This is a genomic window from Goodfellowiella coeruleoviolacea, from assembly GCF_024171785.1.
Taxonomy (GTDB): Bacteria; Actinomycetota; Actinomycetes; order Mycobacteriales; family Pseudonocardiaceae; genus Goodfellowiella; species Goodfellowiella coeruleoviolacea.
Genome location: NZ_JAMTCK010000004.1, coordinates 1 through 55,659, shown reverse-complemented (window position 1 = coordinate 55,659; position 55,659 = coordinate 1). Strand labels below are relative to the sequence as shown.

Annotated in this window: 59 protein-coding genes and 1 tRNA gene (1 of these 60 only partly in view); 30 read left to right on the top strand and 30 right to left on the bottom strand. The window is 71.7% G+C overall.

Translation table 11 applies throughout. From position 1 onward, the window contains the following. Nucleotides 1-2,059: the 5' portion of a sensor histidine kinase gene (locus LX83_RS09060; RefSeq protein WP_253769302.1), read on the bottom strand. The gene continues 914 nt to the left of window position 1, outside the view; the window shows 2,059 of its 2,973 coding nt (coding positions 1-2,059); it begins with the start codon at nt 2,057-2,059; its stop codon lies beyond the left edge, outside the window. Between the two features lie 129 nt (nt 2,060-2,188). Next, a complete protein-coding gene (locus LX83_RS09055) occupies nt 2,189-3,478 on the bottom strand; it encodes a cytochrome P450 (RefSeq protein WP_253769300.1) in 1,290 nt (429 codons plus the stop codon). Nucleotides 3,479-3,931: 453 nt separating this feature from the next. Here LX83_RS09055 and LX83_RS09050 point away from each other — a divergent pair, with 453 nt between their 5' ends. From LX83_RS09050 to LX83_RS09040, 3 genes are all read left to right on the top strand, one after another. Beyond that, on the top strand, nt 3,932-4,276 hold the full coding sequence (locus tag LX83_RS09050) for a hypothetical protein (RefSeq protein ID WP_253769297.1): 345 nt from the start codon (nt 3,932-3,934) through the stop codon (nt 4,274-4,276). A gap of 246 nt (nt 4,277-4,522) precedes the next feature. After that, nucleotides 4,523-5,236, top strand: coding sequence for a 4'-phosphopantetheinyl transferase family protein (locus tag LX83_RS38375; protein ID WP_253769294.1), 714 nt, complete (start codon nt 4,523-4,525; stop codon nt 5,234-5,236). Between the two features lie 234 nt (nt 5,237-5,470). After that, a complete protein-coding gene (locus LX83_RS09040; protein WP_253769291.1) occupies nt 5,471-5,890 on the top strand; it encodes a zinc ribbon domain-containing protein in 420 nt (139 codons plus the stop codon). Nucleotides 5,891-5,906: 16 nt separating this feature from the next. Here LX83_RS09040 and LX83_RS09035 read toward each other — a convergent pair whose 3' ends face one another. Further along, a complete protein-coding gene (locus LX83_RS09035; protein WP_253769288.1) occupies nt 5,907-7,025 on the bottom strand; it encodes a sugar ABC transporter substrate-binding protein in 1,119 nt (372 codons plus the stop codon). A gap of 760 nt (nt 7,026-7,785) precedes the next feature. After that, on the bottom strand, nt 7,786-10,779 hold the full coding sequence (locus LX83_RS09030) for a glycine--tRNA ligase (protein WP_253770130.1): 2,994 nt from the start codon (nt 10,777-10,779) through the stop codon (nt 7,786-7,788). A 457-nt stretch (nt 10,780-11,236) separates the two neighbouring features. On the opposite strand from LX83_RS09030, the gene LX83_RS09025 reads away from it, so the two are divergent. The 5 genes from LX83_RS09025 to LX83_RS09005 all read left to right on the top strand — a co-directional run bounded on the left by LX83_RS09025 (nt 11,237) and on the right by LX83_RS09005 (nt 17,501). Next, a complete protein-coding gene (locus LX83_RS09025) occupies nt 11,237-13,372 on the top strand; it encodes an LCP family glycopolymer transferase (RefSeq protein WP_253769285.1) in 2,136 nt (711 codons plus the stop codon). Between the two features lie 168 nt (nt 13,373-13,540). Next, a complete protein-coding gene (locus LX83_RS09020; RefSeq protein ID WP_253769283.1) occupies nt 13,541-14,206 on the top strand; it encodes a SanA/YdcF family protein in 666 nt (221 codons plus the stop codon). Nucleotides 14,207-14,490: 284 nt separating this feature from the next. Further along, nucleotides 14,491-15,063 carry a helix-turn-helix domain-containing protein gene (locus LX83_RS09015; RefSeq protein WP_253769280.1) on the top strand — a complete coding sequence of 191 codons (573 nt, stop codon included), beginning with the start codon at nt 14,491-14,493 and terminating at the stop codon, nt 15,061-15,063. A 214-nt stretch (nt 15,064-15,277) separates the two neighbouring features. Continuing rightward, nucleotides 15,278-16,696 (top strand): MurT ligase domain-containing protein, encoded by a 1,419-nt coding sequence (locus tag LX83_RS09010; RefSeq protein WP_253769276.1) that lies wholly within the window; start codon nt 15,278-15,280, stop codon nt 16,694-16,696. After that, nucleotides 16,686-17,501, top strand: coding sequence for a type 1 glutamine amidotransferase (locus tag LX83_RS09005; protein WP_253769273.1), 816 nt, complete (start codon nt 16,686-16,688; stop codon nt 17,499-17,501). The genes LX83_RS09010 and LX83_RS09005 overlap by 11 nt, the downstream gene beginning before the upstream one ends. On the opposite strand, the gene LX83_RS09000 is transcribed toward LX83_RS09005, so the two are convergent. Further along, the gene (locus tag LX83_RS09000) at nt 17,423-18,952 is read right to left on the bottom strand and encodes a flavin-containing monooxygenase (RefSeq protein WP_253769271.1); all 1,530 of its coding nucleotides are present in this window, start codon (nt 18,950-18,952) and stop codon (nt 17,423-17,425) included. The genes LX83_RS09005 and LX83_RS09000 overlap by 79 nt on opposite strands. Nucleotides 18,953-19,061: 109 nt before the next feature. Here LX83_RS09000 and LX83_RS08995 point away from each other — a divergent pair, with 109 nt between their 5' ends. The 3 genes from LX83_RS08995 (at nt 19,062) to LX83_RS08985 (ending at nt 21,055) form a co-directional block, all read left to right on the top strand. After that, nucleotides 19,062-19,715 (top strand): TetR/AcrR family transcriptional regulator, encoded by a 654-nt coding sequence (locus LX83_RS08995; RefSeq protein WP_253769269.1) that lies wholly within the window; start codon nt 19,062-19,064, stop codon nt 19,713-19,715. A 203-nt stretch (nt 19,716-19,918) separates the two neighbouring features. Further along, nucleotides 19,919-20,287, top strand: a complete 369-nt coding sequence (locus LX83_RS08990; protein ID WP_253769266.1) for a hypothetical protein — start codon at nt 19,919-19,921, stop codon at nt 20,285-20,287. 129 nt (nt 20,288-20,416) lie between these two features. Beyond that, nucleotides 20,417-21,055 (top strand): TetR/AcrR family transcriptional regulator, encoded by a 639-nt coding sequence (locus LX83_RS08985; RefSeq protein WP_253770128.1) that lies wholly within the window; start codon nt 20,417-20,419, stop codon nt 21,053-21,055. Between the two features lie 39 nt (nt 21,056-21,094). Here LX83_RS08985 and LX83_RS08980 read toward each other — a convergent pair whose 3' ends face one another. After that, a complete protein-coding gene (locus LX83_RS08980; protein WP_253769264.1) occupies nt 21,095-21,316 on the bottom strand; it encodes a DUF3618 domain-containing protein in 222 nt (73 codons plus the stop codon). 201 nt (nt 21,317-21,517) lie between these two features. Between LX83_RS08980 and LX83_RS08975 the strand changes: the two genes are divergently transcribed. Beyond that, nucleotides 21,518-21,591: transfer RNA gene (locus tag LX83_RS08975), tRNA-Leu, on the top strand. A gap of 88 nt (nt 21,592-21,679) precedes the next feature. On the opposite strand, the gene LX83_RS08970 is transcribed toward LX83_RS08975, so the two are convergent. Together LX83_RS08970 and LX83_RS08965 are read right to left on the bottom strand one after the other, a co-directional pair. Further along, nucleotides 21,680-22,327 carry a nitroreductase family protein gene (locus LX83_RS08970; protein ID WP_253769261.1) on the bottom strand — a complete coding sequence of 216 codons (648 nt, stop codon included), beginning with the start codon at nt 22,325-22,327 and terminating at the stop codon, nt 21,680-21,682. An 18-nt stretch (nt 22,328-22,345) separates the two neighbouring features. Next, entirely contained in the window at nt 22,346-23,707 is a 1,362-nt protein-coding gene (locus tag LX83_RS08965; protein WP_253769259.1) for an MFS transporter, read from the bottom strand. Nucleotides 23,708-23,822: 115 nt separating this feature from the next. On the opposite strand from LX83_RS08965, the gene LX83_RS08960 reads away from it, so the two are divergent. Next, nucleotides 23,823-24,299, top strand: a complete 477-nt coding sequence (locus tag LX83_RS08960) for a MarR family winged helix-turn-helix transcriptional regulator (protein WP_253769257.1) — start codon at nt 23,823-23,825, stop codon at nt 24,297-24,299. A gap of 78 nt (nt 24,300-24,377) precedes the next feature. Here the strand turns inward: LX83_RS08960 and LX83_RS08955 are convergent, their stop codons facing one another. Genes LX83_RS08955 through LX83_RS08945 form a run of 3 tightly spaced genes read right to left on the bottom strand, consistent with a single transcriptional unit; the run spans nt 24,378 to nt 27,082 of the window. Next, nucleotides 24,378-25,031, bottom strand: a complete 654-nt coding sequence (locus LX83_RS08955; protein WP_253769254.1) for a response regulator — start codon at nt 25,029-25,031, stop codon at nt 24,378-24,380. Beyond that, nucleotides 25,028-26,167 (bottom strand): sensor histidine kinase, encoded by a 1,140-nt coding sequence (locus LX83_RS08950; RefSeq protein ID WP_253769252.1) that lies wholly within the window; start codon nt 26,165-26,167, stop codon nt 25,028-25,030. Before LX83_RS08950 ends, LX83_RS08955 begins: the two co-directional genes overlap by 4 nt. 3 nt (nt 26,168-26,170) lie before the next feature. Beyond that, nucleotides 26,171-27,082 (bottom strand): hypothetical protein, encoded by a 912-nt coding sequence (locus LX83_RS08945; protein WP_253769250.1) that lies wholly within the window; start codon nt 27,080-27,082, stop codon nt 26,171-26,173. Between the two features lie 159 nt (nt 27,083-27,241). Here LX83_RS08945 and LX83_RS08940 point away from each other — a divergent pair, with 159 nt between their 5' ends. Both LX83_RS08940 and LX83_RS08935 read left to right on the top strand, forming a co-directional pair. Next, complete coding sequence (locus LX83_RS08940; protein ID WP_253769248.1) at nt 27,242-28,681, top strand: multicopper oxidase family protein; 1,440 nt, start codon at nt 27,242-27,244, stop codon at nt 28,679-28,681. Between the two features lie 104 nt (nt 28,682-28,785). After that, entirely contained in the window at nt 28,786-29,352 is a 567-nt protein-coding gene (locus LX83_RS08935; RefSeq protein WP_253769247.1) for a GNAT family N-acetyltransferase, read from the top strand. Nucleotides 29,353-29,451: 99 nt separating this feature from the next. Here LX83_RS08935 and LX83_RS08930 read toward each other — a convergent pair whose 3' ends face one another. Together LX83_RS08930 and LX83_RS08925 are read right to left on the bottom strand one after the other, a co-directional pair. Then, complete coding sequence (locus LX83_RS08930) at nt 29,452-29,646, bottom strand: DUF397 domain-containing protein (protein ID WP_253769245.1); 195 nt, start codon at nt 29,644-29,646, stop codon at nt 29,452-29,454. 40 nt (nt 29,647-29,686) lie between these two features. Beyond that, entirely contained in the window at nt 29,687-30,550 is an 864-nt protein-coding gene (locus LX83_RS08925) for a helix-turn-helix domain-containing protein (RefSeq protein ID WP_253769243.1), read from the bottom strand. Nucleotides 30,551-30,952: 402 nt separating this feature from the next. Between LX83_RS08925 and LX83_RS08920 the strand changes: the two genes are divergently transcribed. The 4 genes from LX83_RS08920 to LX83_RS08905 all read left to right on the top strand — a co-directional run bounded on the left by LX83_RS08920 (nt 30,953) and on the right by LX83_RS08905 (nt 33,186). Further along, on the top strand, nt 30,953-31,198 hold the full coding sequence (locus LX83_RS08920) for a zinc finger protein (protein ID WP_253769241.1): 246 nt from the start codon (nt 30,953-30,955) through the stop codon (nt 31,196-31,198). Nucleotides 31,199-31,342: 144 nt separating this feature from the next. Continuing rightward, on the top strand, nt 31,343-31,594 hold the full coding sequence (locus LX83_RS08915; protein ID WP_253769238.1) for a hypothetical protein: 252 nt from the start codon (nt 31,343-31,345) through the stop codon (nt 31,592-31,594). Continuing rightward, on the top strand, nt 31,591-32,247 hold the full coding sequence (locus tag LX83_RS08910) for a hypothetical protein (protein WP_253769236.1): 657 nt from the start codon (nt 31,591-31,593) through the stop codon (nt 32,245-32,247). Before LX83_RS08915 ends, LX83_RS08910 begins: the two co-directional genes overlap by 4 nt. 270 nt (nt 32,248-32,517) lie before the next feature. Then, on the top strand, nt 32,518-33,186 hold the full coding sequence (locus LX83_RS08905) for an FMN-binding negative transcriptional regulator (protein ID WP_253769233.1): 669 nt from the start codon (nt 32,518-32,520) through the stop codon (nt 33,184-33,186). 209 nt (nt 33,187-33,395) lie between these two features. Here the strand turns inward: LX83_RS08905 and LX83_RS08900 are convergent, their stop codons facing one another. Both LX83_RS08900 and LX83_RS08895 read right to left on the bottom strand, forming a co-directional pair. Beyond that, a complete protein-coding gene (locus LX83_RS08900; protein WP_253769231.1) occupies nt 33,396-33,695 on the bottom strand; it encodes a hypothetical protein in 300 nt (99 codons plus the stop codon). A 107-nt stretch (nt 33,696-33,802) separates the two neighbouring features. Beyond that, nucleotides 33,803-34,753 carry a DUF5829 family protein gene (locus tag LX83_RS08895; RefSeq protein WP_253769229.1) on the bottom strand — a complete coding sequence of 317 codons (951 nt, stop codon included), beginning with the start codon at nt 34,751-34,753 and terminating at the stop codon, nt 33,803-33,805. A gap of 149 nt (nt 34,754-34,902) precedes the next feature. On the opposite strand from LX83_RS08895, the gene LX83_RS08890 reads away from it, so the two are divergent. Then, nucleotides 34,903-35,517, top strand: coding sequence for a TIGR03086 family metal-binding protein (locus tag LX83_RS08890; protein ID WP_253769227.1), 615 nt, complete (start codon nt 34,903-34,905; stop codon nt 35,515-35,517). A 15-nt stretch (nt 35,518-35,532) separates the two neighbouring features. Here LX83_RS08890 and LX83_RS08885 read toward each other — a convergent pair whose 3' ends face one another. Further along, nucleotides 35,533-35,931: a nuclear transport factor 2 family protein gene (locus LX83_RS08885; RefSeq protein WP_253769225.1), complete on the bottom strand. Its 399-nt coding sequence runs from the start codon at nt 35,929-35,931 to the stop codon at nt 35,533-35,535. Nucleotides 35,932-36,068: 137 nt separating this feature from the next. On the opposite strand from LX83_RS08885, the gene sigJ reads away from it, so the two are divergent. Both sigJ and LX83_RS08875 read left to right on the top strand, forming a co-directional pair. Continuing rightward, nucleotides 36,069-36,926: an RNA polymerase sigma factor SigJ gene (sigJ, locus tag LX83_RS08880; RefSeq protein ID WP_308203937.1), complete on the top strand. Its 858-nt coding sequence runs from the start codon at nt 36,069-36,071 to the stop codon at nt 36,924-36,926. A gap of 136 nt (nt 36,927-37,062) precedes the next feature. Beyond that, nucleotides 37,063-37,638, top strand: a complete 576-nt coding sequence (locus LX83_RS08875; protein WP_253769222.1) for a hypothetical protein — start codon at nt 37,063-37,065, stop codon at nt 37,636-37,638. A gap of 42 nt (nt 37,639-37,680) precedes the next feature. Here LX83_RS08875 and LX83_RS08870 read toward each other — a convergent pair whose 3' ends face one another. The 5 genes from LX83_RS08870 to LX83_RS08850 form a co-directional block, all read right to left on the bottom strand. Further along, complete coding sequence (locus LX83_RS08870; RefSeq protein ID WP_253769220.1) at nt 37,681-38,112, bottom strand: hypothetical protein; 432 nt, start codon at nt 38,110-38,112, stop codon at nt 37,681-37,683. Beyond that, nucleotides 38,109-39,035, bottom strand: a complete 927-nt coding sequence (locus tag LX83_RS08865) for a WXG100 family type VII secretion target (protein WP_253769218.1) — start codon at nt 39,033-39,035, stop codon at nt 38,109-38,111. Before LX83_RS08865 ends, LX83_RS08870 begins: the two co-directional genes overlap by 4 nt. Continuing rightward, the gene (locus tag LX83_RS08860; protein WP_253769215.1) at nt 39,032-39,385 is read right to left on the bottom strand and encodes a hypothetical protein; all 354 of its coding nucleotides are present in this window, start codon (nt 39,383-39,385) and stop codon (nt 39,032-39,034) included. Before LX83_RS08860 ends, LX83_RS08865 begins: the two co-directional genes overlap by 4 nt. A gap of 148 nt (nt 39,386-39,533) precedes the next feature. Beyond that, complete coding sequence (locus LX83_RS08855; protein WP_253769213.1) at nt 39,534-40,466, bottom strand: D-isomer specific 2-hydroxyacid dehydrogenase family protein; 933 nt, start codon at nt 40,464-40,466, stop codon at nt 39,534-39,536. Between the two features lie 370 nt (nt 40,467-40,836). Then, nucleotides 40,837-41,046: a hypothetical protein gene (locus LX83_RS08850; protein WP_253769211.1), complete on the bottom strand. Its 210-nt coding sequence runs from the start codon at nt 41,044-41,046 to the stop codon at nt 40,837-40,839. Between LX83_RS08850 and LX83_RS08845 the strand changes: the two genes are divergently transcribed. Continuing rightward, nucleotides 41,045-41,881: a Crp/Fnr family transcriptional regulator gene (locus tag LX83_RS08845; protein ID WP_253769209.1), complete on the top strand. Its 837-nt coding sequence runs from the start codon at nt 41,045-41,047 to the stop codon at nt 41,879-41,881. The genes LX83_RS08850 and LX83_RS08845 overlap by 2 nt on opposite strands. Nucleotides 41,882-41,932: 51 nt before the next feature. Here LX83_RS08845 and LX83_RS08840 read toward each other — a convergent pair whose 3' ends face one another. Then, the gene (locus LX83_RS08840) at nt 41,933-42,814 is read right to left on the bottom strand and encodes a helix-turn-helix domain-containing protein (RefSeq protein WP_253769206.1); all 882 of its coding nucleotides are present in this window, start codon (nt 42,812-42,814) and stop codon (nt 41,933-41,935) included. Between the two features lie 207 nt (nt 42,815-43,021). Here LX83_RS08840 and LX83_RS08835 point away from each other — a divergent pair, with 207 nt between their 5' ends. Then, a complete protein-coding gene (locus LX83_RS08835) occupies nt 43,022-43,753 on the top strand; it encodes a dienelactone hydrolase family protein (RefSeq protein ID WP_253769204.1) in 732 nt (243 codons plus the stop codon). A gap of 54 nt (nt 43,754-43,807) precedes the next feature. Here LX83_RS08835 and LX83_RS08830 read toward each other — a convergent pair whose 3' ends face one another. Further along, nucleotides 43,808-44,743, bottom strand: a complete 936-nt coding sequence (locus LX83_RS08830) for a PIG-L family deacetylase (protein ID WP_253769201.1) — start codon at nt 44,741-44,743, stop codon at nt 43,808-43,810. A gap of 399 nt (nt 44,744-45,142) precedes the next feature. Beyond that, the gene (locus LX83_RS08825) at nt 45,143-45,835 is read right to left on the bottom strand and encodes a TetR/AcrR family transcriptional regulator (protein ID WP_253769198.1); all 693 of its coding nucleotides are present in this window, start codon (nt 45,833-45,835) and stop codon (nt 45,143-45,145) included. A gap of 140 nt (nt 45,836-45,975) precedes the next feature. On the opposite strand from LX83_RS08825, the gene LX83_RS08820 reads away from it, so the two are divergent. Continuing rightward, nucleotides 45,976-46,809 (top strand): SDR family NAD(P)-dependent oxidoreductase, encoded by an 834-nt coding sequence (locus LX83_RS08820; protein WP_253769195.1) that lies wholly within the window; start codon nt 45,976-45,978, stop codon nt 46,807-46,809. A 61-nt stretch (nt 46,810-46,870) separates the two neighbouring features. Here the strand turns inward: LX83_RS08820 and LX83_RS08815 are convergent, their stop codons facing one another. Beyond that, nucleotides 46,871-47,032, bottom strand: coding sequence for a hypothetical protein (locus tag LX83_RS08815; protein ID WP_253769192.1), 162 nt, complete (start codon nt 47,030-47,032; stop codon nt 46,871-46,873). A gap of 128 nt (nt 47,033-47,160) precedes the next feature. On the opposite strand from LX83_RS08815, the gene LX83_RS08810 reads away from it, so the two are divergent. Next, the gene (locus LX83_RS08810; protein WP_253769190.1) at nt 47,161-48,168 is read left to right on the top strand and encodes an LLM class flavin-dependent oxidoreductase; all 1,008 of its coding nucleotides are present in this window, start codon (nt 47,161-47,163) and stop codon (nt 48,166-48,168) included. 568 nt (nt 48,169-48,736) lie between these two features. Here LX83_RS08810 and LX83_RS37750 read toward each other — a convergent pair. After that, nucleotides 48,737-48,865, bottom strand: a complete 129-nt coding sequence (locus LX83_RS37750) for a hypothetical protein (protein ID WP_301327912.1) — start codon at nt 48,863-48,865, stop codon at nt 48,737-48,739. 70 nt (nt 48,866-48,935) lie between these two features. On the opposite strand from LX83_RS37750, the gene LX83_RS08805 reads away from it, so the two are divergent. Further along, nucleotides 48,936-49,316 carry a hypothetical protein gene (locus tag LX83_RS08805; protein ID WP_253769188.1) on the top strand — a complete coding sequence of 127 codons (381 nt, stop codon included), beginning with the start codon at nt 48,936-48,938 and terminating at the stop codon, nt 49,314-49,316. Between the two features lie 122 nt (nt 49,317-49,438). After that, nucleotides 49,439-49,912 carry a thioredoxin-dependent thiol peroxidase gene (gene bcp / locus LX83_RS08800; RefSeq protein WP_253769186.1) on the top strand — a complete coding sequence of 158 codons (474 nt, stop codon included), beginning with the start codon at nt 49,439-49,441 and terminating at the stop codon, nt 49,910-49,912. Nucleotides 49,913-50,037: 125 nt separating this feature from the next. On the opposite strand, the gene LX83_RS08795 is transcribed toward bcp, so the two are convergent. The 4 genes from LX83_RS08795 to rph form a co-directional block, all read right to left on the bottom strand. Further along, a complete protein-coding gene (locus tag LX83_RS08795; RefSeq protein ID WP_253769184.1) occupies nt 50,038-51,681 on the bottom strand; it encodes a DHA2 family efflux MFS transporter permease subunit in 1,644 nt (547 codons plus the stop codon). A gap of 455 nt (nt 51,682-52,136) precedes the next feature. Further along, entirely contained in the window at nt 52,137-52,868 is a 732-nt protein-coding gene (locus tag LX83_RS08790; RefSeq protein WP_253769181.1) for an SDR family oxidoreductase, read from the bottom strand. A gap of 130 nt (nt 52,869-52,998) precedes the next feature. Further along, the gene (gene rdgB / locus LX83_RS08785; RefSeq protein ID WP_253769179.1) at nt 52,999-53,607 is read right to left on the bottom strand and encodes an RdgB/HAM1 family non-canonical purine NTP pyrophosphatase; all 609 of its coding nucleotides are present in this window, start codon (nt 53,605-53,607) and stop codon (nt 52,999-53,001) included. Beyond that, entirely contained in the window at nt 53,604-54,395 is a 792-nt protein-coding gene (rph, locus tag LX83_RS08780; protein ID WP_253769177.1) for a ribonuclease PH, read from the bottom strand. The genes rdgB and rph overlap by 4 nt, the downstream gene beginning before the upstream one ends. Nucleotides 54,396-54,683: 288 nt before the next feature. Between rph and LX83_RS08775 the strand changes: the two genes are divergently transcribed. Both LX83_RS08775 and LX83_RS37745 read left to right on the top strand, forming a co-directional pair. Further along, complete coding sequence (locus LX83_RS08775; protein WP_253769175.1) at nt 54,684-55,226, top strand: DUF2231 domain-containing protein; 543 nt, start codon at nt 54,684-54,686, stop codon at nt 55,224-55,226. 279 nt (nt 55,227-55,505) lie between these two features. Further along, the coding region (locus tag LX83_RS37745; RefSeq protein WP_301327932.1) for a transposase domain-containing protein at nt 55,506-55,659 on the top strand (154 nt) is incomplete at its 3' end.

The window sequence follows — 55,659 nt, the reverse complement described above, 5'->3', positions numbered from 1 at the left end:
ACGAGGGCGTCGCCGTGGCGGTCGCCGAGGTCGCCGAGGTCGCCGAGGTCGCGGACGACGACGGGCCGGGCAGCGGCAGCCCACCCGGTTCGGTGTCCACGGCCAGCAGCGCCGAGGGCAGCAGCACGATCGCCCTGGTGCCGCCGTAGGCGGACTCGCGCAGTTCCACGCTGATGCCGTGCCGGGCGGCCAGCCGGGCCACCACGAACAGGCCGAGGCGGGAGTCGCTGGTCAACGCCATCACGCCGAAGTCGGGCGGGTCGGCCAGGGTGGCGTTGAACTTCTCCCGGTCCTCCTCGGTCATGCCGAGGCCGCGGTCCTCCACCTCGATGACCACGCCCTTGGCCACGGTGTTGCCGTGCACCTGCACGTGCGAGCCGGGCGGGGAGAACGAGGTCGCGTTGTCCACCAGCTCGGCGACCAGGTGGATGACGTCGGCGACCACCGCGCCCAGCAGGGCGACCCCGGGGATCTGGCCGGTGCGCACCCGGGTGTAGTGCTCGGTCTCGGCCACCGCACTGCGGATGATCTCCATCAGCCGCACCGGGTTGCGCCACTGCCGGCCCGGCTGCTCACCGCCGAGGATGATCAGGTTCTCGGCGTTGCGCCGCGCCCTGGTGGCCAGGTGGTCCAGTTGGAACAGGTACTCCAGCTGGTCCGGGTCCTCCTGCTCGCGCTCGACCTTGTCCAGGATCTTCAACTGCCGGTGCACGATCACCTGGCTGCGGTGGGCGATGCCGAGGAACACCGTGTTGACGCCCTCGCGGGTCTGCGCCTCGTTCACGGCCGCGGCCACCGCGGTCCGGTGCGCCCGGTTGAACGCGTTGGCCACCTGGCCGATCTCGTCGGTGCCGAAGTCCAGCTCGTGCAGGTCGGTGCTGGGGTCGACGTCGGCGCCGTCCTGCAGCCGCTTCACCACCTCGGGCAGCCTGTTGTCGGCGAGGTCGAGGACCTCCTCGCGCAGCGTGTTCATCCGCCGGCCCAGCTCCACCCAGATGCGGACCATGAAGAAGTACACCAGGGCGACCGACAGCCAGGTGAAGCCCAGCCAGATGCCGGTGAACATCGCCGAGTTGGTCGAGGACTGCACGCCGAGCCGGGCCGCGCTCTCCGCCTGCGCGGTGGCCAGGTCGAACAGCTTGCCGGCCACCGTGTTGGCCGCGTTCTGCCAGTCCTGCTGGTTGACCGGCAGGCTGGTCCGGTCCCGCTGGCTGGTGCGGGAACTGCTCGACGAGCTGCCCGCGTTGTCCTCGGACGAGCCCCGCTCCACCAGCGCCCGCTCCGCGTCGGTCACGGTGGTCCACTCGGCGGTGCCGGTCAGCACCTGGTAGCTGACCCGCTGCGCCTCGGGCGCGGTCGCGCCCAGCGCGCTGGTCAGCTCGTTGTGGTAGGCGCCGACCAGGTTGACGAACTCCTGGTAGTCGGTCTCGGTGACCTCGCCGCTGGCGTAGGCGGCCAGGATGGTGGCGTTGGCCCTGGACATCAGCTCGGCGCCGCGGAACAGCTCACTGGCGCGGGAGTGCTCCCGGGAGACCTGGGCGTCCACCGCGACCAGGGTCTGGGTGTCGAACAGCTCGATGCCGTCGTCCATCAGCTTGGTGTAGTAGGCGGCCAGGTCCGTCCGCTGGATCTGCCCGCTGTCCACCGCGGAGCGGGTGGCGCCCAGCTTGTCCAGCTGGGTGCGCATGCTCTGGGCCAGCTCCCGCACCGCGCCCTCGGCCGTGCTGGCGGTCTCGGCCACCTGGCTGAGCAGTGGGGCCAGCGCGTCGTCGGTCTGCTTGCGCACCGGCGCCAGGTCGACCTGCGCGCTGTCGGGGCCGGCCAGGTTCAGCATGCTGACCCGCCGCTCCTCCTGGATGCTGGCCAGGACCCGGCCGATCGGCCGGGCCAAGGCCAGCTCGTCGACACTCGTCGAGCGTGTTCTCAGACCGTCGGTGATCAAGATCGCACAGACGACGGTTCCGACGGCCAACACGATGGCGCACGGCACGATCCAGAACGTCAGCAGGCGCGCCTTGATCGACCTGTTGGTGCCGGTCCTGTCACGGAACTTACTCACGGCGCTCCACACTTGGGACGAAAGGTGCAGGGTTCAGGGTGGGTCACACGGCTCCGGGCGGTGGCGCGGCACGGCGCCCCGGAGGAGGCCAACGATCTCAGACGAGCCCGGCGCTGGCGCGGCAGCGGTTCACTGCCCACGGCGCAGCCTGTCCAGCAGGCGCCAGCGTCCCGGCCGGTCCTTGGCCTGGTCGGCGTGTGCCTGGTCCGGCACGGGCAGCCCGGTGCGGTCCACCGCGGCCGGGTCGAACACGATGGGCAGTTCGGCCAGTCCTCGGGCGAACGGCGAGGGCCGCCAGCGCGGCTCGGCCTCGGGGTTGGCCAGGTGCACGTCGCCGAGCCGGTGCAGCAGTGCCTCCACCCCGGCCTTGGCGATCACCCTGGCCAGCGCCGACGCCGGGCAGCGGTGCGGTCCGGCGCCCCAGGCCAGGTGCGCGCGCTTGCCCGCCATCTCCAGGTGGTCGTGGTCGCTGCCGTCCAGCGAGCGGATGAAGTTGGTGTTGGCCGCGGCGAACCCGAGCACCACGGCGTCACCCGCCTTGATGTCCACGTTGCCGACCCGGACGTTCTGCGTGGGAAAGCGCCCCGGGCAGTTCTGCACCGGCGGTTCGGTCCACAGCACCTGGTCGATGGCGTCGTCGATGACCAGGCGGGTGGTGGCCGCGTTCGGCTCGCTGTCCTGGTCGGTGAGCATCGCGTGGATGGTGCTGGCCAGCAGGTCCGCCGTGGGTTCGGCGCCCAAGGTGACCAGCAGGGTCAGCGTGCGCAGCAGTTCGTCGTGGGTCAGCCCGGACGAGTGGGCCAACAGCCACGAGGCCAGGTCCTCCCCTGGTTCGGCCCGCCGCCGCTCCACCAGGTCGGCCAGGTACCGGGTCAGCTCGGGGCTGCCCGCGCCCGCCCCCGGGCCGCCCCGCCCGCCGGCCAGCGCCGCGGCCAGGTCCCAGCCGCGCTCCTCGGGCAGCCCGAACAGCCGGTTGAACACCAGCGCGGGCAGCGGGCGCGCGTACTCCTCGACCGCCTCGGCCCGGCCGCTGGCGGCGAACTTGGCGATGAGCTGTCTGGCCTGGTGGCGGACCAGGCGCGCGGTGGTGCCCTGGTCGAGCTGCCGGAGCGCGTCGGTGATGGGCTTGCGCAGTCGCTCGTGCTCGGGTCCGTCGGCGCACAGCACGTTGGGCTGGTGGGCCACGGCCGCCAGGGTCGCGGACTGCTCCGGTACCCGGCCCTCGCGCAGGTCCCGCCAGTGCCGCGAGTCGTGCGTGAACGGCCACGGGTTCCTGGTGATCCGCAGCACCTCGTTGTACCCGAGGACAAGCCAGGCCGGCACGTCGGGCTCCAGCAGCACCGGAGCCACCGGCCCCCACAGGTCCCGCAGGTCGTCGTAGACGGCGTGGGGGTCCTTGTCGTAGTCGGGACCGAACAACGGGACCGATCCCTGGTGCGCCGGGCAGCCCGGCGGTGGAACTGCGGACGGCGAAGTCGAGAGGTGATCGGGGCTCGTCACCGGGCCAACCTTAGTGATCAGCCGTGCGCAGTGAAAACGACGTGTGGTCCGTCCATCCGCGACTAGCGCCTGTTCGCGGGGCACCCAGGAATGCGCACGGTGAAAAACCTGTACAAACAGTCACCGGTTCTTCACCGCGTCGGGTTCCCCGATCAGTGCTCGTCGCGGTGAACGGAAAGCGGGTTCCGCCGCGCACCGGTGACGCGCTTTTGTTCCGCATCGCGATGATGTCCGTAAGGGGTGAACTCTTTGGCGCCGCGCTGACCTGATCGAATGAACCTGTGATGAACGCGAGTCCGCCGCTCTTGTCGGTCGACGCTGCTACCTTGAGAACTCACCAATCAGGTGTTGTCGTGGTCCGAGGGGGTCGTCGTGCCTGAGCCTGTTCTGCTCTCCATCGCCGCCGCACTGGCGGGGCGGGCCGTGGTCGGCCTCTACCACCTGGTGAAGGCGAGGTTCGCGGACAACCCCGAGGCCACGGCCGCGCTGGAGGCCGCGGCCGGCGCGGCCGAGGACTCCCCCGAAGTGCGTGAGCTGGGCCGGGTGCTGGAGCGGACCAGCGAGCAGGACCCGGAGTTCGCCGAGCAGTTGCGCACCGAGTGGGAGCGGTTCACCGCGTCCGGCCACGCCCAGACCGGCGGTGTGGTCAACCAGGTGTCCGGCCAGGTCAACAAGCTGGTGCAGGCGCGGGACATCCACGGCGGCGTCAACCTCTGAGCGCCAGACCAGGGGGCGGGTGGCCGCGCGGCTGGGGTTTTCTGCCCCAGGGCGTGTATCGAAGCCGTCGTTCGATCAGGGAGCGGCGGTCAGGGGGATGAGATGCACGGCGGAGGAGGAGCCCATAACAGCGTTATGGGCGACGACGACAACGCCGCAGATCGCCGCCTGAGCGTCGCGAGCCGGGCAGATGGCTTTGATATACGCCCTAGGCCGGCAGGGACCCGCGCCCTATGCTCGATCACCGTGGCAGCTTCGAAACTGCGGTGCACGGTGTGGTGGTCCAAGCCGCTGATCGGCGACGAGCGCACCGTCGCCCTGCTCGACCCGGCCGAGCGGGAGCGGCACGGCCGCTTCCTGCGCCCGGTCGACGCCGCCCGGTTCGCCACCGGTCGGGCGGTGGCCAAGACGGTGCTGGCCCAGCAGGTCGGGATCGACCCGGCCGAGGTGCGCTTCACCACCGAGTGCCCGCACTGCGCGGGCAACCACGGCAAGCCCCGGATGGCCGGCACCGACGTGGACCTGTCCATCTCGCACTCGGGTGACCTGGTGGCGGTGGGCATGGTGGTCGGCGCGGTCCTGGGCGTGGACGTGGAGCAGACCACCACCCGGCAGCCGGGCAACCTGCCCGTCGAGGCGCTGGCGCCCCGGGAGCGCGCGGTGCTCCAGGCGCTGCCGGCCGACCAGCGGGTCGCGGCGTTCTTCACCTACTGGACCCGCAAGGAAGCCCTGCTCAAGGCCACCGGTCACGGGCTGGCGGCCGGCATGGACACGTTCACCGTGAGCGCCCCCAACGAGCACCCCGAGCTGCTGGAGTGGGCCTCGGGCAAGGTCGGGCCCGGTCCGGTCCGGCTGCACACGCTCTCGCCCGACCCCGACCACCAGGGCTGTGTGGCGGTGCTGACCGACCGGGACATCGAGGTGGTCGAGGCGCAGGCCACCGAGGTGCTCGGCCGCTGAGGCGATCGTCGGCCGAGGTGATCCGTCGCTGACCGACCCGGCACTGGTCCGGGTGGCCGTTTCCGGTCAGCCACGCCGCTTTCCCGACCGGTGTCCGGTGGTCGATTCGGCAGGCTTCGGGCAATTCCGGCGGTCCGGCGCGGTTTTCCGGGTGGTGGCCGCCACCGGTGAAACCAGCCGCGACCGCCGGGCGTCTACCCTGCCGGGGCCGGGAACGGACGAAAGGAAACGGCTTTGATCATCTGGGGTTTTCGCACCACCACGCTGCAACTGGTGATGCTCACACTGCTCTGCCGGGGTTGCGGCAACCCGGCGGCGCACTCGCTGAACCGTCGGGTCACCAAGTTCACCCTGTTCTTCATCCCGCTGTTCCCGGTCAGCAAGAAGCACCACCTGCAGTGCACGTTCTGCGGGCTGGCCTACGAGATCGACCGGGCCAACGCCGACCAGCTGCTCGCCCAGGCGCAGGGCCAGCCCCAGCCGGGCTACCCGCAGGCGCAGCCCGGCCACCCGCAGGGCCAGCCTGGTTACCCGCAGGGCCAGCAGCCGTACGGGGCGCCGCAGCACCAGGGTCCGCAGCACCAGGCGGTGCAGCCGGGTGGTCTGCCGCCGGCGCAGCCGGGCTCCGGCCAGTGGAACCCGAACCAGCGGTAGGCGCTGCCGTCCGGGGCTAGCCGATGCCGGCCTGCGCGCAGACCGACGCCATGTCGTCGGCGCACAGCACGGCACCGCTCACCAGGTTCTCCGACACCAGTTCCACGACCCCGGCGCGGTCCACCGGCTCGGGGCTGAGCAGCAGTGACTTCACCTCGCGGCGGCCGACCTGGTCGGTGGTGTTGCCGGTGGCCAGGTCGTCGGCGCCGACGCGGTCGCCGGTGGCCAGGGCCACGGCCAGGCGGGCGGCCCCCTCGGCCTCGTCCCGGATCGACTTGTACACGGTCACGCACTGCTCGCCGCGCAGCACCGCGCGCAGCCCCTCCAGCGTGGCGTCCTGGCCGGTGACCGGCACCTTGCCGAGCAGCTTGCGGTCGCGCAGCACGGCCAGCACCCCGGCGGCGAGCTGGTCGTTGGCGGCGATCACGCCGTCGATGTCCCGCTCGCTGCTGAGGATGTCGCGGAAGGTCATCGCCCCCAGTTGCGGGTCCCAGTTGTCGATCCACTCGCGCCGCACCAGCTGGTAGGCGCCGGAGTCGTACCTGTCCCGCAGCACCCGCTGCTGTCCCGCCTGCAACTGGGTGGCGTTGTTGTCGGTGGGCGAGCCCTGGATCTCCACGATGCGCTTCGGCCCGGCCTGCTGGCCGAGGCAGTTCACCAGCCCGGCGGCCTGCAACTCGCCCACCTTGAGGTTGTCGAAGGACACGTAGTACTCGGCGCTGCCGCCGAGGCTGATCCGGTCGTAGTCGATGACCGGGATGCCGGCGTCGGCGGCCTTCCTCTCCACGGTCACCCCGCCCTCGCTGGACAGCGGGACGATGATGAGGACCTTGGCACCCCGGCTGATCAGGCTGTCCGCCAGGCTGGCGAACCGGTTCTCGTCGCCCTCGGCGTTCTCGATGACCGGTTCCACGCCGGCGAACTGCAGCGCCTGCGCCAGCATGGGCCGGTCCTGCTCCTCCCAGCGGGTGGACGAGGCCCGGTCCGGCAGGATCACCCCCACCACCGGCCGGGCGGCCGCGACCGTGCTGGTGCTCGACCGGGTGTCCACTCCGGACGGCCCGCACGCGGTCAGCCCCATTGCCGCGGCCAACAGCCCGGCCCATGTTCTTGTTCTGGCGATGCCTCTTCGCATCAACCCGCCCCCTGAGTGAAAGTGATCACCACGAGTAAGGCGCAAAGTTCATCTCTGAATCAGCACTGACGTCAATAGGCTGAATAGATCAACCGGTCGGGCGATAATTTCGAAACCACCAATTGGCTCGGTGATCAATTCACTCGTTCCGAGGACGCCCTGCACCGCCGGTGCCGTTCCCGCGATTCGCCGCCGTACCCGGATCACCGGCGCACCGGGCGATCTCGGCGATGGTGGTGCTGGTGTGCCGCCGGGACATCCCGGTGCATTGCCGCGCCGGACGCGTCAATGACGCAGTGGGCACTTCTCCCACTTACCCGGTCGGCATTTCCACCGCCGGTTTCCCGCCACCACTTCCCACTGTTCACCGCCGCCCGGTCCGGCCGCGGCGGCGGCGACCCGCGTGGTGATCACGTCGGGACAGTGCCGGCCAATTATTCCTTTCGAAGTGGAATATCTGAACCGAATCGGCCGCGCCTGACCGGGCTGCGCGCCGGCGGGCGACCGCACACCCGGTCCCGCGTGTGGGGGCGGCAGGGCCGATCAGAAGCTGACCGCCCGTGTCACGCCGGGTGGTCACTCCCCACGATGGGATGACACGCGAACGGGTGGAGAGCGGGGCTCGTTCACCCACCTGGGCCTGCGTGAACCGGCAACTCGCGCGGTCTGAACTGTCGACTCGCGGGGTGGGGGGTGAACGGGATGGGCCGGGTGGGTGGGGCCAGCCGGTGGGCGGCTGGCCCCGTGCCGATCACCGGGGTCAGCCGGTGAGGGAGGTGCCCAGGGCTGGCCAGTCGAGGATGCCGGCGGCCAGGTCGCGGACCGAGGCCAGCAGGCCGAGGCGGGCCGCGCGCACGGTCTCGTCCTCGGCCATCACCAGCACCTGGTCGAAGAACTCGTTGACCGGCACCACCAGGGGACGGGCCGCGGCCACGAACTCGGCCAGCCCGACCCGCCGGCCGCCCAGCGCGTCCCGCACCTCGGCGAACGCCCGGTGCAGGGCCTGCTCGGCCGGCTCGGCCAACACCGCCGGGTCGTAGTCGGCGAGGGTGCTGGCCGGCACGATCCGGCGCACCCGTTGCAGCGCGGCGACCAGTTCGGCGAACTCCGCGTCGCCGGCCAGGTCGGTCAGCTCGGCCACGGCCTGGTCGGCGTCGGCCGGCGCGTCGGCCAGCGGCAGCACCGCGTTGACGAACCGGTGGTCGTGGCCGGCGTCGAGCAGCTGCTGCTCGTAGCGGCGCACGATGAACTCCCTGGCCGTGGCCAGCGCGTTGGCCGGGACGTCCACGCCGCGGTCGGCCAGCCGCGCCGCGGCCGAGGACAGCGCCGCGTCCAGGGTGATCGCCCGCAGCCCCGGGAAGGCGCGCAGGATGCTCACCACGCCGAGCGCGGCCCGGCGCAGGCCGAACGGGTCGGAGCGGCCGGTGGGGTTGGCGCCGATCCCGAACAACCCGACCAGCAGGTCGAACCGGTCGGCCAGGGCGAGCAGCGCGCCCGGGGTGGTGGTCGGCAGGGCGTCACCGCCGCCGCGCGGCAACTCCATCTCGAACAGCGCGGTGGCCACGGCCTCGGGCTCACCGGCCCGGCGGGCGTACTCCCTGGCCATCACACCGGCCAAACTGGACAGTTCGATGACCATCTGCGAGCCGAGGTCGAACTTGGCCAGCTCGCCGGCGCGGGTGAGGGTGGCCCGGTCGGTCTCGGTCAGCTCCACCCGGTCGGCCAGGACCGAGGCCAGCTCGGCGATGCGCTCGGCGCGGTCGGCCATGGAGCCGAGCCGCTCGGCGAAGGTGAGCTTGGTCAGGCCGGCCTTCATCCGGGCCAGCGGCGTGGCCAGGTCAGCGCGCCAGAAGAACGCGGCGTCCTCGTAGCGGGCGCGCAGCACGGCCTCGTTGCCGGCGCGCACCACGTCCTCGTCGCAGGCACCGTTGGCCACGGCCACGAAGTGCGGCAGCAGCGCGCCCTGGGCGTCGCGCACCGGCAGGTAGCGCTGGTGCTTGCGCATCACCGTGGTCAGGATCTCGGCGGGCAGCTCCAGGTAGTCGGGGGCGAAGCCGCCGAGCACCGGGGTGGGCCACTCCACCAGGTTGGTCACCTCGTCGACGAGCGCGGCCTCGGCCTCGGCGTCCACCGTGCCGCCGACCTGGGCGGCCAGCATTCCGGCCCCGGCAACGATCTGCTGCCGCCGGTGCGCGGCGTCGGCGTCGATCTCGTGGCGTGCCAACAGATCCAGATAACCGTCCGCAGTGGACACTTCGATCTCGGGTGCCTCGGCGGTGCGGTGCACCCGGGTGGTGGTGCCACTGGCCAAAGAGGACACCACAACAGGCACCGGAGTGTCGCCGAGCAGGGCGAGCAGCCAGCGGATCGGCCGGCTGAACGACAGCTTCGCGTCGTTCCACCGCATGTTCTTGTCCGCGCGCAGCTCGCCGACCACCTCGGCGAGCAGGCCGCTGAGCACCTCGACCGCGCCCCGCCCGACGTCGGTGCGCACCAGGCCCACGTACTCGACGCCGTCCACGTCGATCCGGGTCAGCTCGCCGACGTCCACGCCCTGGCCGCGGGCGAAGCCCAGCGCCGCCCTGGTGGGCTGGCCCTCGGCGTCGTAGGCGGCGCTGGCCCTCGGGCCGCGCACGGTGCGCTCGGCGTCGGGTTCGCGCGGGGCCACCTCGGCCACCAGCACCACGATCCGGCGGGGCGTGCCGTGCACGGTCACCTCGCCGTGCGCCAGCCGGCTGGCGGCCAGCTTGGCGGTCACCGCCTCGCGCACCGCGGTCACCGTCCTGCTCACCTCGGCCGGCGGCAGTTCCTCGGTGCCGATCTCGAACAGCAGCGTGGCCGGGGCGGTGACCTCGGGCAGCCGCTCCGGCAGGGCCGCGGCCGGCGGCGCGCTGACCGTCCCCAGTGGATGTCCCAGTTCCTCCCGGCGCTGTGCCCACAGCGCGGCCACTTCCCTGGCCAGCTCCCGCATCCGGCCGAAGGCGCGGGCCCGCTCGGTGGTGCTGATCGCGCCGCGGGCGTCGAGCACGTTGAACGTGTGCGAGCACTTGAGCACCAGGGTGTGCGCGGGCACGGGCAGGCCGGCGTCCAGCATCCGGCGGGCCTCGGCCGCGTAGTCCTCGAACAGCCGCTGGTTGGCGGCGACGTCGGCGTCGTCGAGGTAGTAGCGGCTCATCTCGTACTCGGCCTGGCCGAACGCCTCGCCGTAGGAGATGCCGGGCGCGTAGGCGATCTTCTTGAAGTGGTCGACCTGTTGCAGCGCCATCATGATGCGCTCGACCCCGTAGGTGATCTCCACCGAGACCGGGTCGAGGGTCAACCCACCCGCCTGCTGGAAGTAGGTGAACTGGGTGATTTCCAACCCGTCCAGCCAGACCTCCCAGCCCAGCCCCCACGCGCCGAGCGCGGGCGAGGCCCAGTTGTCCTCGACGAAGCGGACGTCGTGCGCGCGCACGTCGATGCCGAGCGCGGCTAGACTGCCCAGGTACAACTCCTGCGGATTCCCGGGGTCCGGCTTGAGAATCACCTGGAACTGGGTGTGGGTCTGCAACCGGTTCGGGTTCTCTCCGTACCGCGCGTCGTCCGGGCGCACACTCGGTTCCACATAGGCCACCCGCCACGGCTCAGGTCCCAGCACACGCAACACGGTCGCCGGGTTCAGGGTTCCGGCGCCGACCTCGGTGTTGAAGGGTTGCACCACGAGGCAGCCCCGATCGGTCCAGTACCTGGTCAACGCGAGCAACGCGTCCTGCATGGTCAACACAGCGGCAACCCCAATTGAGGTGGTGCGGGATGAGAGTGCGAGTCTAGGCGACCTTGGTTGGTTGCCGTACCGAAACCGAACGGTGACGTTCCGCAGCGGCGGGAACCCCACGTCCGAGACGAAGGTCTCAGGGCGGCGCGCGCACTGGTCAGGTCGTTGTGGCCGGCGGTAGAACCGGCCGCACCGGAGCTGTGTCACCCTACAGGTGACATGGGCAACCCGAACGAGTTCGCGCACGTCTATCTGAGAAGTTATCGCTGGATCAGGTGATTTACCTGTCGACTCGGGGAGAGGAGTAGGTGTGGACAATCGGCCGCCGCGACCAGGCGACCCTGCCGACCGCTCAGGTCGGCCAGTCCCACCGCGACGCTCAGGCGGTCGTCCCGGGCCGGCGCAGCCCAGACGCCCCCGCCCCCCTGCTGGCTCGGACGAACGGTTTCAGGGCCGGTTGGAACAGTCCGGCCGGCCGGGCACCGGCCCCGGCGGCGCGCCCCGCCAGCCCCCGCCCGAGCGCGACCAGCCCCCGCAGGGCCGTGAGGTGCGGGACCGGCTGAACCCGCAGCCGGGTGGACCGCGAGGCGGTCAGGCACCGGGTGGCCAGCCGACGCCGGGTGGCCGGCCCCGCGCGGGCGGCCCCCAGGAGGGGCGCCCCGCCCCGGACCGCGGGGTGCCCGCCGGCCGCGCCGGCCAGCCGCCGGGCGGGCGCGACCAGGTCCGCGCACCCCAGCCGGGCCGCGGCCCGGCCCCGCGCTCCCCCCGCGAGCAGCCCCGGCCCGGCGCCGACCAGCCGCGGGGCAACCGGGGCGGGCTGGCGCCCTCGGCCCGGCGCCGCCCCGCACCCGACGAACAACCGACCGAACGGGACATTCCGCCCGCTCCGGTGCGCTCCGGCGCGGACCGCCCGGACCCCGACCGACCGGGGGGCGACCGCGGCGACCGTCCACAGCGGAACCGGCCGAGCGCGAACCGCGCCGAGGCCGGCGGTGAGCGCGAGCGACCGGCGCGGCCCGGGTCGAACCGGGTGCCGCCGCGGCCGGCCGATCGGCCCCCGGCGGCGCTGTCGGCCTCCTCGGGGCGCCGCCGCGCGCTGCGCGCCGGCCGCACCGTGCTGGCCATCGCCTCGGTGCTGGTGCTCACCCTCACCGGCTACGCCTGGGCCAACCTCCATCAGTTCACCGACCTGAACACCACGGACGTGATCAGTGGCGGCGAGGGCGAGAAGCCCGCGGACGGCGCCGTGGACATCCTGCTGGTGGGCCTGGACAGCCGGCTGGACGCCAACGGCAAGCCGCTGCCCCAGGAGATCCTCAACGAGTTGCAGGCGGGCAGCTCCGAGGACGGCGGCCTGAACACCGACACCATGATCCTGCTGCACATCCCCGTCGACACCACCAAGAAGACCGTGGCCATCTCGCTGCCCCGGGACTCCTACGTGGAGATCGCCGGGGACAACGGCAAGCACAAGCTCAACTCGGCGTACGCGTTCGGCAAGAACCCGGTCAAGCGGGAGCTGACCAAGCAGGGGCTGCCCGAGGACCAGGTGGAGGTCAAGTCCAACGAGGCCGGCGCCAAGAACCTGATCGAGACCATCCAGACCCTCACCGGCATCAAGGTCGACCACTACGCCGAGGTCAACCTGGTGGGCTTCTACCAGATCACCAAGGCCGTCGGCGGGGTGAAGGTGTGCCTGCGGCGCGATGTGAACGAACCCAAGTCCGGCGCGAAGTTCACCGCGGGCGAGCACGTCATCCAGGGCAAGGAGGCGCTGGCCTTCGTCCGGCAGCGCTACGACCTGCCCCGCACCGACCTGGACCGGATCGTGCGCCAGCAGGTGTTCATGGCCGGTCTGGCCAGCCAGGTGCTCTCCGCGGGCACCCTGGCCAACCCGGCCAGGCTGGGCAGCCTGGCCGACGCGATCAAGCAGTACATCGTGCTGGACAAGGGCTGGGACATCCTCCGCTTCGCCCAGCAGATGCAGGGGCTGACCGGCGGCAACATCGAGTTCCGCACGATTCCCACCGGCAACCCCCAGCTGGCCACGCCGGAGGACGGCGAGGCCGTGGAGGTCAAGCCGCGTGAGGTGCAGGCGTGGGTGCGCAGCCTGACCGGCGCCCCCGAGCCGAGCGGGGCGGCCAGTTCCACCGCCCCGGCCAACCCGGGCAACGCCAAGATCACCGTGGAGGTCCGCAACGCCACGCCGACCGAGGGCCTGGCGGGTGAGGTGATGAAGTCCCTGGTGGCCCAGGGCTTCACCGAGGGCAACGTGGACAACGCGACCAACCGGGCCAAGTCGGTGGTGCGCTACGGCAGCAGCGCGGACAAGGCCGGCGCGCAGACCGTGGTCGAGGCGCTGGGCGGGGACATCGCCATCGAGCCGGACAGCAACATCCCCGCCGGCCACGTGCGGGTGTTCCTCGGCACCGACTACACCGGCCCGGGCACCCAGGGCTTCGCCCAGGACGGCGGCGTGCGGCTCAACGGGCTCACCGGCCTGGCCCCGCAGCAGCCCGCCAGCAGCACCGCGGACAGCCCGGACCCGGAGGACCAGCCGATCACCGCCGACGGCGTGCGCTGCGTGTACTGATCCGTCGCCGACGGCACGGCCCGGGCTCGACACCACAGCCGAGCCCGGGCCTTCGTCACGCAACCGTCCTGCCCGTTCGGACGTCTGACAGGACGGCGTGGCAGCACGTCACGCCTGGTGTTGTCGTGCGATACGACCGGCCGCGGACCGGCCGGGTGGGGGTGCTGGGTGCGCAAGCCGTGGCGGTGGGTGCTGATCGTCGGTGGGCTGCTGGCCACGCTCGGGCTGGCCCCGATCACCTGGGCATACGCCAGCAGCGCGGCCTACCGGTCCACGCCCGAGGAGGTGCCCGAGGCGCCGGTGGCGCTGGTGCTGGGCGCCGGCCTGACCAGGCAGGGCACCCCGTCGCAGTTCCTGGCCGGCCGGCTGGACGTGGCCGCCGACCTCTACCGCCGGGGCAAGGTGAAGGTGCTGCTGGTCAGCGGGGACAACAGCACCACCGACTACGACGAGCCCAGCGCCATGCGCGCGTACCTGATCGGCAGGGGCGTGCCGGACCGGGTCATCGTGGCCGACTACGCCGGGTTCGACACCTGGGACTCGTGCAGCCGGGCGCGCCGGATCTTCGGGGTGGACCGGGCGATCGTGGTGACGCAGAACTTCCACCTGCCGCGCGCGGTCGCGCTGTGCCGGGCGGCCGGCATCGACGCCTACGGCGTCGGCCACGACTCGTCGGGCATCAACAACGGCGTGGGCACCTACTACGGGTACGTGCGCGAGGCGTTCGCCAGCGGCAAGGCCATGTGGGACGCCCTGGTCGCCAAGCCCGACCCCCGCCTGCTCGGCCCGGCAGAGACCGGCGTGACAGACGCTTTGCGCTCGGATGAGCAATGAACCGAGCGGCGCCCATATTGTTGTTAAGTCAATCAGTTCCCCCGCTCGAACCCGCACACCACCCGCGCCGCCGGCACCCCGCCGACCTGGGACTAGTACGCACCGAAAAGTTTCGATAACTTTTAGTAGTCGTTTGCTTGGTCCATTCGGGTGGTTCTTCGCATAATCCGCGTAATCAGCCCGGTGTTGAACGCTTCTCCTGTGTGGGGGTTTTTCGCTCCGGCGTGGGCAATGGACGGAAGACCGCTGACCGTTGTGGGCAATTCGGGGTGGAGGAAGCGACCGTGCAGATCGACACAGTGAGCTACCAGCGCGCGCTCGGCGAGGAGCTGCGCAGGCTGCGCAAGCAGCGCGGCTGGACGCGAAAGGAGCTCAACCGCCGCCTCCAGACCGAGATCTCCCTGCAGACCCTGGCCACCTACGAGCTGGGCACCCGGCAGTGCTCGGTGGTCCGCCTGGTGGAGATCTGCAACGCACTGGACGTGCCAGCGCACGAGGTGCTCGCCCGGGTGCACGACCGGGTGCTGGGGGGGCTGACCAACCGCCGGGTGCGGATCAACCTGATCCGGATGGCCAGCGACGGCGGCAACGACCTGCTGCCGCTGCGCCGCTGGGCGGCCGACCAGCTCGACCGGCTGGCCCCGGGCACCTCGCCCGAGGTGCACCTGGACCTGCCGGCGCTGCGGTTCATGGCCGAGCTGTGCCGGATGCCCACCGGCGACCTGGTGCGCCGGCTGCAGGAGATCAACTCGCCGACCCCGGTCGGCGGGGCCGCGCCGCTGTACGGCCGGGCCGTGGGCCACGCCGTCGGCGGTCCCGCCCGGGCGGTGCGACCGGTGAACAAACCATCACGGTAGTGATCGTCCCCGATCAGGGAAACCGGACCGGGATCTGAACGGGCGGTATCGGAATTGATTCCCGATACCCACCGCTTCAGGTCCCCCGTTCGGGAGGAGTTCGAGCACCCGGACAACAGGCGGTGACAACCACTCCGCGACACACAATCCACACCGGCGCGGACGCACTTCACTCAGGTGGACGCGCTAATAGGCCATTGCTAGCATTCCCGCCGTGACCAGGGAAAGCCCGGTGGAAGCCGAGAACCACGGCCTGCCGGAAGAATCGGGCGTCATTCCCGAACAAAGCACCGCCGAACAAAACATCAGCGGAACGAGCAGCGCCGAAGAACACGACGAAGGCGGCGCGACCACCGAAAGCAGTGCCGCCCGGATTTACCTCCCGCCGGTCCGCGCGAAATTGCCACTGCGCACCGCGGTCGCCGTGCGGGCGGCGAAAATCACCTCCCGGCTGTCCAGGTCGCTGGGTTTCGGCGCCGGCGGGATGATCGGCGGCCGGGTCGCGCTCAAGCTCGACCCGCTGGCGCTGGGCCGGCTGTGCGCCGGGCGGCGGGTGGCCCTGGTCACCGGCACCAACGGCAAGACCACCACCACGCTGATGCTGAGCACGGCCGTGGCCGCGCTGGGCCGGGTGGCGTCCAACCACAGCGGCGCCAACATGCCGGACGGCCTGGTGTCGGCGCTGGCCAGCCAGCCGGCCGCGCCGATCGCCGTGCTGGAGGTGGACGAGGGCTACTTCCCCGCCGTGGCCCAGCAGGTGCGGCCCGAGGTGGTGGTGCTGCTCAACCTCAGCCGGGACCAGCTGGACCGGGTCGGCGAGGTGCGCGGGGTGGAGCGGGCGCTGCGCACGGTCGTGACCGACCTGGCCGACTGCACGGTGGTGGCCAACTGCGACGACGTCATGATGACCTCGGCGGCCTTTGACGCGCCCTCGGTCATCTGGGTGTCCACCGGCATCGGCTGGCACGCCGACTCCGCGTCCTGCCCGCGCTGCGGCAGCCCGGTGGTGCGCGACGAGATCCGCTGGCACTGCGACTGCGGCCTGCGCCGGCCCGAACCGGACTGGGCGGCCAGCCGGGGCGAGCTGGTCGTTCCCGGTCGGCCCGGGCCGGAGCGGCTGACCCTGGAGCTGGCCCTGCCCGGTGCGGTCAACGAGGCCAACGCGGCCATGGCCACGGCCGCGGCCAACGCCATGGGCGCGGCCGTGGCCGAGTCCGTGGCCCGGCTGCGGGCCCTGCGCAACGTGGCCGGCCGCTACCGGGTGATCGAGCGGACCGGGCACACCGCCCGGCTGCTGCTGGCCAAGAACCCGGCCGGCTGGACCGAGACGCTGACCATGCTCGACGGCACGGACAGCCCGGTGGTGGTGGCGGTCAACGGCCGGGAGGCCGACGGCCGGGACCTGTCCTGGCTGTGGGACGTGCCGTTCGAACGCCTGCACGGGCGGCCGGTGATCGCCGCCGGGGAGCGCGCCACCGACCTGGCCGTGCGGCTGACCTACGCCGAGGTCGACCACGTGGTGGTGCCGGACTCGCTGCGGGCCATCGACCTCGCCCAGACCGGCCCGGTCGAGGTGATCGCCAACTACACGGCGTTCCGCGACCTCAACGTCAAGGCGAGCCATGCACACTGACTCCACTGTGGACATCGGGCTGGTCCTGCCCGACCTGCTCGGCACCTACGGCGACGTCGGCAACGCCACCGTGCTGCACAAGCGGCTGGTCTGGCGGGGCTTCGCGGCCAGGGTGGTGCCGGTGGCCTTCGGCGAGCCGGTGCCCGACTCGTGCGACGTGTACGTGATCGGCGGCGGCGAGGACAGCGCCCAGACCCTGGCCGTGCGCCACCTGCGCGCCCACCCCGGCCTGCAGCGCGCCGCCGCCAGGGGCGCGGTGATCCTCGGGGTGTGCGCGGGTCTGCAGATCCTCGGCGAGAGCTTCACCGGCGCCGACACCGTGGAGCACGCCGGGCTCGGCCTGCTCGACCTGACCAGCACCCCGGGTGGCCGCCGCGCCATCGGCGAGGTCCTGGTGCAGCCCGACGCGGTGCTGGCCGGCGCGGGCGAGGCGCCGCTGGCCGGCCTGGGCGAGGCGGCGATCACCGGGTTCGAGAACCACCAGGGCCGCACCCGGCTGGGGCCGTCGGCCCGGCCGCTGGGCCGGGTGCTGGCCGGCACCGGCAACGGCGACGGCACCGAGGGCGCGGTGCAGGGCCGGATCATCGCCACCTACCTGCACGGTCCCGTGCTGCCGCGCAACCCGCACCTGGCCGACCTGCTGATCGAGTGGGTGGTGGGCGAGCGGCCCGGCCCGCTGGAGCTGACCGTGGTCGGGCAGTTGCGCGACGAGCGGTTGCGCGCCTGTCAGCGCGCGGCCAGCGGGTCGGGCCAGCGCGCGTCGGGTGCGTCGGCGGCCCGGCCCCAGCGCGGCGTCAGCTCGTAGTCGCCGCGCCGCGGCCACCGGGTGGCCAGCCAGTAGCGCCAGGTGGAGCCGGGCCAGATGGTCCGGTTGACCCCCTTGGCGTCCAGGTACCAGCTGGTGCAGCCGCCCCTGCTCCACACGCCCCGGCGCAGCCGGCGCTGCAGCCGCTCGGTGAACGCCCGCTGCGCGTCGGGCCGCACGTCCAGCGCGCCGACGCCGCCCCGGTCCAGCAGGTCCAGGCAGCGCAGCACGTAGTGGATCTGCGCCTCGATCATGAACACCACCGAGTTGTGGCCCAGCCCGGTGTTCGGGCCGAGCAGGAAGAACCAGTTGGGAAAGCCGGCCACGGTGATGCCGTAGTAGGTCTCCAGGCCGTGCCGGCGCCAGGTCGCGGCCAGGTCGAGGCCGTCCCGGCCGATCACGTCGAGGTAGTCGAAGGAGTCCACCACGTGGAAGCCGGTGCCGTAGATGATCGCGTCGACCGGCCGCTCCACCCCTGATCCGTCCACAATGGACCGCTCGCGCACCTCGGCCACGCCGGTGGTGACCAGGTGCACGTGCGGCCGGGTCAGCGCCGGGTAGTAGTCGTCGGAGATGAGCACCCGCTTGCAGCCCATGGTGTAGTCCGGGGTGAGCGCGGCGCGCAGGGCCGGGTCGGGCACCTGGTCGGCCAGGTGCCGCAGGGCGATGCGCTCGCCCAGCCGCATGATCCGGGGGTCCAGGGTGAAGCCGAGGCCGCGCGCCTCCAGCGCCCAGTAGAGCAGGTCCCGGTAGACGGTCTGGGCGGCGGGCACGGTCTGGAACAGCCGGCGCAGGCCGGGGCTGACCGGTCGGTCCGCCTTGGGCATCAGCCACGGCGGGGTGCGCTGGAACAGGTGCAGCTCGGCCACGTCCCCGGCGATCTCCGGGACGAACTGGACGGCGCTGGCCCCGGTGCCGATCACCGCGACCCGCTTGCCGCGCAGGTCGTAGTCGTGGTCCCAGCGGGCCGAGTGGAAGGCGCGGCCGGTGAACCGGTCGATGCCGGGCAGGCGGGGGACGTGCGGGATGTGCAGCGCGCCGATGCCGGCGACCACGCTCCTGGCGGTGTGCTCGGTGCCGTCGGCGCAGCGCACCCGCCAGTGCTGGGCGAGTTCGTCCCAGCGCGCGCCGGTGACGTGCGCGCCGAACGCGATGTGCGCGCGCAGCCGGTGCTCGTCGACCAGCCGGCGCAGGTAGGCCCAGATCTCCGGCTGGCCGGGGTAGGTGCGGGTCCAGTCCGGGTTCTGCGCGAAGGAGAAGGAGTACAGGTGCGACGGGATGTCGCAGGCGCAGCCGGGGTACTGGTTGTCGCGCCAGGTGCCGCCGATGTCGCTGGCCTGCTCCAGCACGCGGAAGTCGGTGCGGCCGGCCCGGCGCAGCGCCATGGCCATGCCGATGCCGGCGAACCCGGCGCCGATGATCAGGATGTTGGTCTGCCGGCTGCCACCCATCGGCGATCCTCCGCATCATCGCGTCCGACCAGCGCTCGTTTGTGGTACCGATGAGTAGGTTACCGCTGGTAGCTTACTGGCGGTAGGTTGCCGGCGGTACGCTCGGCAGGTGACCAGCGCGCCAGCCGATCCCGGCACAGCCACCCCCGGCACAGCCGCTCCCGGGCCGGCCCGGCGGCGGCGCGTGCCCAGGGCCGAGCGGGAGAGCCAGATGCTCGCGGTCGCCGAGCAGGTGTTCGCCGAGCACGGCTACCTGGCCGCGTCCATGGACGAGATCGCCGAGCGGGTCGGCGTGTCCAAACCCATGCTCTACGAGTACTTCGGCTCCAAGGAGGGCCTGTTCGTCGGCTGCATCGAGCGGGCGAGGGCGCAGCTGCTGGCCGCCACCGAGCGGGCCGTGGCCGGCGCCGCCACCCCGGCCGACGCCCTGCGCCGGGGCCTGGTCGCGTTCTTCCGGTTCGTCGCCGAGCACCGCCGCTACTGGCGGCTGATCCGCCAGGAGGCCGCGCTCACCCCGCCGGCCGCCGCCGCGGCCGTGGAGCAGATCCGCCAGCAGCAGAGCGCGTTCACCGCCGCCATGCTGACCGCCCTGGCCGACGTGGACCTCACCGAGGCCAGCGCCGAGATCCTGGTGGGCGCGTGTGAACGGCTGGCCCTGTGGGTGGAGCACCGCCCGGAGATCACCCCGGAGCAGGCCGCCGAGCTGGTGATGGCCGTGGTGTGGACCGGCCTGGGCGGCCGGGTCAACGCCGCCCAGTCCTGACACGGGGCGTCCCGCTGCTCTCCTCCCCCGGCCTGACTTCCCAGGTCATGTAACCCGTTGGCGTGGTTGAAGACCAACCGAACGGGTAGCTGCCGCGCGCGGGGTTGGCTCCATACCGTGGAGGCCGGCCGACCAGTCAGCGTCAGTGCTCTGGCGGTCCTGCGGCCACCGGGCTGGCCGCGTCTTTCGGGGAGGTCCCGTTCATGGCCGCCGAGCCCATCACCGTCCACTACGCGACCGACGGTGACTCCTGGCAGGTCATCGTCAGCACCGGCGCGCGTGAGCTGATCACCGAGGCATCCAGCCTGGTCAGCGCACGTGAGCAGGCCGAGGACCTGATCGCCGAGATCCGCCAGGACACACCGCTGGCCCGCGCGGTGCACCTGCTCGACGGCGACCCGGTCGCCTTCACCGCCGCCTACCTGCGGGCCAGGCACGGCCTGCCCGCCCCGGCCCGTCCCGCGCTGGACGAGGACGCGGACCTGTCCCCGGACACCGGCGCGGGGCACCGGCTGATCGGTCGCCGGCAGCGCTACGACTGGCGGACCCCACCCGATCGGGAGGGGTGGTGAGGCCGTTGGGGTGACCGGCCGTTTCCAGGCCCCCACCTGCACCGACCCAGCCGTGCCCGCGACCACCTAGGATGTCCGCCTGATCCCCAGCGCTGGTCCATCCGACGAGGAGGCAGGCTCTTGGCCGCGGTGCCATACAGTGGCGAGACCCGGACCGCCCAGCGCGGCCGTCCCCGGGACGCCAGCAGGGACGCGGCGCTGCGCCGGGCGGCGCTCGACGTCATGGCCGAGGTGGGTTACCGCGCGCTCACCATGGACGCGGTCGCGGCGCGGGCGCGGGCCGGCAAGGCCACCATCTACCGCAGGTGGGAGTCCAAGCTGGAGCTGGTCATCGACACCTGCGCGCACCTGGTCAGCCAGAACCTGCCGGAGCCCAACACCGGCTCGCTCGCGGGTGACCTGCGCGAGTTCCTCAGCGCGTTCGCGGCCTTCCTGTCCGGGCCGACCGGCAAGGCGGCCCAGGCGCTGGTCGGTGAGCTGCCGCACGAGCCGGAACTGGCCGTGGCGTTCCGCCGCACCTTCCTGAGTTCCCAGCGGGACGTGCTGCGCCGCATCCTGGACCGGGCCGACCGGCGGGGTGAGCTGCGGCCGGACGCGCCCCGCAGCATGCTGGTCGAGCTGACCGGGGCCGCGCTGACCCACCGGCTGATGCTGACCGGTGAGCCGCTGGACGACGTGTTCGTCAACCGGCTGATGAGCCAGGTGCTGCTCCCGCTGCTGAACCGGGAGCGCCCCGGGACCGGCCAGCCCGGTCCGGCCACCCGCTGACGGTCGCGGGCCGCCGGGTGGCCGATCCCGGGCCGGGACTCAGCGGAACAGCCTGCGGACCACCGCGATCGTCAGCACCGCGCCCACCGCGATGAGCGTGTAGCGCACCCTGGGGTCGTCCAGCTTGGCTCGCAGGCTCGCCTTGCCGCTCTCCACGAACTTCCTGGGGTCCGCCCTGGTGCCCAGCTCGTCGAGGGTCGCGGCGAGCGCGTCCCTCGCCTGCTCGATCTCGCGCTGGATTGTCTCGGGATCGCGAGCCACATGTCCTCCTCGTGCGATGCCTTCCGGCGCGGACAACGGTAGTTGACGTTGGCCGCGCGCCCAGGCCCGGGACCTGCTGCGCACCACCCCGTGCCACCTGGAACGGGGATGTTGTGCGGTTGTGCCGGCCGGACACGCGGGAAGTCCCCGCCGCCCAGGGAACAAACCGCGAACCAGCGGGCGCTAGGCTGGGTCGCGACCGGGGCCATAGCCCAACTGGCAGAGGCACATGGTTTAGGTCCATGACAGTGTGGGTTCGACTCCCACTGGCCCCACTCGACCAAAGGGGTGCCCTGCTCGGCGGGCACGCCCTCGCGGTTTTCGATCACCGATGGCCGCGGCCACCCGGCCCGCTGGCGCTGGTCACCACCGGTCCCAGTGCAGGACCTCGGCCCGGCTGACGCGCCTGGCCGGCCGGAAGTCGGTGCCCAGGGTGAACGCCAGCGGGATCAGGGCGGCGAGCATGACCTCGTCGTGCGGTACCCCGAGCACCCCGGCCAGCTCGCGTTCCAGCGGCGCCTGCGCCGTGGTCCAGACCGTGCCCAGGCCGCGCTCGCGCGCGGCGAGCATGAAGCTCCACACGGCGGGCAGGATCGACCCCCAGGTGCCGGCCTGCTGCTCGACCGGGGCGCCGTCGGTGCGGCCCTCCACCGCCGGGACGACGATGGCTGGCACCCGGTGGATGGTGGCGTAGAGGTGCTGGACGCCGTCGAAGATCCGGCGCAGGGACTCCGGGTGGGCGTTCATCCGGCGCAGGTCGTTCGCGGTCAGCGGGCTGCCCTCGGCGAGCTGGACGGCACGGCGGAAGATGTCGGCCACGGCGGCCCGCTGGGCGGCGTCGGTGACGACCAGGAAGTGCCAGCGCTGCCGGTTGCGGCCGGTCGGGGCCTGGGTGGCCAGGTCGACGCACTCCTCGATGAGTTCGCGCGGGACCGGCCTGGTCAGGTCGAGCCGCTTGCGCACCGCGCGGGTGGTGGACAGGACCTCGTCGGCGGACAGGTTCAGTGACATCGCGGTCTTCCTTCCGGGTCAGTGGTGGGCGGGGGCGGGGGTGGACCGCGGGGTGCGCTGGGCCGGGCGGATGCCCAGGGCGCTGACGACCGCGCCGACCAGGGAGAAGCCGCTGGCGGCGAGGAAGGCGAGCCGGTAGCCGGTCAGGCCGGGCACGGTGAGCAGCGCGGCCAGCACGGCGACGCCGATGCCCGCGCCGACCTGGACGGCGGAGGTGATCAGCCCCGAGGCCAGGCCCTGCTGGTGTTCGGGCAGGTCGCTGACGGCGGCGATGTTGAGGCTGGGGAAGGACAGGCCGTTGCCGATGCCGTGCACGACCAGCGCGGGCGCCAGCACGGCGAGGTATCCGCTGGTCGGCTCGACGCGCAGGAACAGCAGGATGCCGCACGCCTGCAGCAGCATGCCGAGCGCGGCGGTCCGGCCCAGGCCCCACCGGGCGATCAGCTTTCCGGCGAGGTTGGCGGCCAGGAAGATGGCCAGGCCCATCGGGGCGATCGCCAGGCCGGTGGCCAGCGCGTCGTAGTGCAGCGTCCGCTGGAGGTGGAGCACGGCGGCGAACTGCCAGCCGATGGTGGCGCACGCCCAGGCGATCGCGGCGGTGTTGGCCGAGCGCACGCTGGGCACCCGGAACACGGCGAGCGGGACCAGCGGGTTCGCCTGCCGCCGCTGCACGAGCACGAACGCCAGCAGCAGGAGCACCGCGAGCACACCGGCCGGCCAGGCGCGCTCGGCCAGCGCGTACACGCCGAGCAGCACCGCGCCCGTGCCGGTGACCGCGCCCAGCGCGTCGAAGCCGCGACCGGAGCCGGCACGCTCCCCCGGCGCGATGACCAGGGGCGTGAGCACCACCACGAGCAGCGCGAACGGCACCGGCAGGAAGAACACCAGCCGCCAGCTCAGGTCGGTGAGCAGGCCGGACAGCACCAGCCCGCCGGTGTAGCCGGCCGCGCCGGCCAGCGAGTACACGCCGAGGGCGCGGCCGCGCTGGGCGGGGTCGGTGAAGGTGGTCGTGATCAGCGACAGCGCGGCCGGCGCGGTCAGCGCGGCGGCCAGCCCCTTCACGATCCGGGTCACCACGAGCGGCACGCCGCTGGAGAGCAGGCCGCCGGCCAGGCTGGCCGCGGCGAACACCGCCAGCGACAGCACGAACACGCGGCGCCGGCCGAGCAGGTCGGCCAGCCGCCCGCCGAGCAGCAGGAAGCCGCCGTAGGTGACGGCGTAGCCGGAGACCAGCCACTGCAGGGTGCCCTCGGTCAGGGACAGCTCGCGCCCGATGGCCGGGAGCGCCACACCCATCAGGGACAGGTCCATCGAATCCAGGAACACGGCGGTGCACAGCAGCACCAGGGCCGTCCGGCCACGGCCTCGCACATCGGGCACGTCTCACTCCATCTTCGGCCAAATCATCTTTCAGCAGACGATTTGCGACCATACGAATGGCGATCGTCTGCTGTCAAACAATTGACGCGAAGATGGTTCGTGGTAGCCTGCGGCCATGCCCACCAGGACCGGTGCCCGCGCGCGGACCACGTACTTCCCCCGGCTGGCGGCGGAACGGCCGGACATCGCCCTGTGCCGCGCCTCCACCGCGGTGGCGCGCGCCGCCGAGGCAGCGGCCGAGCAGCACGGCCTCGGCGTGGGACACCACCTGGTGCTGAAGATGCTCGCGGCGGTCGGGCCGTGCTCGCAGCAGGTGCTCAGCGAGGAGCTGCGCATCGACCGCAGCGTCATGGTCGGCATCGCCGACGAACTGGAGAAGGCCGGCTACGTCCGCCGCGAGCGCGACGCCCAGGACCGGCGCGCCTACGCGGTCACCATCACCACCCCGGGCCGGCGCGCGCTGACCAGGGCCGAGAAGGGCGTCCCCGCCTTCCTCGACCAGACCTTCGCCGCGCTCGACCCGGCCGAGCGGGACCAGCTCACCGCGCTGCTCGGCAAGCTCCTGGCGACCGACTCAACAGCGACCGACTGAACAGCGACCGTCTCAACAGCGACCACCCGAACCAGCGACCGGCCGAACCGGCGACCAGCCGAACCAGCGGCGGGCCGCTCAGCCCGGTTCGACCAGCCGGTGCTGGTAGGCGAGCGCGACCAGTTGGGCGCGGTCGCGGGCGCCGAGCTTGGCCAGCGCGCGGCTGATGTGGGTCTTGGTGGTGGCCGGGCTGATCACCAGCTCCCGGGTGATCTCCTCGTTGGACAGCCCCTGCGCGGCGAGCGCCACCACCTCGCGCTCCCTGGTGGTGAGCTGGTCGAACACCTGGTGGTTGACCGTGGCCGCCGGCCTGGTCGAGCGGGCCAGCAGCCGCCTGGTCAGGCCGGGTGAGAGCAGCTCCTCCCCACCGGCCACCACCCGGATGCCGTGCAGCAGCTGCGCCGGGTCGGTGTTCTTGAGCAGGAAGCCGCTCGCGCCCGCGGTCAGCCCGGCCACGGCGTACTCGTCCTCGTCGAAGGTGGTCAGGATCAGGACGCGCACGGCCGACAGCGCCGGGTCCGCGACCACCCGCCGGATGCCCTCGATGCCGTCCACGCCGGGCATCTGCACGTCCATCAGCAGCACGTCCGGCAGCGTGGCCCTGGCCAGTTCGGCCGCGGCCGCGCCGTCGCTGGCCTCGCCGACCACGGTCATGTCCGGCTCGCTGTCCACGAGCATCCGGAAGCCGCCACGCACCAGTGCCTGGTCGTCGGCGATCAGCACCTTGATCATCGGTCTCCTCCCGGCTCCCCCTGGACCGGCAGCGCGCACCGGACCTCGAACCCGCCGTCCACCGGCCCCGCGGTCAGGGTGCCGCCCAGCTTCTCGGCCCTGGCCCGCATGCCCTCGATGCCGTGCCCGCCCACCGCGGTGGCCGCGCTCCCGCCACCCGTGCCGTTGTCGCGCACCACGACCTCCAGCACGTCGCCGTAGGTCAGCTCCACCCGCGCCGCCGTGGCGCGCGCGTGGCGCCGCACGTTGGTCAGCGACTCCTGCACGATCCGGAACGCCGCCAGGTCCACCGCCACCGGCACCGCCCGGTCCGCACCGCGCACCACCAGGTCCACCCGCACCCCGGCGGTGTCCAACAGCTTGTCCAGCCTGGCCAGGCCGCCGGCGGCGGTGCGCGGGTCCGCCGAGCGCATCAGGCCCAGCAGCACGGACACCTCGGTCAACCCCTCGTCGCTGATCCGCTTGATGGTGTGCAGCGCCTCGGTGGCCCGCTCGGGCTGGCGGCCCATGATGTGCGTGGCCACGCCGGCCTGCACGCTGATCGCCGCCATGGTGTGGCCGAACACGTCGTGCAGCTCGCGGGCGATCTCCAGCCGCTCCTCGGCAGCCTGCCGGCGGGCCTGGTCGGACCGGGACTGCGCGATCCGCTCGGCCCGCTCGCGCGCCCCGGCCGCGAACGCCCGGTGCGAGTGCACGGCCGCGCCCAGCGCGGTCGCGGCGGCCTCCAGCGGCACGGCGTTGAACACCTGGTCCCCCAGCCACTCCCCGTCCAGCGCGAACCGCACCGTGAGGACCGTGACCACCGCGGTGGCCAGGCCACCGGCCACGCCCGCCCGCCAGCCCCGGTGCGCGGCAAGGGTGTAGCAGCCGATCAGCGGACCCGCGGTGATCAGCCGACCGGGGTAGGCGTGGAACCAGGCGGCGGTCGCCAGGTTGACCACCACCAGGCAGGCGACCGGGAACCGCCGCCGGACCGCCACCGCCCCGCCGGCCACCAGGGCGAGGGCGAGAGCACCCGGGTCCAGCGCACCGGTCGGCCCCGGCGGCCCCCAGCCGAACAGGCCGGCGGTGAGCACCAGGGCGGCCAGCCCGGCGCCCAGCGCGATGTCCGGGGCGGTGTCGGCCAGTCGTCGCACGTCCTACCCCTCCAGCGTGATCAGCGCGCGCATCCCCCGCGCCGCGAACATCGTGCCAGTCGCCAGGTCCCGGACCCAGGTGACCACCGCGTACCGGCCGGCGGGCAGGTCGGCGGACAGCACCGCGGAGCGCCCCGGCGACAGCGGCACCACGCCGGTCGGCCCACCCGTGAACGGGTAGCCGGCGGGGTCGCGCCCGGCGTCCACCGCGGTGAAGAACGCGTCCAGGTCCGCCAGCGTGGTGCCGGGCCGGACGGGCATCAGCATCGCCTCGTTGTGCTGGCGCGACAGGTTCACCACCCGCACCGGGCCGGACAGCACCGCCGGCGCGTCGAACGCCCCGTCGCGCAGCACGATCCGCGCCGCCGGCACCGGGACCGGCACCGGAGCGGTGGGCCCCGGCAGCACCCGCACCCGGCGCACGCGCTCCGCCAGGTCAGGCAGGCCCACGTCGCGGAAGTCCACCAGGTAGTGCTCGCCCGGACTGACCCGCAGCGTCGCGGCCGCCGGCACGTCCGCGACGGCCACGCCACCCAGCATCTCCACGTCCCGCGCCACGGCCTGGCCACCGGCGATCGGGTCGTCACCCATCGCGCGGGTCAGGTCGGCCAGGTACCGGTCCAGGCTCACGCCGGGCCGCAGGCGGACCAGCCCGAGCCACGCGCCGTCCGGATCGGTGGACTGGACGCGGAAGGTCACCGCGCCGGCCGGCAGGGTCGCCGGCGCGGCGAACCCCTCGGGGGTGACGGCGATGGACACGTCCCGGGTCCGCGCGGGCGCCGCCTCCACCGCGGCGGGGGTCTCGGCCGGGGACACCTCGACCGGGGACACCTCGGCCGGGAACGCCTCGGCCGGGAACGCCGGGGCCACGGCCAGCATCGGGCCGACGAGCAGGGGGATCAGGAATCGCTTCATGGCGGCAACGCTGCCCGACCGGCCCCGGTCACCGCGTCAGCCCGGCGCCGACACCGCCCGCCTACCGCTGCGGGATGACCCTGCGACCCCGGGAGTACGCGGGAGTTTGCCGTGCAGGGCTGACGTGCTCGGACGGTGATCTCCGCAGGATTTCGGGCCATGCGACGACGGAACTTCCTCGCCCTGACCGGACTGTTCGCCGGGCTCGCGCTGACCGGGTGCGGCGGCGCGGACGGCAACACCGGCACCCTCGGGTTCCGCAACGCCCTGCGCATCCCGCCACTGCTCGACCCCGCCGCCGGCGCGGACGGCGTCCGGCGCTTCGACCTGCGGCTGCGCCAGGGCCGCAGCGAGTTCCTGCCCGGCAAGTCCACCCCGACGTGGGGCGTCAACGGCGACTACCTCGGTCCGACCCTGCGGGCCAGGCGCGGCGACCGGGTGGCGATGGCGGTGACCAACGAGGTGGGCGAGCCGACCACGCTGCACTGGCACGGCATGCGGCTGCCCGCCAGGATGGACGGCGGCCCGCACCAGACGATCCAGCCCGGCGGCACGTGGAGTCCGGAGTGGACAGTGGACCAGCCGGCGGCGACCACCTGGTACCACCCGCACCCGCACGGCACCACCTCCCAGCACGTGTACCGGGGCCTGGCCGGCCTGTTCCTCCTCGACGACGACCACGAGGTGGCCCTGCCGAAGACCTACGGCACCGACGACATCCCGTTGGTCATCCAGGACAAGAAGTTCACCGAGGACGGGCGGCTGGACGAGGACTTCGGCGGCACCTACGGGCTGTTAGGCGACCAGCTCCTGGTCAACGGCACCTACGACCCGCACTTCCAGGTGACCACCACGCGCGTCCGGTTCCGCGTGCTCAACGGCTCCAACGCGCACGTCTACCACCTGGGTTTCGCCGACAACCGGGTGTTCCACGTGGTGGCGAGCGACGCCGGCCTGCTGGCCCGCCCCGCCCCGGTGGACCGGCTGCGGATCAGCCCGGGCGAGCGGTTCGAGATCGTGGTCGGGTTCGCGCCCGGCGAGCAGGTGCTGCTCAAGGGCTTCAGCGGCGACGAGGAGATCGACCGGGGCGACTACGACATCCTCCGCCTGGTCGCCGCCGCACAGCTCGCGCCGTCCGCCGAGCTGCCCCAGGTGCTCACCCCGCTCGCCCCACCGGCCGTCGGCGCAACGGTCCGCAGGTTCCGGCTGGGCGGGACGAACATCAACGGCCGCGAGATGGACATGGCCCGCATCGACGAGGTGATCCCGGCCGGCGCCCACGAGGTCTGGGAGGTCGACAACATCACCTTCGCGCACAACTTCCACATCCACGACGCGGTCTTCCGGGTGCTCGACGTGGACGGCGAGGAACCACCCGAACACCTGCGCGGCCCGAAGGACACGGTGTTCTCCCCGGGCAAGACCCTGACCCGGCTGGCCGTGGAGTTCGGCAACCACGTCGATCCCGCGATGCCGTACATGTACCACTGCCACATCCTGCGCCACGAGGACCGGGGCATGATGGGCCAGTTCGTGATCGTCGAACCGGGCACGGAGAACAGCACGCCCCGCGAACTGCACTCGGCCGGCCACCACTAGGCCGGCGCTACCGGGTTCGGTCCGGCCATATTCGGTGGGCCCGCCGGGGGCCGGCGACTACCCTGACCGGGCGGTTTCACCAGCAGCAACCCGGGGGAGATCCGATGACCGCTGTCCCACAGCACGCGCCGGCACCGGTCACCACCGAGCGGCTGGTCCTGCGACTGTTCACCGCGGACGACATCGACGACCGGTACGCGTACCAGTCCCTGCCCGAGGTCGCCCGCTACCTCTACCGCCCGCCGCTCACCCGCGAGGCCTGCGCCGAGGCGATCGCCGCGCGGGCCGGTGGCACCGCGTGGCAGGCCGACGGTGACGCGCTCCTGCTGGCCGTGTGCCGGGCCAACGAGCCGGGCGTCATCGGCGAGGTGGTGCTCAACCTCCGGAGTGCGCGCGCCCGCCAGGCCGAGATCGGCTGGGCCTTCAACCCGCGCCACACCGGACACGGCTACGCCACCGAAGCCGCACGCGCCCTCGCCTCGCTGGCCTTCGACAAGTTGGGAGTTCACCGGATCTTCGCCCGGATCGATGTCCTCAACACCGCGTCGGTGCGCGTGTGCGAACGGCTCGGCATGCGCCGCGAGGCCCACCTGATCGACAACGACCTCGACGGAGACCGCTGGGGCAGCGAGTACATCTACGCGACCCTCGCACACGAGTGGCAGAACTGATTCCAGCTGTTCCACGGCACGCGGCCGGCGCCACCCGCCCGACACCGGACGGCCCCCTGCCCAGGAGTCCCGGACAGGGGGCCGCGCTCGCGCTCGTGATCAGCTGTCGAGCCGACCCGACTTGATCGCCGCCAGGAACCCGGCCAGCTCAGCCCGCCCAAAGGTCAGCACCGGGCCGGCGGGGTTCTTCGAGTCACGAACACCAGCCACATCGCCGGCGTGAGCCAACTCAACGCAGTTCTGCCAGTTACCGTTGGAGCGACTGGACTTTCGCCACTCCACGTTTTCAAACATCTGCGACTCCTTCCCAGGTGTCGAGAGATGGCTCTCTCAGTCAACGGTAACGCTTGGCCACCTCCGCCATGAACTCCCTGCTGGCACTCGGGCTCAATGCGGCGGCAGTCAGGCGAGACCAGAGGTGACCGTAAGTAGCCACCGCCTTCTTGTCATCCAAGTACCGATTAGTGTCGACGCCTTCGATATAGGCGAACTCCAAGGGGCCAGCAGTGCCAGGCGAAGGAATCCTTAGCAGGACGAATCGAAATCCGACCAGCGCTGCTACATTAGCTCGGGTTTCGAATGGCAGAACCTGAATCTGCACGTTACCCAACCGCGACAACTTGATCATGTGATCGATCTGCTCACGCATGATCTCCGGACCGCCGTACCAGCGAAGCAAACTCGACTCCGAGATGACGAACTCCGCCTGCAGCGGATTCTCCCGGTGCAGCACCCGCTGGCGCAGCAGGCGGGCTTGCACACCGTTCTCGATGTCGTCCTCGTTAAGTTCTGGGCGCTCCGCGTACAGCGCTCGAATGAACGACTCAGACTGCAGCAGCCCAGGCGGGACCTCGGATTCGACCGTGCGGACGAGGTCCGCGTCTTGCTCCATCTCAACGTACTGGCGGAACTGATCAGGATGGATGGCCCTGTATCCAGTCCAGTTTCCCCGTTGATGGTTGTTGCGGCGCAGATCCATCATGAACTCGATCAACTCTGGGTCGCTGACACCGTACGCGTCCAGCAGCAGCTTCAGGTCACCCACGCCGATACCGCGCTTACCGTTCTCCAACTCGGTGAACTTGGCTTGCGGCTTCTCGATCACCTTGCCGGCCTCCTCCTGTGTCAGGCCAGCTTGCTCACGTAGATGCCGCAGCATGTGTCCCAATTGCAGCTTGCGCACAGTAGGCGTGGCCATGCGGTTCCTCCCGGACCTGACCCGAGGATGAGGACGACAGGCACATCTTGCCGCCCACCCAGGGTGCGCCCACCGCTCACCCGATTGGTGGGGTACCTGTCCTGGGGTACTCCAGGTTAATCTGATCACGTTCTATCTGGGGTACCCAGACTTGGAGACCCCTGGAGCCATAGGAACCAGTCGGCCGCACATCGGACGGCTGGGTCGCTTCTGCTACTCGGGGGCGGACGCAACTCCCTACCCGGCAACCCGCCGCCCCTTGACCTGCCCCGTCCGACCACGGGGCATCCCGGGCGACGGCGTGCCGCCGCCCACCCGGACCGGCAGGACGGTCGAGCGCGTGCACGCGCCCCGGCGTGCTCCCGTCCTGCCGGCCCGCCTCACACATGGAGGTGTGGCGCGATGACAACGGCGAATCAGCGCACGTTCCGGTGGTGGCCGGTGGACAACGGTCGGCACGCGATCCCCGGTGGGCTCCAGCCCGGGGCCAGCGCCGAGACGCTGTGCCGCCACCCCGTGACCATGCCCGCCGAGAAGCCGACCTCGCTCCAGTGGCTGTGGCCCACCTGTTCCATCTGCTACGAGCGGGCGCGCGACTACACCCACGTCGCGCTCACCGAGGGCTACGACGGCCGGTGTCAGCCGTGACCTGGCAACCCTTACCCGACCGGTGACCCGTCCCCTTCTCCTTCTCCTTCTTCTCCTTCTCCTTCTCCCGCCCGGCAGCGGGAATCCCCCCACGGGCGCCCGTGTTCGCGCGGTTCGGCGCCCCGCACCGCAACAGGTGACGTGATGACAGATTCCACTGTGGACTACCTGTGGCTGTCCTTCGCCAAGGACGGCAGGGAGCACGCCGTGTTGACCGAACGATCCACACCGGACAGCCAGGGCTACCTCGACGCCGTCTGCACGAAGGTGTTGAGCGCCAGCATGACCACGCGCGTCGACAGCCCCTCGGCCAACGTCTGCCCGTACTGCTTCTCGGCCACGGACGACAAGATCGGCGACCCCGACACCCGCGAGCGGGAGGGAGCACCGGGATGACCCCCGACGACATCGAGCTGCACCGGCACATCGTGCAGAAGACCGCCGAACTCGCCGAGTTCGGTGACCGGATGACGACTCGACAACCGCCCACTGTGGACGAGATGCGCCGGCTCGGCCGGCGCCTGATGGGTTTGGGCGCCGCACTGTGCGACCGCGCCCGCGCGGAGTCGCCCGTGACCCAGCAGTGCTCGCCGGTCGTCAACCTGTGCGACTGGTTGTCCGGCGCTCGCCAGCGGACCGGTGAACTCGTGGGCGGGATGGCTGAGCCGATGGCCAAGGCGCTCGCCGCCGTTGGGCGCTGGCGCCAGCTGGCGGACCGGCGGATCGCCGGCGGCATGCCACCTGCCGAGGCGGAGCGACGCGCCCGGATCAGGCTGGCCGCGGAGCGACGCGCGAAGTGGCCGCGCCTGCGCACGTGGGCGCCGGGCGATCCGGAACCCGAGATGCGACCCAGTTGGGGCGTCTACGACATCGACGGCACGGTCTGGCTGTGCAAGCCCGACGGCCTGATGCACCTGCACTCCGCTGAACGCCGTCGGTTCGCCGATGTCCGGATCACGGTTGAGGAACCCCTGACCTGGGCGGAACTGCTGGAGCGGTACGGCCCGGCCACGGAGCGGCGGGCCCCGAGAACCCAGTGGTTGCCATGACCGTCCGCACCCGGCTGCTGGTCCTGCTCCCGCTCGGCGCGTTCACCCTCGGCCTGTCCCTGGGCAGGACGGACCCCGCTGACGCCACCATCCGAAGTGGACTAGTCGTCCTCGGGGACCCCGTGGGCCGCGGCCGCCTCCGTGCGGGCGCGCAGCAACTCGTGCGAGCGAAGTGGCATCTCAGGGTTCCGGTGAACTGGCCATTCTGAGATGCCACATTGTGCTGCGAACATGTGCGGAGAGCCGCTTCTCACCTGATGGGAACATTGCATGTACGTCCCTCGTCACTTCGCGGCGGAAGACGACGCCGTTCACACGCTGCTGGCATCGCATGGCGCGGCTGACCTGGTGACCGCGACCGCGGACGGCCTCGTCGCGACCATGCTGCCGTTCTTCTACGACCACGAGCGCGGCAGGCTCCTGGGGCACCTGGCGCGCAACAACGATCAGTGGCGTCAGGCCGTGATCGGTGACGCGTTGGTCATCGTGCGTGGACCGGATTCCTACATCACACCGTCGTGGTACGCCTCGAAGGCAGAGCACGGCCGCGTTGTGCCCACGTGGAACTACATGACGGCGCACGTGTACGGAACCGTCACGGTGCATCACGATCCTGACTGGCTCGCCGATGTGGTGCGGCGCCTCACCGACAAGCACGAAGCCCAACGACCGCATCCCTGGTCAGTCAATGACGCGCCGCCTGAGTTCATCAGTGGTCAGCTGCGCGCCATTGTGGGAGTCGAAGTGGCCATCAAACGCATCGAGGCGAAGTTCAAGCTCAGCCAGAACCGCCCAGCAGCCGATATCGACGGAGTGATCAACGGGCTGCGGGAAGAGGGAGACGAGGCGGGCGCGGCCGCGATCGAAGAGCACGTCGCACCCAAAGCACCGCGCCGGCCCGCACCGCACAACAGGCGAGGACCTGAATCCGCAAACTAGCCTTGGACCGCCGACACCGTGATCGTTCGAGCTACCTCGCGGATCGCGGTTCAGCAGCATGCACCACCGCGAACTTCGGTTGGACGAGACACCACCCACCGGGGCGCGGCGCTCAGCGCCCAGCGCGCCGGCGGCCACGTTCGCGACCGCTGGGCCCCGACGGTGCAACGACCCCGTGCGCGCCAGCCTGGTGGGCTGCGGGGGCGTGGTCATGGGTGCGGGGACGCGTACGGCTCGGCGTCGAACTCCGCGGTGGGTGGCAGCTCGCCCGCCAGATCGAGTCGCCAGGCGTGGTCGGGGCTGGACGCGGTGGCGCACGCGGTGCACTCGACGTGCAGCACACCGTCGCGGCTGGTGGTCCGGTAGCCGGTGGTGGGCAGCACGTGCCGGCCGCTCGGGCACCGCATGGGCAGGACGAGCACCCTGTTGCCCGTTCCGTCCACGCGGTAGCGCGCCCGGCCGTGCGAACGGGGCCGGGTGACGATGCGGGGTTCGCCGAGTCGTGCCATGCCCGACAGCCTAGCTCGCATCGAACTGGTGTTCGAATCGATCACGATGACGAAGCCCCCTCCCGCGACTCGGCAGGAGGGGGCTTCGCCGGGCTGGCGCTGGCGCGTCACGCCCTCGGGTCGAACAGCCAGGTGGCCTGGTAGCCCGGGCCGACCATCAGGCTGGAACGGCCGATCCGGTGCTCCTCCCCGGCGAGCTGGCGCTTGTTGAGCGAGAAGGTGACCTGCTTGAGGCCCGCCTGGTCGCGCGGCACGGAGTCGAACCGGATCAGGGTGCCGCCACCGGAGGCGAGGACGCCGCCGTCCGCGGTGAACTCGACGGTGTACCCGCCGGCCCGCAGCAGCGGCACGGTGTTGGCCAGGTCGCGCGCGGTCACCCCGATGCGGATGCCGGTGATGTCCTTCATCAGGTGGTTCTGGTAGTCGTCGGGCAGGTAGCGCTCCCGGCTGACGTCACCGGGGTAGCTCTCCGGCTCGGTGTTGCTGCGCGGGTCGGCGAAGTACTCCGGGAAGTACTCCATCCCCCACGGGTCGAAGGCGTCGTACTGGTCGCCGGTGGTGCGGATGGTGTCGAACCAGGGCACCGGCACGCCGTCGCCGAAGTCGCGGGTCTGCCGGTACTCGAACGGGTTGGCGATCCCCTGGTCGCGCAGCCGCTGGGTCACCGTGGCCAGGTCGCCGACGTGCTCGGTGGAGACCCCCAGTCCGGCGGAGCCGAACTCGGCGTCCTGGCCGGGCAGGTCGCCCTCGCCGAACAGCTCCAGGTAGGTCTCGCGGCCCTTGAGGTAGCGGCCGGTCCAGGTCATGCCGCCACCGGTGGTGGTGCGCACCTCGAAGTTGGCGAAGTCCCGCAGGTAGTCCGAGTGCTCGATGGCATCGGCGGTCTCGCGGTCCACCACGCTGTAGGCGTGGTTGAAGAACAGCAACTGGCTGGTGCTCGGCGTCTGGCTCTGCTCGGCCAACGCCGTCCCCGCGCCAGCCTCGACCGCCCCGGTGAGGGCGACGGCGAGACTCGCGGCGAGGACCGTGGTCATCCGTAACTTCCGGCGAAACAACATGGCCGGTGATCATAATGCGGAAATCAACCGTTAACTGTTAACAAGCAACATACGCCCGGCCTCGATGTGGTCTCGGCGGACCGATGAATCACGGGGCCGACGCCGGTCCACACCAACGAGAACCCGTCCGGCGACCCCGAGGAGACCCCGTGATCGACCTGGAACCGGCCTGCCAGCGGATGACCGACCTGCTGGCGGGGATCACCGCGGACCAGCTCACCGCCCCCACGCCGTGCACCGAGTACCGCGTCGGCGACCTCGTCGACCACATCGACCAGGTGGCGACGATGTTCACCGCGATCGCCCAACGGGACAGCGGTGGCCTTCCGGACGACGGCGATCTCGTGGCCGGCGGTGATCTCGCACACAGCGGTGATCTTCCGGAAAACGACGGCACATCGGACACCGCGCACCGCGGCCCGGACTGGCGGAACGGTGTGGACCGGCACGTGCGGGCGCTCGGCACGGCGTGGGGCGAGCCCGCCGCCTGGGCGGGCAGCACCGACGTGTCCGGGCTGGAACTGGCCAACGAGCTGTGGGGCCGGATCGCGCTCACCGAGCTGGTCGTGCACGGCTGGGACCTGGCCACCGCCACCGGCCAGCCCTTCGACCTGCCCGAACCCACCCTGCGGGCCTGCCTCGACCACGTGGTCGAGTTCGTGCCGAACGCTCCGCTGCCCGAGTTGTGGGGTCCGCCGGTGGCCGTCGCCGCCGACGCCCCGCTGCTCGACCGGATCGTGGCGGTCACCGGCCGGACCCCGTAGCCGACCCGCCGGCCGTCAGAACATGCCGTGGGGGTTGGCGGGCTGCTCGGGGACGGGCTGCACCACGTCCCAGTGTTCGGCGACCAGCCCGTCGCGCACCCGGAAGATGTCCACGGCCGCGAGGTCACCGCTGGGCAGGCCGATCCGGTTGTGCACGGCGACCAGCTCGTCGTCGGCGATCACCCGGCGGATGTCGGTGCCGGCCGCCAGCAGGGCCGCGCCGGCCGGGGTGCGGAAGAAGTCGGCGAACGCCTGGGCCCCGCTGGTGGCCGAGGGGTCGTGCGCCACCCGGGGGTTGTGCGAGACGAACTCCGGGTGCAGCAGGGCGAACGCGGCGTCGATGTCACCCGCGGCGAACCACGCGAACAGGTCCAGCACCAGGCGGCGGTTCGCGTCGGCGGTCGAATGGGTCATGGCAGGGTCCTCCTCGCGGTCGTGTCCGTGTTCGCCATCCCGACGGATGGCGCGGCCGGCGCGTCACGCGTGACGTCGGCGGGCCGGGAAACGTCGTGGTTGTCGGCAACGCGGGGCAGGACGGGAAGGAGGTGCCCGTGGACGGGTCGGAGTTCGAGCGGCACCGGGCGGCGCTGTTCGCGGCGGCGTACCGGATGCTGGGCACCCGCGCCGACGCCGAGGACGTGGTGCAGGAGGCGTGGCTGCGGTGGAGCCGGGTCGACCAGGACGCGGTGGCCGAGCCGCGCGGCTACCTGTTCCGGCTGGTGACCCACCTGGCGGTGGACCAGTTGCGCCGGGTGAAGGCGCGCCGGGAGGCGTACGTGGGGCCGTGGCTGCCCGAACCGCTGGTCACCGCGCCGGACGACCTGGCCGAGGACACCGAGCTGGCCGAGTCGGTGTCCATGGGCCTGCTGGTGGTGCTGGAGACGCTGGCGCCGGTCGAACGCGCGGTGTTCGTGCTGCACGAGGCGTTCGGGTTCAGCCACGCCGAGATCGCGGAGATGACCGGGCGCACCGAGCGGGCCGTGCGGCAACTCGCCTACCGGGCCCGCCAGCACGTGCTGGCCCGGCGGCCGAGGCGCCGGACCGACGCGGCCGAGCATCGCGCGGTCACCGAGCGGTTCCTGGCCGCTGCCCTGGGCGGCGACCTCACCGCGCTGCTGGACGTGCTGGCGCCGGACGTGGTGCTGGTGGCCGACGCGGACGGCAGGTCGGAGACGCCGAGGCAGCCGGTGCGCGGCCGCCGCGAGGTGGCCGACTACCTGGTGGCCGTGGCCGGGTTCTGGCCGGCCGACCTCGGGGTGGCCCTCCGCCGGGTCAACGGCGGCCCTGGCGCGCTGATCACCGCGGCGGGCCGGCCGTTCCTGGTGTTCGCCTTCGACGTGGCCGCCGACGGACACCGGGTGCGCGAGATCAACGCCGTGCTCAACCCGGACAAGCTGGCCGCGCTGTGACCACCGCCGACGCATCTGGTCCACAGTGGATGGTGAGTCGCGGTCGCGCGCCGGGGCCACCCGCCCCGGACTGGCCGCGCTGGCGTTGTGCCGGTTTGCCGGCGGGCGGTGTGGGACAGCGAATACCCTGGCCGGCGTGAGCCTCGCCAGCACCGACACCCTGGTCGTTGAGCAGCCCTGGTCGTTCGGCAGCCTGCTGTGGCGCACCCGCTACCGCGCCACCGCCTACGACGGCCAGGACCGCCCCGTGGCGGTGGTGGCCGAGCGGCGCGGCCCCGGCCTGCTCGCCCCGGTGCGGCTGACCGGGCTGTCCGGCCGCACCCCGTTCGACCTGCGGGTGTGCACGCCGGACAGCCGGGAGGTGCTGGGCATCCGCAAGGGGTTCGCGCTGCGCCGACCCCGCACCCACGTGCTCGGGCCGCGCGGCGAGCCGCTGGGGTCGATCCAGGCCGAGCCGGGCCACCGGTTCGCCCTGCTCGACGCGCACGGCCAGCGGATCTGCCTGCTCGCTGACGTGGCCGCGCTGGACATCCGCGCGCTGGCCCGACGCGACGGCCGGCGGGTGCGCCGGGACGTGCTGCGCGTCCGCCCCGGCACCCCCGAACCGCTGCGCAGCCTGGTGCTCGCCACCGGCCTGGCCTTCGACGTGGTGCGCAACGTCGGCACCTGGCACTACGCCAGCGGCGCCGCCAGCTCGCTGCCGGCCGGCTGACCGCGGCAGCGGCCGACCGGCTGACCGGACGGGAACGGCCGGCTACACCCGTTCCAGGAAGGTCGGCGGCTCGTCGTCATCGTCACCGGACGGCCTGCCTCGGCGTGGCTGGCCGGACTCGATGATCTCGTCGATGTCCTGCCCCTCCTCGATGGCCACGTAGGCGCGGCGCAGGTTGGGCAGGCCGGTGGCGAACGCGTCGCGCACGCCCGCGTCGTCCAGGACCCGGCCGGCGGCAATGTCCGACCAGGACAGTTCGCCCGCCTCGACCCGGCGTTGCAGGTCCTTCAGCTCCTTGGGCGCGCCCGGACCGCGCGCCACCCGCTCGATCTCCGCGATGTCCTTTTCGGACAGTCCGCTGGACCGGGACTGGACCTGGCTCGCCTCGGCCGCCGTCCTGTCCACATTGGCCAGTGCCGAGTCCACGTCGGCGAGCAGGGCCTGGAGTTTGGCGTTGTCGTAGGGAAACGTCACTGCTGGCCTCCACCTGACGAAGCGGGCGCCGGGCTGCCCGTACCGCCGCCCGAGCCACCACCACTGCCACCGCTGCCACCACTGCTGCCGCCGCCGTAGCGACCGGACGCGGCCGAGCCGGCCTTGCCCAGGCTGTAGCCGCCCAGCGCCGCGCCGAACGCCCCGGACTTGGCCGCCGCCGCGCCGTTGCTGTACTTCTGCTGGCCGTCCTGGAAGTCGTCGAGCACGTCGAGCGCGTCGTTGACGTCCCGCACGTCCTTGAGCTTCATCAGCGCGGTGCCCATGGCCTTGATGCCGTCGATCATCCCCTTGACCCCCTCGATCAGGGTCTGGATGGAAATGATGATCTTGCGGATGGCGTCCACGATCTGCACGGCGTCGTAGACCATCCACACCGCGCGCCCCCAGCCGACCACCGGGATCCAGGAGGTCATCGCCGCCTCGACCAGCTTGGTGACCAGCTTGTCCAGCAGGAACAGCGCGATCTTCGTGGCCTTGCGGCAGGTGTTGGCCATCGACTGGAACTTGTTGCCGATGATCCGCGCGACCTGCGAGTCGGCCTCGATGGCCACCACCCACATGGTGCCCATGCGCTGCTGGAAGCTGGTGGCCGCCGGGCCCTCCCAGTGCTGGGCCAGCTGCTCGGCGCCGCCGCCCACGTTGTGCCGCACCGCGTCCAGCGCCTTGGCCACCTGGTCCCAGGCGTTGGCGTTGGCGTCGATCTTCTCGAAGTCGCCGAGCAGCGGGTTGATCAGCGACTCGACCAGGTTCTCGCCGGTGACCTTCTCGTAGATCCAGTTGACGCCCTGGATCTTCCAGCCGGCGGCCTCGATCAGCTCCTTGGTCGTCTGGCGGCCCGGCCGGTCCTCGGCCGGCGCGTTCAGGGCGGCGGTCGGGTCCTCGACGTCGGCGTAGGCGGTCACCGGGCACCCCCGGTCTTCGGCGCGGCCGCGGCCGCGTCGAGCTTGGTGGCCACGCCTTCGAGGCCCTGCCGGCCCAGCGCGTCCACCTTCTCGTAGGTGTCCGCGGTCTTGTTCAGCGCCTGCGCCTCCTTGACCATCTTCGAGTTGGCGAAGTCCAGCGTCTCGCCGTACAGCTCGGCCACCCCGGTCACCACCGGCACCAGCAGCGACAGCAGCCCGGTGAAGCCGGCCGTGTCACCGCCCTTGCTGATCGCGTGGTCCTTGATGGTCAGGAAGTGCTGCGCGTTGCGGTCCAGCAGCTCGCCATAGCCGCGCAACTCCGCTGGCACCACGTGAAATCGTTCGGTCACTGCCACCCCTGCCTTCCGCCGGTCCCCCGATTCGCCGTCTGGGACGGACAACCGGTTCCGCCGGTTCCGTTGCTCATGCAACTAATGCCCGGGTTCGCCCGGTTCGGGCCGATCGGGTGCTCCGGCAGGAGCGCGACCAGCCGGGTGATCAGTAGCCGGCGTCCAGGTCGACCACGCCGATCAGCGGCTCGCCACTGGCGTAGCGGCGGATGTTGTGGGTCAGCCGCTCGTGGAAGTAGGCGCGCAGGGTGGTCTCCGGGTTGGCCACGTGCGGGGTGATGATGGCGCGCGGGTGCGTCCACAGCGGGTGGCCGTCGGGCAGCGGCTCGGGGTCGGTCACGTCCAGCGCGGCCCCGGCGATCTCGCCCGCGTCCAGCGCGGCCACCAGGGCGTCGGTGTCCACCAGCGTGCCCCTGGCCACGTTGACCAGCCAGGCCGACGACCGCATCCGGCGCAGCTGCTCGGCACCGACCAGCCGCTCGGTCTGCTGGGTGGCGGGCGCGGCCAGCACCAGGTAGTCGCCCTGGGACCACACGTCGGCCGCGTCCGCCGCCGCGATGGTGCGCTGCGCGCCGGGCACCGGCCGGCCACTGCGGTTCACCGCCACCACCTGCCCGCCCAGCGCGCCCACCAGCGGGATCAACGCCCGGCCGATGCCGCCGCAGCCGACGATCACCACGGTGGCGTCGCGCAGGGTGCCCACGCTCGCGCGGAGTTCGTCCTTGCGCCAGGTGGTGGCCCGCACGCAGTCCGGCAGCCGCCGGGCCGCGGCCAGCATCAGCGTCAGCGCGTGCTCGGCCACCGGCCGGGAGTACGCACCGGTCGCCGAGGTCCACACGCGCTGCCGGTCCACGATGCCGTTGGCCAGCCACTTCTCCACGCCGGCCGAGGGCAGCTGGACCCAGCGCACCGAGTCGGGCAGGTCGGTGGGGAACTCAGCGGGGCTGGACGCGGTCCAGACCAGGGCGTTGGCGTCGTGCAGCGGGACCGGGTGGGCGCCGGCCTCCTGGGCGACGCGGGCGGCGCTGCCGGTGGGGTCGGGCAGCACGGCGATCCGCACGGTCTTGCTGTCCAGCGGCATGGGCGAAGTCCTCCCTGGTGTTCTGCGTGGTGTTCGGCGTCGGGTTCACCCTGGTGGCAGGGCCGGCGCGGGACCAGCTCCCGCTCCCTGCGCAGGGTAGGCCAGCGCCCGACGCGGCCCGTCGGCTCGGTGCCCCGGCGCGGGAATCGCGGGGCCACCGTTCAATTCCCACCGAGTTGGACTGAGCCTTGCGGCGAGAACGGCGGACGCGTTGGTTCGTTCGGCCTGAAGTCCGGCGACCGTTTGGCGCTGAGGTCGACCGCTTTGCCGGCGCGACTGGATCTGGTGGAGCATTCACGGCAGCCTGATAACCACGTGCGGACAGCAAACTGGCAGGTCAGCGGGGATGCGTTGGCGACAGGGCGAGCGATCAGTGCGGCAAGGCTTTTCCCTGTCCATTGGAATATCCACTGGATTCGCGACCGTTTCCCGACGGCCGCGAAATCCGGTTCAGCGGAATCCCGCCCAACGACATCCTGTTCAGCGACACCTGCCCAGCGACGATCCACCCAACGACGATCTGTTCAGCGACAATCTGTTCAGCGACGGTCTGTTCAGCGACATCCTGCAGGGGGACCATGAACAACCTCCGCCACCTCACCGGCGCACCCGGTTCCGACTCACCCGGGGGCGCGGCCACTCCCCCGGGCGCCGGCGTCGGCGCGCGCTGGGCGGCCGACCACGCGCCGACGACGTTCGCCGACCGGATGCCCCGCGGTGAACTGCTGGCCCTGCTCGACCGGGGGCGGGCCATCCAGTACCGCCCCGGCGAGTACCTGATGCGCGAGGGCGAGGTCGGCGACTGCGTGATCGTGCTGCGCACCGGCCAGGTGAAGGTGGTGACCGGCGACGAGGACGGCACCGACCGGCTGCTGGGCGTGCGCGGCCGGGGTGAGCTGCTCGGCGAGATGGCCTGCCTGGACGGCCGGCCGCGCTCGGCGTCGGTGCTCGCGCACAGCGGCGTGCACGGGATCAAGGTCTCCCGGGACCGGTTCGTCCACTTCCTGGACCACCACCCCAGGGCCGCCCAGGAGGTCGCCAGGCAGGTGGTGGCGCGGCTGCGGGCGGCCGACCGCCGGCACATCAGGCTGACCTCGCACGAGGTCGGCACCCGACTGGTGGGTGTGCTCCTGGAGCTGGTCGGGGTCTTCCAGGACCAGGCCGAGGGCCGGGGCGTGGAGATCCCGCTCAGCCAGGAGGAGTTGGCGCAGCTGGCGATGGCCTCGGAGGTGTCGGCGCAGCGGGCGCTGCGGCCGCTGCGGACCCACCGGCTGGTGCGCACCGGCTACCGCCGACTGCTGGTGCCCTGCCTGCCCTGTTTCGTCCGGCTGGCCCCGGCCGTGCTGGCCGCCGGGCCGGACGCGGCGGCCACGGTGTTCGGCTGCGGCGGGGCCGCGGACTGCCGGTTCTGGTGAGCGGAGCGGTGCACGGGCCGGGCCAGCCGTCCACACTGGAGCCTGCCGTGGTCACGCGGTTGGCTGGCTGTCCGCCGGTGCGCTGGGCAGCGTCCACAGCGCCAGCAGCCGCAGCGCGTTGTGCGCCGGGCTGTCCGGCGGTGCGGTGAAGGTGATCAGCCGCTGACCGGATTCCCCCGGCAGCTCGAAGTTCTCGTAGTGCAGGCTGAGTTCGCCGACCAGCGGGTTGGCGAAGCGCTTCACGCCGTGGGTGCGCTGCTTCACGTCCCGGCCGGCCCACAGCCGACCGAACTGTCCACTGTGCACGGACAGCTCGCCGAGCAGCGCGGCGAGTCCGGCGTCCTCCGGGTGGCGGCCGGCGGCCAGCCGCAGGGCGCCCACCGTGGCCCTGGCCACCTCCGGCCAGTCCAGGAAGACCTGCTGGCTGGCCGGGTCCAGGAAGGCGAACCGGGCGAGGTTGCGCCGCGCGGGCGGGCTGGCGTCGAAGTCGAAGAACAGCTGGGTGGCCAGCCGGTTCCAGGCCAGCACGTCCATGCGGAAGTTGATGACCAGCGCGGGCACCTGCTGGTCCATCGCGGCCAGCAGGTGCGCCAGCTCCGGCCGGACCCGGGTGTGCGTGGTCGTGGTCCTGGCCCGAGCCGGCTCGCGGCGCCGCGACCGCAGCCGCGCCAGGTCCCGCAGGTGCGCCTGCTCCACCTCGGTCAGGTGCAGTGCCCTGGCGATGGCGTCCAGCACCTCGTCCGAGGGTCGGGTGGCGCGGCCCTGCTCCAGCCGCACGTAGTACTCCACGCTGATGCCGGCGAACTGGGCGACCTCCTCGCGCCGCAACCCCCGCACGCGGCGCCGGGGGCCACCGACCAGGCCGAGCTGTTCCGGACTGATCCGCGCCCGTCTGGACTGGAGGAACTTGCCCAGTTCGGAACCGTCTGCCATGCCGGTCAGTGTGCCCGACGAGCGCCGGGCGAGGGTGGTCCTGTCAGTACCAGTAACCGCGGTGCACGGGTTCACCAGTGGCTGGGCGGGACCGGCCGGGCTTGGCAGGGTTGGCGTGGCGGTGGACGGGCCGCCCGGCGATGCTGGGCTGACCCGCCCCGCCAGAGGTGAACACAACGCTGAACGCGGATCCCGAGGAGTACGACCATGTGCCACAGCACCGACAGCCGCCCGCCCGCGCCGCCCAACCCCGGCGAGGTCGCCGAGCACGGCCGGCTGGAGCTGACCGCGGCGGACGGCAACCGGTTCGCCGCCCACCACGCGGTCCCGGCCACGCCCAACGGCCGGAGCGTGGTCATCCTGCCCGACATCCGGGGCCTGCACCCCTACTACGAGGACCTGACCCAGCGCTTCGCCGAGGCCGGCTTCCACGCCGTGGCCCTGGACTACTTCGGCCGCACCGCCGGCATCGGCGCGCGCGACGACTCCTTCGACTGGCAGGCGCACATCGGGCAGGTGACCCCCGACCAGGTGCGCACCGACGTGGCCGCGGCCGTGGACTGGCTGCGCGAGCACGGCGCCGGAGCGGTGTTCACCGTGGGCTTCTGCTTCGGTGGCAGCCAGTCGTGGCGGCTGTCCGCCAGTGACCTCGACCTGGCCGGGGTGATCGGCTTCTACGGCAAGCCGGAGCTGGTCGACGACGTGGTGGACGACTTCGGCAAGCCGCTGCTGCTGCTGATCGCCGGGGCGGACGTGGCGACCCCGCAGGCGGAGTTCCGCCAGCTGGCCGACCGGCTCAGCGCGGCCGGCAAGGACTTCGCCATGCACGTCTACGACGGCGCGCCGCACTCGTTCTTCGACCGCTCGTTCGGCGACTGGCGGGACGCGTGCGCGGACGCGTGGCGCCGCATCCTGGACTTCACCGGTCACCACGCGTGACCGGTCCGGCCCGCGGCGGCCGCGTTGGTCCGGGCGGCCAGGTGCGAGTGGACCTCAGCCCTGGCCGCCCGGACCACCCTGGCGGTGGTGCTCGGCCGGCGGGTGGTCGGGATTCGCCGCCCGACCGGTCGGCAGCTTCTTCCCGGGGAACCAGGGCGTGCCCGGCTCGAATGTGCGGATGGTGTACTGGCGGTCCATCACGTTGTCCCAGTCACCCTCGACCAACTGATCGTCATAGGGCCGGTATTCGTACCAGACGGCGGTTTTCTCGTCCTTCAGGTAACCGGTGACATTCGGTTCCATTTCCTGGATCGGGTAACTGTAGTACTCGACCCGGCGTATCGCGGTGATTCCGTCGGGACTGTCCGCCTCGGCCACGAACAGGGCGCCGCCGGCGTGGTCGATGTGATCTTCTGTTTCCGCGTCCGGATCCTGCGTGCGAATGAGCTGGGGCTGGGCCTCGTGCAGCAGCTCGGCAATCATCTCGACCAGTGATTCGTGGGTGTAGGGATCACCGCCGTCGATCGGATACGACACGAACGAATAGTCCTGCCACAGCCGCTCCAGGTCACCGGTCCAGTCGTCCGGGCCGGCCGCGTGGATGTAGGTGAAGACCAGCCGGACGGCCGCGTCGGCCAGCACGTACGAGCTGACCTCGCGGCCGGACAGGAACAACGGGTCGTACTCCCACACGTTGGGCACGCCGGCCGCGCGCGCGTAGGCGGCCAGCTCCCCCTCGACCCGGTGGTTGGCGTAGTTCAGCGGGCCGGCCGGGAACGGCACGTCGCCCGCGGTGAGGTAGACCGTCCACACCTCCTTGCCGCCCTGGATGTCGGCGACAATGTCCGGATTCATGAAGAGCAGATCGTCGTCCGGGTGGGCGGAAAAGTTGACGACCGCATTCTTCGTTTCGGCTGATCTGGCGACCGGAACCGTGGGCATACCGGCAAGAGTCACGAGCGGGGCGGTGACCAACATCAACGTCGCCATGAGGGATGACCTGAGCCGCACGTGAGACCTCCCGCTACTAGGTCGTTGGTGCTCGCCGTTCGGCCAGCATTCCGAGTCTGTAGCCAGGACGGCCCGGAGTCGAGGAAGACACGGTCACGCGGACGGTTGTCCTCGAACACCCGCACAGGGACGAACAAATGATTCACCGGGACATATAACATGAGCCCGGGGAACACGCGCGGGCAAATCTGTTTTTCGATCCGTTCCAGCGAATTGATCTAATGGGGAACCGCGTTTTCGGGCGCATTGCCGACATATCACCCCGGCCGCCGCACCGGCGCACCCGGCCGGCGGCCACCCGGTCGAGGCACATCGCCACCACCAGGAACGTCACCGTCGGTAGTGGGCGTCCCTGGCGGCCCGGCCGGCCGACCCGGCTCAGTCCGCGGCGGCCGGCGTGTTGGACGTGTTATCGGCAGCCGCCGCCGGCCGGTTGAGCAGCATGGCGGCGATCTCGGCGAAGTACGGCGCGAGTTCGGCGAAGTCGGCCTCGGCCAGCCGCGGCGTGCGGATCACCGACCGCGCCACGCCGATGCCGAGCAGCCAGGCGCTCAGCAGCTCGGCGCGCAGTTCCCGGTCCGGCCCGGGCGACACCGCCGCGAGTTGGCGGACGTAGCTGTCACAGATCTGCTGCTGCAACTGGGTTCGCGCGTCCTCGTGCCCGGACGAGCGCAGCAGGGCGACGAACGGGTGTTCGCCGGCGTAGTCCGACCAGTCCGCGGCCACCGCCGAGCGCAGCAGCCACAGCGGCAGGTCCGCGGCACCCCCGTCGTCGCCGGCCTCCTCGGCACCGGCACCGGCACCGGCCGCGGCCCCGGTGCCGACACCGGCGGTGGCACCGGCCGCGACCTCGGCGCCGGCACCGGCGGTGACCTCGGCGAACAGCCGCTGCTTCGACCCGAAGTAGCGGAAGACCAGGGCGGGGTCCACGCCCACGTCCGCGGCGATGTCCCGCACGCCGGTGGCGTCGTAGCCGTCCCGGGCGAAGCGCAGGCGCGCCGCGGCCAGCAGCGCGGCCCGGGTGGCGGCGCGGTCGCGGCGGCGCGGCCGTGGTGACTCGGGTGTGCTCACGGGTCCTCCTGACCAAGTCCTCGACCGTTGACATCCGCCGACCCGGCTCACTACGGTCAGCAGAGTCATCAGTCGATGACTTTCCTGCCGGACCGGGTCGCGGTGACCGCGCCGGCCGACGTGTTCCAGGGAGAGTAACCGTGCGAACCGTGATCATCTCGGGTGGAACAGCGGGTATCGGCCAGGGCCTGGCCCGGCACCTGCTCGGGCGGGGCGACCACGTGGTGGTCATCGGCCGCGACCAGGCCAAGGGGCGTGCCTTCCGCGCCGAGGCCGACCGGCTCGGCGCCGCCGACCGGGCCACCTCCCTGACCGCCGACCTGAGCCTGGTCGCGGAGAACCGGCGGGTCATCGCCGCGATCGAGAACCGGTTCGCGCAGGTGGACGCGCTGGTGCTGGGCGCCCAGTTCTACCGGACCCGGCGGACCGAGACCGCCGAGGGATTCGAGCACACCTTCGCCCTGTACTACCTCAGCCGGTTCCTGCTGAGCTTCGGCCTGGAGCCGCTGCTGGCCAGGGCCGCCCGGCCGGTGGTGCTCAACATCTGCGGTCCCGGCGTGGAGGTGGGCGAGATCCACTGGGACGACCCGCAGCTGACCCGCGACTACCAGCCGCTCACCGCGATGTTCCAGGGCAGTCGGGCCAACGACCTGCTGGGCGTGGCCTTCGCCGAACTCGCCGGCACCGGCGCGGTGCCCTACGTGCTGGTCAACCCCGGTGGGGTCGCCACCAGCTTCGCCGGCGACTACGCCGACCAGGACCCCGTCCTGACCGCCCAGATCAACCAGTTCAGGCAGACCGCCGCGCCGGTCGAGGAGGCGATCGTCCCCCTGGTCCGGCTGCTGGACGACCCGCCGGCCGAGCCGCTCAGCGCGTTCCAGCAGGACCAGCGGCTGAGCCTGGACCACCCGGCCTTCGACCGGGCCAACGCCCTCCGGCTGCACCGGATGACCACGGCACTGCTGGGCGGGTGAGCGTCGGTGCCGTCGGCGCCCCGCGCTGGACGCCGACGGCAGTGGCCGCTCCGGGCACGGGTCAGGACAGCAGCATCAGTCCCACGACCACCGCGGCGATGATGACCACCGCGGCCACCACGCCGATCAGCACCAGGTTCTTGGGACCACCACCGGCATCGGCGTCACGCTCGTTCTTGGCTTTGTTGCGCCACTCGATGAAGCTTGTTTCCTCGCCGCTCATGGCCAGACATCGTAGGGGTAGCGGCACCGGCCCCCGCGCCGCGCGGGTCGTGCCGCCCAGCGCGTGGCGCGACCCGGTGCGGACCGGCGGGCCGGAAGCAATCGGCCGGTCGCGGCGTTGACACCGAGGTGAGCCGATTCTCCGCCGTTCCGTTCTCCGTCCTCGACCTCGCCCCCATCGTCAGCGGGTCGACCGCGACCGAGGCGCTGCGCAACACCCTGGACCTGGCCAGGCACGTGGAACGCCTGGGCTACCAGCGCTACTGGCTGGCCGAGCACCACAACATGCCGGGCATCGCCAGTTCGGCGCCGGCGGTGCTGATCGGCCAGGTGGCGGGCGTGACCAGCACGCTGCGCGTGGGTTCCGGCGGAGTGATGCTGCCCAACCACCCGCCGCTGGTGGTGGCCGAGCAGTTCGGCATGCTGGAGGCGCTGCACCCGGGGCGCATCGACCTGGGCATCGGCCGGGCGCCCGGCACCGACCAGACCACGGCCGCTGCGCTGCGCCGGTCCACCTCGGCGCTGTCCGCCGAGGACTTCCCGCAGCAGCTCAGCGAGCTGATCCACTACTTCACCCCGCCCGCAGAGGGCGAGCCAGCGCCGGCGATCACCGCCGTGCCCGCGGCCGGCAACCGCCCGCCGATCTGGCTGCTCGGCTCCAGCGGCTACAGCGCGCAGGTGGCCGGGCTGCTCGGCCTGCCGTTCGCCTTCGCCCACCACTTCAGCTCGGAGAACACCCTGCCCGCGCTCAAGCTGTACCGGGCGTCGTTCCGCCCGTCCGCCGAGCTGGCCGAGCCCTACGCCATGGTGGCCGTGTCCGTGGTGTGCGCGGACACCGACGAGCACGCCCGGTGGATCGCCGCGCCCAACGGGCTGTCCTTCCTGCAACTGCGCAAGGGCCGCCCCGGCCCGCTGCCCAGCCCCCAGGAGGCCGCCGACTACCCGTACACCGACCTGGAGCGGGAGATCGTCCGGGACCGGATGGAGTCGGCGGTGGTGGGCAGCCCGGACACGGTCGCCGAGGGGCTCACCGCGCTGCTGGACGCCACCGAGGCCAACGAGCTGATGATCACCACCATGGTGCACGACCACGCCGACCGGCTGCGCTCCTACGAGCTGGTCGCGAAGCTGCGCTGACCCGCCGGTTCGACGGCCGGGCCCGCTTCGGGTAGATCCGCCAGCACCGTCCCCGTCGCCGCGTCGGCGGCGGCCGGGTGGCGCGCGGGTGCTGGCGGATCCGGCGGGCCGGTGGCCCGACCGAGGGTCCGCGTCAGGCGCCCCCAGGGACAAGGCGGACGCGGCCCGGTGCCCACGCTAGGTGGCCCGCCGCGGAAACGCACCATCGTCACGCGGCTTTTTCCCCCTCGGCGGTGAGACAGAAGTCCCTGGTGACACCACGACCATGCCAACAAATGGGTGAAGCTCATCATCCGATGTAGCGGTTTGCGCACAGCGTGCGATGACCGTGACGAGCGCGCACGCCCCCCGACGCGCTCGTAGCCCGTACGGAGTTCCTCCGTTCGGGTCAATGCTCATCGGCCGCTACACGCGGCAGGCGTGGGCGGCGCACACTTCCTGTGGCGCCGCCCACGTTGTGCGCTGCCCTCATCACGGCTTGGCCACAGGCCGGCGGCAGGTCTGACTCGGCCCCTAACGTCAAGGGGTCCGACAACCGATTCACCTACATGGGCGGAAAGGTTCCGCCTCACACCGCTCGCGCGGAAAGGGTGAACTCCGTGAAGATCGTCAGGCTGGCCGCTGCTGTGAGCCTGGCCATCGCCGTTACCGGATGCGGACCGAACCAGGAATCCACCGGCACGTCGTCCTCGGCCACCGAGTCCTCACACAGCAACGGCTCATCTCGCCAGGAGGCGCCCGCGACGGCCGGAGCCACGGCCTTCGGCGTGTCCCGACTGTGGCAGAACGGTCTGGCCATCACCATCTCCGAGCCGAAGTCGCTGGCCCCCAGCGACACCGCCTACCCCAAGGCACCCCGGGCCGCCGTGTTCGAGGTGACCGTGAGCAACGGCGGCAGCAACCCCTACAAGCCCTCGGAACTGTCCGTCCGGGCGATCGTGGCCGGTGAGCACGCCCAGGAAGTGCTCGACTCGGCCCAGGGCCTGAACGGCATCGCCAGCGCGAACGAAGAGGTTCTTCCTGGCAAGCAGCTGACCACCACGCTCGCCTTCGCCATGCCGGAGCAGCGGGCCCCGGTCAAGGTCACCGTCCAGCCGAGCACGTCCTCCCAGGTCACCCCGGAGGCCGTGTACGAGGGCCAGGCCTGAGCGCTGCTCTCCTGGCGCGACCGACCAACCCCGGGCCCGCGACCCACACCGCCGTGGGCCCGGGCGGTCGTTGCACCGGCCTGTTCATCCCGCGGTCAGCCGTCCCGGCTACCGTCGACGCCATGAGCGAACCCACGCGCCTGTCCCCCGGTGACAAGGCACCGGACTTCACCCTGCCGGACAGCACGGGCAAGCAGGTGTCCCTGTCCGACTACCGGGGCGGCCAGGTCGTCGTCTACTTCTACCCGGCGGCGGGCACGCCCGGCTGCACCAAGCAGGCCTGTGACTTCCGCGACAACCTCGGCGACCTCAACGACGCCGGCTTCCAGGTCCTCGGCATCTCCCCGGACAAGCCCGAGAAACTGGCCAAGTTCGCCGCCGACGAGGGCCTGAACTTCCCGCTCCTCTCCGACGCCGACCGCGCGGTGATGACCGAGTGGGGCGCGTTCGGCGAGAAGCAGAACTACGGCCGCACCGTGCAGGGCGTGATCCGCTCCACCTTCCTGGTCGACGCCGAGGGCACCATCGCCAAGGCGCTGTACAACGTCAAGGCCACCGGCCACGTCGCCCGCCTGCTCAAGGACCTGCTCGCCTGACCCTGGTTCGCGGTGCTGGTCCTGTCCCCTGGTTGATCCTGTGGGCTGGACAGGAGCGGGCGCGGCGTGGCCCTCCGCACGACAGGTCGCCGCACCGAGCCCGCTCCTGGTGTTCGCGAGCCTTGTCAGCCTTCCGCGGTAGCCTGCGGCTCCTTGGTGTCCTCCGCAGCACCGACCTCGGGACGGGGCTGGTTCGGCCCGCGTCCCCGCAACAGGAGGCAGCACAGCGCGGCCACCACGAGCGCCGCGGCCGAGGCCAGCAGGGTCACCCGCATCGCCGTCACGTAGGCCGCCGCGAACGTTTCGTGGCCCACCCGCTCGAAAACGGCGGTGTCGGCGAGTGACAGGCCACTTGGCGCTGACGGTGGCCGGAAGCTGTCGCCGCCGGCCACCACGGCCTCGACGAACCGTGCGCGCAGCGCCACGGGCAACTGGCTCGCCCGTTCCTCCGCCGCGCCCCGGAGCACCGAGCCCAGACAGGCCGTCAGGACCACGCCCACCACCGCGGTGCCGAGCACCCCGCCGACCTGCCGGGTGGTGCCGGCGACCCCGGACGCGGCGCCCGCGAGTCGCGGTTCGACACCGTCCATTGTGGCCTGTTGCAACGGCGCGAAGGTGGCCCCGCTGGCCACACCGATGATCACCAGACCGGGCAGGAGCTGCCACGCGGCGGCGTCCGCGCGTGCCATCACGACGAGGACCACCAAGCCGAGCGCGAGGGTGGCCATCCCGGCCATGAGGACGAACTTGGCGCCGATCTTGTCGGAGAGCCTGCCGGCGACGGCCGAGCCGAGCGCGGTGAGCACGGCATTGGGCAGCAGGATCAGGCCGGCCTGCAACGGCGAATACCCGCGTGCCGTCTGCAGGTAGATGACGAGCACGAAGGAAACGCCGATCATGCCGAGTTGGAAGACGAAGCCGATCCAGTTGCCCACCGGGAAGTTGCGCCCGGAGGCGAACAGGTCCAACGGCATCAGTGGCTCGCCACGTCGACCACGCTGCACGCGCTGCCAGAAGACGAACAGCACCAACAACAGCGCGCCGACAACGATGACCGAGGGCACGCTGATCGGCCCGCTGATCGTTGCCCAGTCGGAGCGCTCCCCCTCGACCAAACCGAAGACGATGCCGGTCAGTCCCGCGGTGGCGAGTGCCACGCCCACGAGGTCGAGCTGATGGGCGTGGCCGGGCCGCACAGCGGGGACGAACAGCAGTGCCAACACCACCGTGACCGCCCCGACTGGCACGTTGATGAAGAAGATCCAGCGCCAGTCGAGGTGGGCGAGAACAACACCGCCCACGATCGGGCCGAGCATCGGTGCGGTGCCCACGATCGCGCCGAAGACACCGAACGCCCGCCCGCGCAGCCGAGGCGGAAAGATCGCCACGATTGACGAGATGACCTGTGGGAAGAGGATCGCCGCGCCCAGCCCCTGGAGCACCCGCGCACCGAGCAGCTGTCCCGGTGAGCCCGCGAGTCCGCAGAGGGTGGACGCGATGGTGAAGACGGAGACACCGGTCAGGAACAGACGCCGGTATCCGAAGATGTCGCCGAGCCGTCCGGTGGTGATCAGCAGCACCGAGAAGACCAGCAGGTAGGCGTCGACAACCCACAGCACCTGGTCGTAGGTGGCACCGATGCGGTGCGTCAACGTCGGGATGGCGATGTTGACGATGCTGCCATCGAGCAGCGACATGAAGAAACCGATGCAGAGGATGCCGAGCACCAACCACGGGCGTTGCGCCGGTGGCTGCTCAGCGGTGTTCACTTCCGACATTCCTGTTACCCCGCAGAGATGAAGACCGGTCAGCGCGCGGGAACCGGGCACACCGAAGCGGCTGCCGCAGCCCCGGTCAACGACCGGTTCGGGACTTGTGGACCATCCGCTGGTTGCGTGACCGCAGACCGGACGCGCTAACGCCGAAGCAGGGCTTTCGGCGAACTTCCGGGTTCTCCCGGGGTATCAGCAAACGAAAGGCCGAACACACAACAGGGCACAGGACAACGAAATGCCGGCAGAGCGAACCGTGGACGTGCTCGCCGAACTGTCACAACCATCGCAGGAACACCTTGTCAGGATGGGGTGTGACTCCCACCTTCCTCGTGCCGTCGGACACGGGAAAGCTGATTGGCGAGGCTGTGCGGCCCACGGTGAGATGTCGCAATCGACCTTAGCAAGGGGCCTGTCACCAGACAAACAGGCACCGCCCACACGGTGGTGCCCTACCGCACCTGCTCGAAGTGGAACGCCTTGATGAAGCAGTCGCGGGGCTGGCTGACCGCGAACAGCACGCAGTTGATCAGCGAGTCCGCCGTGAGGTTGTCGTGCGCGCCGCGCGGGGTGGTGTGCCACTCCGCCGACAGCGGGTCCGGGTTGGCGAAGTCGGGCGGGTACAGCGAGATCACCCGAACACCCTGGGGCCGCAGGCGCTTGGACAGGATGTCGACGAACCCCGCCTGCGCGGACTTGGCCGCGTAGAACGCCTCGTGCGCGGTGGAGCGCTCGTGTCCGGGCACTCCGCACGTCGACACCGTGGTCACCACGTCGGGGACTGCCGAGCGCAGCAGCAACGGCAGGAAGTGCTTGGTGGCCAACACCGTGCCGGTCGCGCCCGACGCGATGGTCGTCGCGATGTCCTCGTCGGTGGCCGCCTCGAATCCCCCGGCGTCCAGGTACGGGGCGCCGTTGTTGACCAGGATGTCGACGTGGTCGGTCGACTGCGCCACGGCGTCCGCGAACGCCCGCACCGACGCGGGCTGGCTCAGGTCGCACGCGAACGCGTGCGCCCGCTCGTTGCCGCGCGCCCGGATCTCGTCGCGGGTGCGCTCGGCCGCCGCCAGTGATCGCGCGGACAGGAATACCTCCGCACCCACATCCGCGAACCGGATGGCCAGTGCGCGGCCGAAATCGCGTCCCGCGCCGGTGATCACGACCTTGCGTCCGGTGAACTCCACCTGTTCTCCCTGTGCCGTGTTGTTCCAACTGTCACCAGGCACCCTGACAGGTGAAGTTAGGCAGAGGTCAACTCGGAACGGGTGGTGAACCGGCGCACACCAGCCCACCACCCGCCAACCACGGCCCGGCTCAGCCCCGCACGAGCGCGCGCAGGTGTGGAACGAGCAACCGGAGCGCGCGTCCCCGGTGCGACGCTTCGTCCTTTTCGGACGGTTCCAGTTCCGCCGACGTCCGCGTCCCGCCCTCGGGCACGAAGATCGGGTCGTAGCCGAAACCGTTGCTGCCCCTGGGTTCCCGGGTCAGCGCGCCGGTCCACTCGCCGCGCACCACGGTCTCGCCGCCGTCCGGCAACACCAGGGCGGCCGCGCAGACAAAGGCCGCGGCCCGGCGCTCGTCCGGCACATCGGCGAGTTGGCCGAGCACCAGGCGCAGGTTCGCCTCGTCGTCGCCGTGCCGGCCGGCCCAGCGGGCCGAGAGCACACCGGGCATACCGTTCAACGCTGCCACGGTCAGACCGGAGTCGTCGGCCACGGCGGGCAGTCCGGTGGCCCTGGCCGCGTCCCTGGCCTTGGCCAGTGCGTTCTCCTCGAAGGTCGCGCCGGTTTCCGGGGCTTCCGGGAACTCCGGCACCTCGTCGAGGCCGACGATCTCGATGCCGGCCACGTCCTCGGCCGCCAGGATGCGCCGCAGTTCCGCGAGCTTCTTGGCGTTGCGGGTGGCCAACAGCACCCGGGTCACGACCGGCCTCCCGATCCCTTGCCCGCCTTGGTCTTGGTGACCCGCTCGGGCAGCTCGTACGGGTAGGGCTGGGCCAGCGCCTCGGCCTGGATCTGGCACAGCTGCGCGCAGCCGGCGAGTGCCAGGTCCAGCATGGCGTCCAGTGTGGACCGGGCGAACGTGGCCCCCTCGCCCGTGCCCTGCACCTCGATCAGCGTGCCCGCGTCCGTGGCCACCACGTTCATGTCCACTTCGGCGCGCGAGTCCTCCTCGTAGGGCAGGTCCAACCGGACCTTGCCGTCCACCACGCCCACGCTCACCGCGGACACCGCGCACGACAGCGGTTGCGGGTCGGCCAGCCGGCCGGCCGCGCGCAGCCAGGTGACCGCGTCGGCCAGCGCCACGTAGCCACCGGTGATGGCCGCCGTGCGGGTGCCCCCGTCGGCCTGGATCACGTCGCAGTCGATGACGATCGTGTTCTCGCCCAGCGCGGCCAGGTCGATGCACGCGCGCAGCGCCCGCCCGACCAGTCGGCTGATCTCGTGTGTTCGCCCGCCGATGCGTCCCTTGACCGACTCGCGGTCGCTGCGGGTGTGGGTCGCCGAGGGCAGCATGGCGTACTCGGCCGTCACCCACCCGAGCCCGGAGCCGGCCCGCCACCGGGGCACGCCCTCGGTGACGCTGGCCGCGCACAACACTCTCGTGTTGCCGAACTCCACCAGCACCGACCCGGCCGGCCACTTCTGGAACCCCCGGGTGACCCGAATGTCTCTGAGTACGTCGTCAGTCCTGCCATCGGCTCTCACCACGCCGATAGCCTAGGGGGGTTGCGCGGGGGAACCCCGAATGACCTACCGGCGTTGGGACGGCAATGGCACGCACAGACGGCACGGGACGCTCCCGAACTCCACATCGCGGAGCGGTTTCCGCCGACGGCGGCGTCGTGATTCGCCACACCGTCTCCGCACCCCGGCGCACCAGCGTCCCCACTGATCGGCGCGGCTCGGTCGGGGAGATCGCATGAGTGCCGAACGCACGCCCCCCACCGGTGACGGCCTCAGTGCCGCCCCGACGCGGTCCATTCAGGAGGCAACCACATGCTGACCGTGTTCGACCTGCCCGCTCACCCACTGGTAGTGCACGCGGTGGTGGTGTTGCTGCCACTCGCCTCGCTGTGCGCGATCGGCGTCGCCGTCAACGCCCGGTGGCGGCGCAAGTTCGGCTGGCCCGTGCTGGTGCTCACGGCGCTCGCGGTGGCGGCGACCCCCATGGCCGGTTTCACCGGCGCCCAACTGCGGGAGCGCCTGGGCGCGGAGGACAACCCGGGGATCACGGCACACGCCAACCTCGCTGTCACGCTGCTGCCCATCGCGCTCGGCTTCGGCGTGGTCGTGGTCGTGCTGCTGGTGGCTGGCCGGCTGGCCGACCGGGAACGGACCGCCGAGCAGACCGGCACCGCCGGCTCGGGGGCGAGCGGGCAGACCAGCGAGCCCGCCCCGGTCGTGGTGCCGAGGACCTGGCGTCGCATCGCCGCGGCGGCCTCGGTGCTCGTCGTGGTCGCCGCGGTGGCCAGCACCACGCTGGTGGTCATGGTCGGCCACAGCGGGTCGACGGCGGTGTGGAGCGGGGTGGCCGGATAACACCGGACACGTCGGGTGGCCGCAGGTCCGGCCGGGCACCGGGGACGGTGCCCGGCCGGTTCGCGTTCGGGGCGTGGGTCACCCGTTCGGGCCTGCGTGAGATGTCAACTCGGGGGGTTTGCAAAGCAATGCCGGGAAGTTAGGTGTTGGTGGCCGGCGTCAAGAGGTGGTGGGCGAGGTGCGTCTGAGGGGGTTGAAAAGCAGACAACGGAGTTCCTGTAGAACGAGTGTCGACCAAGATCACTCTGTTCGGGAACTCCGTTGCCATACCAGTCTGTCATGCCCCACACCCCACCGGACAGCGCCGGGGTGTTCGCCCCGGGACACCTGGGTGAACTCACCCAGCTCGTCACTCCCGCCCTGGTCGACCAGGTACTGTCGCTGACCCGCCGAACCCAACAGCGCGTCCGCATGCTGCCCGCCCGGGTCATGG

What these genes read in the sequence shown, in the direction of transcription:
- LX83_RS09035 (WP_253769288.1), bottom strand. Translation starts at nt 7,025, where the DNA reads ATGCGAAGAGGCATCGCCAGAACAAGAACATGGGCCGGGCTGTTGGCC.
- LX83_RS09030 (WP_253770130.1), bottom strand. Translation starts at nt 10,779, where the DNA reads ATGCAGGACGCGTTGCTCGCGTTGACCAGGTACTGGACCGATCGGGGC.
- LX83_RS09005 (WP_253769273.1), top strand. Translation starts at nt 16,686, where the DNA reads ATGCACACTGACTCCACTGTGGACATCGGGCTGGTCCTGCCCGACCTG.
- LX83_RS09000 (WP_253769271.1), bottom strand. Translation starts at nt 18,952, where the DNA reads ATGGGTGGCAGCCGGCAGACCAACATCCTGATCATCGGCGCCGGGTTC.
- LX83_RS08990 (WP_253769266.1), top strand. Translation starts at nt 19,919, where the DNA reads ATGGCCGCCGAGCCCATCACCGTCCACTACGCGACCGACGGTGACTCC.
- LX83_RS08970 (WP_253769261.1), bottom strand. Translation starts at nt 22,327, where the DNA reads ATGTCACTGAACCTGTCCGCCGACGAGGTCCTGTCCACCACCCGCGCG.
- LX83_RS08960 (WP_253769257.1), top strand. Translation starts at nt 23,823, where the DNA reads ATGCCCACCAGGACCGGTGCCCGCGCGCGGACCACGTACTTCCCCCGG.
- LX83_RS08955 (WP_253769254.1), bottom strand. Translation starts at nt 25,031, where the DNA reads ATGATCAAGGTGCTGATCGCCGACGACCAGGCACTGGTGCGTGGCGGC.
- LX83_RS08945 (WP_253769250.1), bottom strand. Translation starts at nt 27,082, where the DNA reads ATGAAGCGATTCCTGATCCCCCTGCTCGTCGGCCCGATGCTGGCCGTG.
- LX83_RS08940 (WP_253769248.1), top strand. Translation starts at nt 27,242, where the DNA reads ATGCGACGACGGAACTTCCTCGCCCTGACCGGACTGTTCGCCGGGCTC.
- LX83_RS08935 (WP_253769247.1), top strand. Translation starts at nt 28,786, where the DNA reads ATGACCGCTGTCCCACAGCACGCGCCGGCACCGGTCACCACCGAGCGG.
- LX83_RS08930 (WP_253769245.1), bottom strand. Translation starts at nt 29,646, where the DNA reads ATGTTTGAAAACGTGGAGTGGCGAAAGTCCAGTCGCTCCAACGGTAAC.
- LX83_RS08925 (WP_253769243.1), bottom strand. Translation starts at nt 30,550, where the DNA reads ATGGCCACGCCTACTGTGCGCAAGCTGCAATTGGGACACATGCTGCGG.
- LX83_RS08920 (WP_253769241.1), top strand. Translation starts at nt 30,953, where the DNA reads ATGACAACGGCGAATCAGCGCACGTTCCGGTGGTGGCCGGTGGACAAC.
- LX83_RS08915 (WP_253769238.1), top strand. Translation starts at nt 31,343, where the DNA reads ATGACAGATTCCACTGTGGACTACCTGTGGCTGTCCTTCGCCAAGGAC.
- LX83_RS08910 (WP_253769236.1), top strand. Translation starts at nt 31,591, where the DNA reads ATGACCCCCGACGACATCGAGCTGCACCGGCACATCGTGCAGAAGACC.
- LX83_RS08905 (WP_253769233.1), top strand. Translation starts at nt 32,518, where the DNA reads ATGTACGTCCCTCGTCACTTCGCGGCGGAAGACGACGCCGTTCACACG.
- LX83_RS08900 (WP_253769231.1), bottom strand. Translation starts at nt 33,695, where the DNA reads ATGGCACGACTCGGCGAACCCCGCATCGTCACCCGGCCCCGTTCGCAC.
- LX83_RS08895 (WP_253769229.1), bottom strand. Translation starts at nt 34,753, where the DNA reads ATGTTGTTTCGCCGGAAGTTACGGATGACCACGGTCCTCGCCGCGAGT.
- LX83_RS08885 (WP_253769225.1), bottom strand. Translation starts at nt 35,931, where the DNA reads ATGACCCATTCGACCGCCGACGCGAACCGCCGCCTGGTGCTGGACCTG.
- LX83_RS08855 (WP_253769213.1), bottom strand. Translation starts at nt 40,466, where the DNA reads ATGCCGCTGGACAGCAAGACCGTGCGGATCGCCGTGCTGCCCGACCCC.
- LX83_RS08845 (WP_253769209.1), top strand. Translation starts at nt 41,045, where the DNA reads ATGAACAACCTCCGCCACCTCACCGGCGCACCCGGTTCCGACTCACCC.
- LX83_RS08850 (WP_253769211.1), bottom strand. Translation starts at nt 41,046, where the DNA reads ATGGTCCCCCTGCAGGATGTCGCTGAACAGACCGTCGCTGAACAGATT.
- LX83_RS08840 (WP_253769206.1), bottom strand. Translation starts at nt 42,814, where the DNA reads ATGGCAGACGGTTCCGAACTGGGCAAGTTCCTCCAGTCCAGACGGGCG.
- LX83_RS08835 (WP_253769204.1), top strand. Translation starts at nt 43,022, where the DNA reads ATGTGCCACAGCACCGACAGCCGCCCGCCCGCGCCGCCCAACCCCGGC.
- LX83_RS08830 (WP_253769201.1), bottom strand. Translation starts at nt 44,743, where the DNA reads ATGGCGACGTTGATGTTGGTCACCGCCCCGCTCGTGACTCTTGCCGGT.
- LX83_RS08815 (WP_253769192.1), bottom strand. Translation starts at nt 47,032, where the DNA reads ATGAGCGGCGAGGAAACAAGCTTCATCGAGTGGCGCAACAAAGCCAAG.
- bcp (WP_253769186.1), top strand. Translation starts at nt 49,439, where the DNA reads ATGAGCGAACCCACGCGCCTGTCCCCCGGTGACAAGGCACCGGACTTC.
- LX83_RS08775 (WP_253769175.1), top strand. Translation starts at nt 54,684, where the DNA reads ATGCTGACCGTGTTCGACCTGCCCGCTCACCCACTGGTAGTGCACGCG.